We start from the raw sequence: 57,671 nt of genomic DNA, 5'->3' as shown, positions 1-57,671 counted from the left end.
GCCCCACGAGGAAGACCTGCGCGAGGCGATCAACCGCGTGGCGCGCTTCCTTGAGAACTATCGCAAACGTCACGGCACGCTGTAACGCCGGGGCGTCCCCCATTTTTCGTATCAAGCAACCCAGAGTCAGACGTCCATGAATCCCATCAAAGTCGGCCTTCTCGGCATCGGTACCGTCGGTAGCGGCACGTTCAACGTGCTCCAGCGCAATCAGGAGGAAATTCGTCGCCGCGCAGGCCGCGGCATCGAGATTGCGGTGGTGGCCGACCTCAACACCGAGCGCGCCCGTGAACTGACCGGTGGCTCGGTGGATGTAGTCAGCGACGCCAACGAAGTGGTGACGCGCCCCGACATCGACATCGTGGTGGAACTGATCGGCGGCTACGGCATCGCGCGCGAACTGGTGCTGAAGGCCATCGAGAACGGCAAGCACGTGGTGACCGCCAACAAGGCGCTGCTGGCCGTGCATGGCAACGAGATCTTCGAAGCCGCGCGCCGCAAGGGCGTGATCGTGGCCTTCGAGGCCGCCGTGGCTGGTGGCATCCCCATCATCAAGGCGCTGCGCGAGGGCCTGACCGCGAACCGCATCCAGTGGATCGCCGGCATCATCAACGGCACGACGAACTTCATCCTGTCCGAGATGCGCGACAAGGGCCTGGATTTCGACACCGTGCTCAAGGAAGCGCAGCAACTGGGTTATGCCGAAGCGGACCCTACCTTCGACATCGAAGGTATCGACGCCGCGCACAAGGTCACGCTGATGAGCGCCATTGCCTTCGGCATGCCGGTGCAGTTCGATCGCGCCCACGTGGAGGGCATCACCAAGCTCTCCGCTGTCGATATCAAGTACGCCGAGGAGCTGGGCTACCGCATCAAGCTGCTGGGCATCACGCGCCGCCGTGAGGAAGGCGTGGAACTGCGCGTGCATCCGACGCTGGTGCCGGCGTCGCGCCTGATCGCCAACGTGGAAGGTGCGATGAACGCGGTGCTGGTGCAGGGCGACGCCGTGGGCGCCACGCTGTACTACGGCAAGGGCGCGGGCGCCGAGCCGACCGCCTCGGCCGTGATTGCCGACCTGGTGGACGTGACGCGCCTGCACACGGCCGATCCGAACCATCGTGTGCCGCACCTGGCGTTCCAGCCGGACGAGCTGTCGAGCGTGCCGGTGCTGCCCATCGAGGAAGTCACCAGCTCGTACTACATGCGCATGCGCGTGGCGGATCAGACCGGCGTGCTGGCCGAGATCACCCGCATCCTGGCCGAAGGCGGCATCAGCATCGACGCGATGCTGCAGAAGGAATCGCGCGAAGGCGAGCCGCAGACCGACATCATCATCCTGACGCACCTGACGCGCGAAAAGCAGATCAATGCCGCCATCCGCAGCATCGAAAGCCTGCAGACGGTGCTGTCGCCGGTGACGCGTCTGCGCATGGAAGAACTGAATTAAAGAATCGCGATGAACTATCAGTCGACGCGCGGCCATGACATGCCGCAATCGTTCTCGGAAATCCTGCTCGGCGGCCTGGCCCCGGACGGCGGCCTCTACCTGCCGAAGCAGTATCCGCAAATCACCGCTGACGAACTGGAAGCGTGGCGCAAGCTGCCGTATGCCGATCTGGCTTACGAAGTGCTGTCGCGCTTCTGTGACGACATCCCGTCCGAGGATCTGCGTGCGCTGACGCGCAAGACCTATCGGGCCGAGGTGTACTGCAACGCGCGCCCGGGCGACAACACGGCGGATATCACGCCGCTGCGCACGCTGGGCGTGGAAGGCGAGAGCGGGACGAAGCTGCAACTGCTGGGTCTGTCCAACGGTCCGACACTCGCGTTCAAGGACATGGCGATGCAGTTGCTCGGCAACCTGTTCGAGTACGCACTGAAGCGTGCCGGACTGAAGCTGAACATCCTGGGTGCCACGTCGGGTGACACCGGCAGCGCCGCCGAGTACGCGATGCGCGGCAAGGAAGGTATCCGCGTGTTCATGCTGAGCCCGCATCGCAAGATGAGTGCGTTCCAGACTGCGCAGATGTTCAGCCTGCAGGACCCGAATATCTTCAATATCGCGATCGAAGGCGTGTTCGACGACGCGCAGGACATCGTCAAGGCGGTGTCGAACGATCACGCATACAAGGCCCGCCAGCGCATTGGCACCGTGAACTCGATCAACTGGGCCCGTGTGGTGGCGCAGGTGGTCTATTACTTCAAGGGCTGGCTGCTGGCGACCGATGGCCCCGGCCAGAAGGTGTCGTTCTGCGTGCCGTCGGGCAACTTCGGCAACGTCTGCGCAGGACACATCGCGCGCATGATGGGTCTGCCGATCGACAAGCTGGTGGTGGCCACGAACGAAAACGACGTGCTGGACGAGTTCTTCCGCACGGGCACCTATCGCGTGCGGACCTCGGCGCAGACGTACCACACGTCGAGCCCGAGCATGGATATCTCGAAGGCGTCGAACTTCGAGCGCTTCGTGTTCGACCTGCTGGGCCAGGATGGCGACAAGCTGGCCGCGATGTTCCGCGACGTGGATACCAAGGGCGGCTTCGATCTGGCCGGCACGCCGGAATTCGACCGCATCCGCCAGTTCGGCTTTGTCTCGGGCCGCAGCACGCACGAAGATCGCCTGGCGACCATCCGCGATGTGAAGGCGCGCTACGGCGTGACCATCGACACCCACACTGCCGATGGCGTGAAGGTGGCGCGCGAGCATCTGTCGCCGGGTGTGCCGATGGTGGTGCTGGAGACGGCGCTGCCGGCCAAGTTTGCGGACACGATTCGCGAGGCACTGGGACATGAGCCCGAGCGGCCCGCTGCATTCGACGGTATCGAGACGCTGCCGCAGCGCTTCGAGGTCATGCCCGCCGATGCCGAGAAGGTCAAGGCGTACATCGCCGCGCACACCGGCCTGTAATCTGCAGTATCAGCACGCGTAAAGCCGGCTCGGCGCCAACTCGCTACAATCGGGTTTGCCGGGCCCCGCTGCCACGGCCCCCGAGCGTTCCGCGCCGGGGGCTGTTTCGTTTGCGGGACCAACCAGACCCCCACGATTCCATGACACAACCCGCGGCACGTCCTCCGATGCTGACCATGGCCCAGGCGCTCGACGCCTTGATGGCCGGCGCCCGTCCCATCACCGATATCGAATCCATCCCTACGCTCGACGCCAATGGCCGCGTGCTGGCTGCGCCGGTCACGAGCGGGCTGCGCGTGCCGCCGGCCGATAACACGTCGATGGATGGTTACGCCATGCGCGCTGCCGACGTGCCAGCCGCAGGCACGCGCCTGCCGGTCTCGCAGCGCATTCCCGCCGGCCATGTCGGCAGCGAACTGGCAGCGGGGACCGCCGCGCGCATCTTCACGGGTGGGTTGATTCCGCCCGGCGCCGATGCCGTGGTCATGCAGGAGCAGTGTGAGGCCGATGGCGATGCCGTCATCGTCAATCACGTGCCGGCATCGGGCGAATGGATTCGCCGCGCCGGCGAGGATATTGAAGCGGGTAGCGTGATCCTGCCGGCCGGCGCGCGGTTGTCGCCGCAGGCGCTCGGGCTGGCCGCTTCGGTGGGACAGGCCCGGCTTGACGTGATTCGCCGCGTGCGTGTGGCCGTGTTCTTTACCGGCGACGAACTGGCGATGCCCGGCGAGCCGCTCCGTCCCGGTGCGATCTACAACTCTAACCGCTTCACGCTGCGTGGTCTGCTGGAAAACCTGGGGTGCGAAGTGTCCGATTTCGGCATCGTGCCCGACACGCTGGCCGCCACGCGCGACACGCTGCGCCGTGCCGCCGAGGGCCACGACCTGATCATCACCTCGGGCGGTGTCTCGGTGGGCGAGGAAGACCATATCCGCCCGGCGGTCACCGCCGAGGGGCGCCTGGATCTGTGGCAGATCGCCATCAAGCCGGGCAAGCCGCTGGCATTCGGACAGGTGGGCAACGGTAGCAATGGCGACGAAAGACCGACCTTCTTCATCGGCCTGCCGGGCAACCCCGTGTCGAGCTTTGTGACCTTCCTGCTGTTCGTGCGGCCGTTCCTGCTGCGCCTGCAAGGCGTGGCAGACGTGACGCCGCGCCGTCTGGCGTTGCGCGCCGACTTCGACCTGCCGAAGGGCGATCGTCGCAACGAGTTCCTGCGCGCGCGGCTCAACGATGCGGGCGGGCTGGACCTGTTCCCGAACCAGAGTTCGGGCGTGCTGACCTCGACGGTATGGGGCGACGGATTGATCGACAATCCGCCGAACCAGCCGATTGCGCGCGGCGATACCGTGCAGTTCATTCCATTTGCCAGCCTGCTGGCCTGAGTCTTTTCCGATCCGATGCAACTCGAACTTCGATACTTCGCCAGCGTGCGGGAACAGGTGGGGCAGGGCGCCGAACGTGCCGAGGTGCCTGCCGGTGTGGCAACCGTGGGAGAACTGCGGGCCTGGCTGCGCACCCGTGGCGGTGCATGGGCCGAGGCGCTGGCCGAAGGGCGGGCGCTGCGGATGGCTGTGGACCACACGGTGGCCCGCGCCGATACCCCGCTGGCCGAAGGCTGCGAGGTGGCGTTTTTCCCGCCCGTGACCGGAGGCTGACATGACGGTGCGCGTGCAGCATGAGGATTTCGATCTTGGCGTGGAAGTGGCTGCCCTGCGCGCAGGCAATCCCGGCGTAGGAGCAGTAGCGAGCTTTATCGGCACCGTGCGCGACGTGAGTGACGGCGCCCGGGTCAGCACGATGGAGCTTGAGCACTATCCGGGCATGACGGAAAAGGCGCTGGCGCAGATCGAGACCGCCGCGCGGGAGCGCTGGCCGCTTTTGGGCGTGACGATCATCCATCGGGTGGGGTTGCTGCAGCCGCTGGACCAGATCGTGCTGGTCGCCGTGGCCTCGGCCCATCGTGGAGCATCGTTCCAGGCGTGCGAATTCATCATGGATTACCTGAAATCGGAAGCGCCGTTCTGGAAGAAGGAAGAGACTCCCCATGGTGCGCGCTGGGTAGATGCCCGCGTGTCCGACGATGCGGCGCTGGCGCGGTGGGGCATTGCCTCGCTGAATGCCGATCCGGACGCCGCACAGTAATTTCCTTCCAAACCGTAACGCAAACGAAAAGAACAATATGGGTCCGCTTGGCTTTGCAGCAGTGGGCGTGGGCGCCGCCGTGGGTGCCTGGCTGCGCTGGGGGTTTTCTGTCATGTGGAATGCGGCGAACCCGGCGCTTCCGTACGGTACGCTGGCGTCGAACCTGATCGGCGGCTACCTGATCGGATTGGCGGTGGCGTTCTTCCAGAGCCATCCGGACCTGCCGCCGGAGTGGCGTCTGCTCGCTATCACCGGTTTTCTGGGTGGGCTGACCACGTTCTCCACATTTTCGAGCGAAGTGCTGAATAACCTGGTGTCCGGTGACTATCGCTGGGCGCTGGCGCATCTTGTCCTGCATCTCGGCGGTTCGGTGCTGCTGACTGCCGTCGGCATCTGGTCGTACCGGACGTTGTTCGCCTGACGCCTTCCTAGCGCGTGCTTGCGTTCGGAGACATAGGTAACACTCCCGATCCCGCCGCCTGCCTTCGGGTGCTGTTTAGCGCCTATGATGTCCTGACGAACCGGCCTTGCTGCACTGCAAGCGCCGGTTGTACTGCTTCCCTCAGCTGCGCGCGCTAGCCGGCCCGCCGCGGCATCCCCACAATCCGGCCCCTTGCTGTTGCTGTCTCGATTCAAGGTGCCCGGCCCTCGCGTGCCGGTGCACTGTGGCGTGCTTTCCCATAAGTCCGATCCAGAACGAGGAGACAATCCCATGCAGCCCAGCCATGCCCGCGCATCCTTCCGTCGCACCGCCCTGTCTGCTGCCGTTACCGCTGCCCTGGCCGCGCTGACGCTGGCGGCCTGCGGCAGCGACGACGGACCGCCCTCGAACACCAGCACTCCACCCAGTCCGACGCAGAACCCCAACAACCGGCCGAGCTTTGTGGTGGGGACGATCGGCATCCAGACCTATGACGGCGTCAGCGATGACCTGGCCACTGGCGGGTTGGGCAAGGATGGCATTGGCGGGACGGCGCCGGTCTTCGCGGACCCGAACAATCCGACGGCGGCGGAGTTGCGGCGCAATGCCATCTTCACGAACTACCGCGCCATCGTCGATGTCAATCCGGCGGGCGGATACGGCTCGCTCTACGGCCCGAACGTGGATGCGCAGGGCAATGTGACCAGCGGGCAAGGCAAGGTGCCGGGTGTCGAATACATCGCTTACTCCGATGACGGCACGGGTCGCCAGAACGTGACGCTGATGGCACAAATTCCGGATACGTTCGACCGCAACAACCCCTGCATCATCAGCGCTACGTCTTCAGGGTCGCGCGGCATCTATGGCGGCATCGCGGTAGGTGAATGGGGCCTGAAACGCGGCTGCGCCGTGGCCTACACGGACAAGGGCACGGGTGCGGCGCCGCACGACCTCGACAGCGACACGGTGCCGCTGATCAACGGTACGCGGCAGGGCCGCGCCGGCGCGGGCAAGCTGGCGCAGTTCGCCGCCCAGCCGGGCAGCCAGTCGCTGGCCGATTTCACCGCCGCCTACCCGCACCGGCAGGCGTTCAAGCACGCGCATTCGCAGCAGAATCCCGAGGCCAACTGGGGCAAGAACACGCTGCAGGCCATCGAGTTCACGCTGTTCGCCATCAATGACAAGTACGGCACGATGGGCTCGGACGGGGTGCGGCAGGCCACGTTCTCGGCCTCCAATGTGCTGGTGATCGCGTCGGCGGTTTCCAACGGCGGCGGCGCGGCGATTGCGGCGGCGGAACAGGATACGACGGGGCTGATCGACGGGGTGGCGGTGGGCGAGCCGAATGTGGAAATGCCACCCAGCCCGGCCATCGTGGTGCGACGCGGTGGCGTACAAGTACCGGCCTCGGGCAAGCATTTGTACGACTACACGACGACGGCGAACCTGTTCCAGCTTTGCGCGCGGCAGGATGTCAACCTTGTCAACGCCCCGTCGGCTGGCGCGCTGCTGCAAGCCACGAACCGTTGCCAGTCGCTGGCTGACAAGAACCTGGTCACCGGCGCGACGACCGACGACCAGTCGGCTGCCGCCCGGACGGCGCTACGTAACGCGGGTTGGGAGTCGGAATCGGATGACCTCTATGCGTCGCTGTCGGCACTCGAAGTCGCAAGTTCGATTTCGGTCACCTATGCGAACGCCTATGCACGCGCCAGCGTCACTGACCGGCTCTGCAACTACAGCTTTGCGGTGACGGGTTCCGATTTCAAGCCCCTCGCGATCCCTGCCGCAACGCTGGCGCAGTTCTTCTCCACCGGCAATGGCGTGCCGCCTAGCGGCATCGTCACGCTGATCAACGATGCCAACCCGTTGCCAACCGGCCCGATCAAGGATTTCGCGTCGACTTCGCCATCCACGTCCCGCGCGGACGCCAATCTCGACGGCGCCCTGTGCCTGCGCAATGCCCTGACGGGCAACGCTGCAGTGCAGGCCGGTATTGCCGAGACGTACCGTAACGGCAACCTGCGCGGCAAGCCGACCGTGATCGTGCATGGCCGCAACGATGCGCTGCTGCCGGTGAATCACACCTCGCGACCTTATCTCGGGTTGAACAAGTCGGTGGAGGGTAGCGCCAGCAAGCTCTCGTATATCGAGGTGACGAACGCGCAGCACTTTGACGGGTTCATCGATGTGCTGCCCGGCTATGCGGCGCGATACATCCCGCTTCACCTGTACCTGAACCGGGCGCTCGACTCGGTCTACGCCAACCTGCGCAACGGCACGGCGTTGCCGCCGTCGCAGGTGGTGCGGACCACGGCGCGGGGCGGCAGCAACTCTGCTGCAGTCGGCCCGCAGATTCTCCCCTCCAACGTCCCGCCGATGGCCGCCACCCCGGCAGCCGGTGACGTGATCACGGTCAGCGGCGCGACGGTGGATATTCCCAACTAAGCGCTAACCAAACCCCAACTGACTGGCTTTCTGTCGGCGCCACAGCACAACCTTCCGGTTTTCCGCCGGAAGGTTGTCAAAACTGCAACAGCGCCGCTTGAAATGTCAAGGCAAAGCCCTATCTTTCCGGAGTACCGTGTCCGGCAGGGCTTTCGCGCAAGAGCAGCCGTCGAGCTGTAACCTCGCATCCCCGCAACAGGACACACTTTCACTATTGAGAGAGGGCACCTGATGCGTATCGACAAACTTACTACCCGGTTCCAGGAAGCACTGGCCGAGGCGCAAAGCCTCGCGCTCGGCAACGACAACCAGTACATCGAACCCCAACACCTGCTGCGTGCACTGCTGGCGCAGGACGATGGCTCTGCGCGCACGTTGCTGTCGCGTGCCGGCGTCAATGTGGCCGGCCTGCAGACCGCGCTGGACGCGGCCATCAAGCGCCTGCCGCAGGTTCAGGGCACCAACGAGATCCAGGTTGGTCGCGACCTGAACAACCTGCTGAACGCTACCGAGAAGGAAGCGATCAAGCGTAACGACCAGTTCATCGCCAGCGAACTGTTCCTGCTGGCCGTGTCCGACGACAAGGGCGACACGGGGCGTATCGCACGCGAGAACGGCCTGTCGCGCAAGTCGCTGGAAGCGGCGATTACCGCCGTGCGCGGTGGTGACGGGGTAAATAGCGCCGATGCCGAATCGCAGCGCGAGGCACTGAAGAAATACACGATCGACCTGACCGAGCGGGCTCGTGCAGGCAAGCTCGACCCGGTGATCGGCCGCGATGATGAAATCCGTCGCGCGATCCAGATCCTGCAGCGTCGCACCAAGAACAATCCGGTGCTGATTGGCGAGCCGGGCGTGGGCAAGACCGCCATCGTCGAAGGGCTGGCGCAACGTATCGTCAACGGCGAGGTGCCGGAGACGCTCAAGAACAAGCGCGTGCTGGTGCTCGACATGGCCGGCCTGCTGGCGGGCGCCAAATATCGCGGCGAGTTCGAGGAACGGCTCAAGTCCGTGCTGAGCGACGTGGCCAAGGATGAAGGCCAGACCATCGTCTTCATCGATGAAATCCACACGATGGTGGGCGCGGGCAAGGCCGAGGGTGCGATCGATGCGGGCAACATGCTCAAGCCGGCGCTGGCGCGTGGCGAACTGCACTGCATCGGCGCCACCACGCTGAACGAGTACCGCAAGTACATCGAGAAGGATGCAGCGCTGGAGCGCCGCTTCCAGAAGGTGCTGGTCGAGGAGCCGAGCGTGGAGGCGACCATCGCCATCCTGCGCGGCCTGCAGGAAAAGTACGAGCTGCACCACAAGGTGGAGATCACCGATCCGGCCATCGTGGCGGCGGCGGAACTGTCGCACCGCTACATCACGGACCGGTTCCTGCCGGACAAGGCGATCGACCTGATCGACGAGGCGGCGGCGCGCATCAAGATGGAAATCGACTCGAAGCCCGAGGCGATGGACAAGCTCGAACGTCGCAACATCCAGCTCAAGATCGAGCGCGAGGCCGTCAAGAAGGAAACCGACGAGGCATCGCGCAAACGTCTGGAACTGATCGAGCAGGAAATCGTGCGGCTGGACAAGGAGTATGCGGACCTCGACGAGATCTGGCGTGCCGAGAAGGGCGCTGCCCAGGGTGCTGCCGCGCTGAAGGAAGAGATCGAGAAGATCAAGATGGAGATCACGCGCCTGCAGCGTGAAGGCAAGCTCGACAAGGTGGCTGAACTCCAGTACGGCAAGTTGCCCGAACTGGAAGGCAAGCTGCAGGCCGCGAACAAGGCCGAGGCCAATGCCGAGAAGCAGCCCAACAAGCTGCTGCGCACGCAGGTGGGCGCCGAGGAAATTGCCGAGGTGGTCAGCCGCGCCACGGGTATCCCTGTGGCCAAGATGATGCAGGGCGAGCGCGAGAAGCTGCTCAAGATGGAAGACCGGCTGCACAACCGTGTGGTGGGGCAGGACGAGGCCGTGCGGCTGGTGTCCGACGCCATCCGCCGCTCGCGTGCCGGACTGTCGGACGAGAACAAGCCGTATGGCTCGTTCCTGTTCCTGGGGCCGACCGGCGTGGGCAAGACCGAACTGTGCAAGGCATTGGCCGAGTTCATGTTCGATTCCGAAGAGCACCTGATCCGCATCGACATGAGCGAGTTCATGGAGAAGCACAGCGTGAGCCGCCTGATTGGTGCGCCGCCGGGATACGTGGGCTATGACGAGGGCGGCTACCTGACCGAAGCCGTGCGTCGCAAGCCGTACGCGGTGATTCTGCTCGACGAAGTCGAGAAGGCGCACCCGGACGTGTTCAACGTGCTGCTGCAGGTGCTGGACGATGGCCGACTGACCGATGGCCAAGGGCGCACCGTGGACTTCAAGAACACCGTGATCGTGATGACGTCGAATCTCGGCTCGCAGATCATCCAGTCGATGTCCGGCGAGCCGCAGGAAGCGGTGAAGGGCGCCGTCTGGCAGGAGGTGCGCACGCATTTCCGGCCCGAGTTCCTGAACCGGATCGACGAGGTGGTGGTGTTCCACGCGCTGGACCAGAAGAATATCGAGTCCATCGCCCGCATCCAGCTGCAACGCCTGCAGGCCCGCCTGGCCCGCATGGACATGACGCTGGATATCACCGAGATGGCGCTGGAGAAAATCGCCAGCGCGGGCTACGACCCGGTGTTCGGCGCACGTCCGCTGAAGCGCGCGATCCAGCAGCAGATCGAGAACCCTGTGGCCCGCGCCATCCTCGAAGGCAAGTTCGCCGCCAAGGACGTGATTCCGGTGGACTACAAGGATGGCGAGTTCACGTTCGGACGGCTGGTTCACTGAGGCCGCTGAACCGCTGATCGGCCGATCGGCCAGTAGCAAGGCAAAGCCCCCGCCCGCCATCACGGCAGGCGGGGGCTTTTTCGTGGCGGCCCGCAGATGGAGTGATCGCCATTTGCCTGTTACGAGAACGTAGCTATTTGTCGACTTTCCAGCTTTCCGTCCCGGCTTGCCGAGCAATTGATTTGCATCAATTCAGGAATCGGGGCAAATGGCTACTATTCACTCCGTCATGGAGATGCGGGGGCGCTCTTCATGACTTGTCTACCCGTTTCCGGAATGGAAACTTGGCCCGCAGCGCTTCTCCGGCGCTGCGGGTTTTTTCTTTTGGGCGTGTCGCTGACGGCTCTTCCGCCATCCTCTCGCATACCCATATTCCCGCCCGGTCTTATGCACTTTTCGTGCTTGGATCGATGAAACCATTCGTTCCGTTCAGATAGCCCGGCCGGTAGCCTGTCTTCCTGACAGAAGCCCGACCGTGCCGATTACCGACGCCGCGCCGGGCCGATATTTTTCACGACATTCGATATCTGACGGGAGCAACTGCAATGATTCGCAAACTGGCTATTGGCCTGGCCGTACTGTCCGCCCTCGGCGCTGCCCAGACCGCCTTCGCCGCCACCAATCTGCTGAACGTGTCCTATGATCCCACGCGCGAGCTGTACGTGGACGTGAACGCCGCGTTTGCCAAGGCGTACAAGGCGCAGGGCGGCGACGCGGTGCAGATTCGCCAGTCGCACGGTGGCTCGGGCAAGCAGGCGCGCTCGGTGATCGATGGGCTGGACGCCGACGTGGTCACGCTGGCGCTGGGCTACGACATCGATGCCATTGCCGAGAAGGGCCTGATCAAGCCGGACTGGCAGAAGCGCTTGCCACACAACGCCTCGCCGTACACCTCGACCATCGTGTTCCTGGTACGCAAGGGCAATCCCAAGGGCATCAAGGACTGGAACGATCTGGTGAAGCCGGGCGTGCAGGTCATCACGCCGAACCCGAAGACCTCGGGCGGCGCGCGCTGGAACTACCTGGCTGCGTGGGGCTATGCACTGCGCCAGCCGGGTGGCAATGAAACCAAGGCGAAGGAATTCGTCGGCCAGTTGCTCAAGAACGTGCCGGTGCTGGATTCGGGCGCACGTGGCGCCACCACGACGTTCGTGGAGCGTGGCCTGGGCGACGTGCTGATCGCCTGGGAAAACGAAGCCATCCTGGCCATCAAGGAACTGGGTCCGGAGAAGTTCGACATCGTGGCGCCGTCGGTCTCGATCCTGGCCGAGCCGCCGGTGGCTGTGGTCGACAAGGTCGTCGACAAGAAAGGCACGCGCAAGGCTGCGGAAGCCTACCTGCAGTTCCTGTACACCGACGAAGGCCAGGAAATCGCGGCCAAGAACTACTACCGTCCGATTTCCGAGAAGGTGGCGGCCAAGTACGCGGCCAACTTCCCGAAGGTGAAGCTGTTCACGATCGACGAAGTGTTCGGTGGCTGGGCCAAGGCCCAGAAGACCCACTTTGCCGATGGCGGTTCGTTTGACCAGGTCTACCTGCCTGGCAAGCGGTAATGCCTGATGCCGGGGCGGCTCGTTGCAGCCCGCCCCGGCGCGCCTGAAAAGGGAGCCTGCGATGTCCGCTGTCCATACTGCCTTAGCCGTCTCAGCTTGCCGCGCTGTAGCCGCTGTACACGCCTTGCCCAGCCGCATCGCCATGGGGCGATGTCCCGCCTGAACTGAATTCCAAAGCCTGACGTCTGGCATGCCGCCTGTCGACTCCGACACGCCGGCAGGGCGTCGTGCCGCCATCGCTTTCGTATTTCCAATTTCAGGAGTCCACCATGTCTGCTTCCGTTTTCCGCCCGATTTCACTACGACGACGCCTGCTGCTCGGCGCCCTCGTCATCGCCACTGGCCTGGCTTACGGCCTGACCGCCACCACGGCCAGCGCCCAGTCGCAGACCGTGAACCCAAAGCAGTTGCGGATCGGCTATCAAAAGTACGGCACGCTGACGCTGCTCAAGGCGCGTGGCACGCTGGAGAAGCGGCTGGCCGGACAGGGCATCACGGTCAAGTGGACCGAATTCCCGGCGGGGCCGCAGTTGCTGGAAGGGCTCAATGTCGGCGCCATCGATTTCGGCACCGTGGGCGAAGCCCCGCCGATCTTTGCGCAGGCCGCTGGCGCGCAACTGGCCTATATCGGCAATGAGCCGCCTGCGCCGACGGCCGAGGCCATCGTCGTGCCCAAGGGTTCGACGCTGAAATCGGTGACGGACCTGAAGGGCAAGCGCGTGGCGCTGAACAAGGGTTCGAACGTGCATTACCTGCTGGTGCGCCAGCTGGAGAAGGCCGGCATTGCCTGGAGCGAGATCCAGCCCGTCTATCTGCCGCCTGCCGATGCACGTGCAGCATTCGAGCGCGGTGCCGTCGATGCCTGGGTGATCTGGGACCCGTTCCTGGCCGCCGCCGAAAAGCAGTTGGGTGCCCGCGTGCTGGCCGATGGCCGCACTGCCGATGGCAAGAACGCGGTCAGCAATCACCAGTTCTATCTGGCCTCGCGCCCCTATGCGAATGCCCGGCCTGACGTGGTGTCGGTGATCCTCGACGAACTGTTCCAGCTTGGCCAATGGGCCGAGAAAAATCCGAAGGACGCCGCGCAGGTGCTGGTCAAGGAAACCGGTCTCGACGCTGGTGTGCTCGATCTGGCCGTCTCGCGCTTCTCGTATGGCGCCAAGCCGGTCACGCCCGAGGTGCTGGCCGAGCAGCAGCGCATTGCCGACGCCTTCGTGGCGCTCAAGCTGATTCCCAAGCCGATCAAGGTGGCTGATGCTGCCTGGACTGCCCCCGCAACGGCCCAGGCCCAGCGCTGATTCCATACCGATAAAGAGGCCCGACATGCAAGTTTTCTGGTTCATCCCCACCCATGGCGACAGCCGCTACCTTGGCACATCCGAAGGCGCGCGCGAGGTAGGTTTCGACTATCTGAAGCAGATCGCCGTGGCCGCCGACACGCTGGGCTACGAAGGTGTGCTGATTCCTACTGGCCGCTCATGCGAAGACCCGTGGGTGGCCGCCTCGGCGCTGGCTGCCGTGACGCGCAACCTCAAATTCCTCGTTGCCGTGCGGCCGGGTTTGATGACGCCGACGCTGGCCGCCCGCATGGCTGCCACGTTTGACCGCATTTCCGGTGGCCGGCTGCTGGTGAATCTGGTGACCGGTGGCGATGTGGCCGAACTGGAAGGCGATGGCCTGTTCCTCGAACATGCCGAGCGCTACGAGGCATCGTCCGAGTTCATCCGCGTCTGGCGCGACGTGCTGGCCGCGAGCCATGACAACGGCGAGGTGAGTTTCGAAGGCAAGCACATCACGGTGAAGGGTGCGCGCGTGCTGTACCCGCCGTTGCAGCGTCCGCATCCGCCGGTGTATTTCGGCGGATCGTCGGCAGCCGCACACGATCTGGCGGCCGAACAGGTGGAGAAGTACCTGACCTGGGGCGAGCCGCCCGCCGAGGTGGCGAAGAAGGTGGCCGATGTGCGCGCCCGTGCGGAAAAGCATGGCCGCAAGGTGAGCTTCGGTATCCGCCTGCACGTGATCGTGCGCGAGACCGAGGACGAAGCCTGGGCCGCTGCCGACAACCTGATCAGCCGCCTGGACGATGCCACCGTCGCCCGCGCGCAGGCCGTGTTCGCCAAGATGGATTCCGAAGGGCAGCGCCGCATGGCCGCGCTGCATGCTGGCGGCGCCAACCGCTCGCGCGAGGCGCTGGAGATCAGCCCCAACCTGTGGGCTGGCGTGGGGCTGGTGCGCGGCGGGGCGGGTACGGCGTTGGTCGGCGACCCCAAGACTGTTGCGGCGCGGATCGAGGAATACGCAGAACTCGGTATCGATACCTTCATCTTCTCGGGCTATCCGCATCTGGAGGAAGCGTACCGGTTCGCCGAACTCGTGTTCCCGCTGCTGCCGCGCCGCGTGCGCGACAAGCTGCCGGGGCAGGTGCTGTCCGGGCCGTTTGGCGAAGTGATGGCGACGGGCATCGTGCCGCGCGCGTCGCAGAGCTAGGGGAGGCATCACCATGTCTATTCCCAACACAAGAACGAACGCAAGATCGAACGCCACTTCGCGGCGCAGCGTGCGCGCTATCGGGCAGGCCATCGCGCCGTGGATCGTGCCGGTGATGCTGATTGTTGGGTGGCAGGCGGCCTCGCAACTGGGCTGGCTGTCGAACCGCGTGCTGCCCGCGCCGTTGGCCGTGGTGGAAGCCGCCTGGGGCCTGGCCGTCTCGGGCGAACTGTGGCGCCATGTCTGGGTCAGCACGTGGCGGGCGCTGGTTGGGCTGGCGGTGGGCGGCGGGCTTGGCCTGCTGCTGGGGCTGCTGACCGGCACATTCCGCCCGGTGGCCACGCTGCTCGACAGCACGCTGCAGATGGTACGCAACATTCCCACGCTGGCGCTGATTCCGCTGGTCATCCTGTGGTTCGGTATCGATGAAACGGCCAAGCTGTTTCTGGTGGCGCTGGGCGTGTTCTTCCCGGTGTACCTGAACACGTATCACGGCATTCGTGCGGTGGACCCGGCGCTGGTCGAGATGGCGCGCAGCTACGGGTTGTCTGGCTGGCGCCTGTATCGCGAGGTGATCCTGCCCGGCGCGCTGCCCAACATCCTGGTGGGCGTGCGGTTTTCGCTGGGGTTGATGTGGGTGATCCTGATCGTGGCCGAGACGATTTCGGCGCAGTCAGGTATCGGCTACATGACGATGAATGCGCGCGAGTTCCTGCAGACCGATGTGGTGCTGGTAGGCATCCTGCTCTACGCGCTGCTGGGCAAGCTGGCCGATGTGCTGTCGCGCTCGCTGGAACGGTTCTGGCTGCGGTGGCATCCGGGCTACCAGGCTCACTAATTACTAGGAGAACCCCATGCAAACGCTCTATCCGATGGAAGCCGCTGCGGTGGCCTGGATTGACGCAGGGCTGGCGGCCCGTGAGGCGGCTCGCGACGAACAGCGCACGGCGCGCGAGGCGCAGCGCCATGAAGGGAACGCAGGCGCTGAAGGTGGCATTGCGCTGCACGTGCGGCAGGTGGTCAAGCGTTATGACGGCCGCGAGGTGCTGCACGGCATCGACCTCGATGTCACGCCGGGCGAGTTCGTGGCCATCGTCGGCCGGAGCGGCTGCGGCAAGAGCACGCTGCTGCGGCTGGTGGGCGGACTGGAAGCGGCCGATGACGGCACCATCGCGCTCGATTGGGTCGACGGTAAGGCCGGACGCGCTGACAAGTCGGTGCGTGACGGCATCCGCGTGATGTTCCAGGACGCGCGGCTCCTGCCGTGGAAACGCGTGCTGGACAACGTGGCGCTGGGCCTGCCGCGCGAACGGCGCGACGATGCCGCCGCCGTGCTCGAACAGGTGGGTCTGGCGGATCGCGCGGGAGAATGGCCGGCGCGGCTCTCCGGCGGTCAGCGTCAGCGCGTGGCGCTCGCTCGCGCGCTGGTCCACCATCCGCGCCTGCTGCTACTCGATGAACCACTCGGTGCACTCGACGCGCTGACGCGCATCGACATGCAGGCATTGATCGAATCGCTGTGGCGCCGGCTCGGCTTTACGGCGCTGCTGGTCACACACGATGTGTCCGAGGCCGTGGCGCTGGCGGACCGCGTGGTCCTGATCGAGGATGGCCGCATTGCACTGGACCAGCGCGTGCCGCTGGACCGACCCCGCCAGCGGGGATCGGCGGCGTTCGCGCAACTTGAGGATGCCGTGCTGCGCCGCGTGATGCGTCAGCCGTCGCCCCCCAATCAAACGCCCCTGAATCTTCACACGTCGGTGGCTGCGGAACTCCTATGATGGTCAATCAGGCGATCCGCGCATCGACATGGACTTGACCCATGACCCTTGCTTCCGCTGCTTCTGTTCTAGCGCCACTCGAACGATATCTCGAAACCCTGCCACGCGAGCCGGTGCCTGGCCGCGAGCTTTGGCGCGACGCGCGCGGCCAGGTGCAGGGCCAGTACTTCAACTGCTCGCTGACGAGCGCCTTCGAGCCGCTGGCCACGCTGGCCGACCGTCAGGTGGTGGCGCACGAAGGCACCATCCGCACCTATGCCGGCGACGGCGTGGGGCTGGCCGCGTGGAAGCTGTTCGCGATGGCTGCGGACGATGCCTCGCTGGTGTCGCTCGACCGCCTCTCGCGGCTGGTGCATGCGATGAACTACTTTGCGGCGCACGGTGAACACCGGCTCGTGCTCAACGTTCACAACCGGCTGCTGGCGGCCGTGGCCGATGACCACGGCGCCGCGTTCCGGCGCGCGCTGGAGTCTCTTGGCCTGCCCGTCGATCGCTTTGTGATCCAAGTGCCGGCGAGCGCCAACGACGACCTGCCGCTGCTGCTGCACGTGGTGGGCAACTATCGCCGCAACGGGTTTGCCGTGAGCCTGCAGGCATCGGACCCGGCAGAAGCCGGCGCGCTGATGGCGCATGCGTTGCCTGACTGGCTCAAGCTCGACATGCGCCGCACGTGGACCGATCGCCAGCTCGCGGGCCTGCGTGCCAGTGCCGATGGGGCAGGCGTGACGCTGATCGGTCGGCGGCTCAATGACGACGAGATCGTGGAGCGGCTCCAGAACGCGGGCATCGCGCTGGGGCAGGGCGAGGCCGTAGCCGGCGGCCCGGTGCAGGCACGACATCTGCATGTGCACGAAGCAGGCAGTTCCAGGACGTAAGACGCCAGGAGGAGGAAAGCATGGGAGCTTCAGCAGGAGCAGGGGAAAGAGCGGAAGAAGGCGGACGGCCACGCGCCAAGCGTGGCGCGCGAGGAGAGACGAAAGCGGGCAGTGCGGCCACGCGGATCGAAGTGCCACGCGGGTTGCAGATTCTGACCGTGCCGGGGCTGCATGGCAGCGGGCCAGCGCATTGGCAGAGCCGATGGGAAGCGGCGTATCCCGATTGGCAACGCATCGAACAGCATGACTGGGGCCGGCCAAGCCTGCCGCTCTGGTCCGAGCGAGTCTCCGAAGGTGTGTCGCGTGCGCTGCGCGTGGCCTCGCGCGGCGCAGTTCTCGTGGCGCACAGTTTTGGATGTCTCGCCACCTTGCGTCAGGCGTCGCTCGATCCAGTCGGCATCGCCGGGGCTTTGCTGGTCGCGCCTGCCGATCCGGACAAATTCGGCGTCGGCGCCTTGCTCCCGACCTGGAAGCTGCCGTTTCCGACCATTCTCGTCGCCAGCACCAACGATCCGTGGATGTCCCAGCGCACCGCGTTTAGCTGGGGCACGCTCTGGGGCAGCGAGCTTATCGACGCCGGGGCGCTGGGTCATATCAATGCCGATTCAGGACTGGCGGACTGGACAAACGGCCAGGGCTTGCTCGCCACTTTGTTGCAGCGAATCGACTCCGATGGACGAATTTTGGCGTTAGGTGACGGCTCGGATACCTGGGAAGCCTCCGTGGAAGTCACCCCGACATCGCCTTATATTTAAAACATCTAAGAAAATTCGGAAAGATTCGTTCTGTTTATAAGGACGCATCTGCAAAATTTGTCTCGTACACCGGCGCCTTATGCGCCGGTTTCATATAGACGAGACACATGCCTCCATCGATATCCCTGTCGGATGCGCCGCCGCCCTCGGTGCAAGACGCGCCCAGGCGGTTGGCTCCGGCCTCCCAGCGGTTCACGGTGCTGCCCGGCTTCGGGTTGTCGCTGGGTTTCACGATTTTCTACCTGACGCTGATCGTCCTGATCCCGCTGTCGGCCACGTTCCTCAAGACGTTCACGATGACGTGGGACCAGTTCTGGACCACGGTGTCGAATCCGCGCGTCGTGGCGTCGCTGGAACTGAGCTTCGGCGCCTCGCTGGTGGCGGCCATCATCAATACGGCCTTCGGCCTGATCGTGGCCTGGGTGCTGGTGCGCTACCGCTTCTTCGGCAAGCGCTTTATCGATGCGCTGGTCGATCTGCCGTTTGCCTTGCCGACTGCCGTGGCCGGTATCGCACTGACCGCGCTGTTCGCGGGCAATGGCTGGCTGGGCCGATACCTGGAACCGCTCGGCATCAAGGTGGCCTTCACCCCGCTGGGGATTGTGGTGGCGCTGACCTTCATCGGCCTGCCGTTCGTAGTGCGCACCGTGCAGCCCGTGCTGGAAGACGTGGAACGAGAACTCGAGGAAGCAGCGGCCAGTCTGGGCGCCACGCGCCTGCAGACGTTCTACCGCGTGATCCTGCCGGCCATCCTGCCCGCGCTGCTAACCGGCTTCGCGCTGTCGTTCGCACGGGCCACGGGCGAGTACGGCTCGGTGGTCTTCATCTCGGGGAACATGCCGATGGTGTCCGAGATCGCGCCGCTGATGATTTATTCCAAGCTCGAACAGTACGACTATGCCGGCGCTACTGCCGTGGCCGTGGTGATGCTCGTGATTTCGTTCGTGCTGCTGCTGTTGATCAACCTGCTTCAGGCGTGGACGCGCCGCCACCAGTCTGGTGCGCGAGCGTCGGCACTGCCCGATGGCAACCCGGAGGTGAACTGACATGGCCGGCGCAATTTCCCGTCTTGGCGCAAGCAGCCCGGCTGACCTGCGCGAAGCCACTGCCGAGTCGCCATGGGTGAAGTACACCCTGATCACGATTGCGGTGCTGTTCCTCGGCCTGTTCCTGTTCATCCCGCTGGCCTCGGTGTTCTACGAAGCGCTGCGCAAGGGCGTGGATACCTATCTGGCCGCACTGGTGGAGCCGGACGCGGTCTCGGCCATTCAGCTTACGTTGCTCGTGGCGGCCATCTCGGTGCCGCTCAATATCGTGTTCGGCGTGGCGGCGGCCTGGGCCATCGCGAAGTTCGAATTCCGTGGCAAGAACCTGCTGATCACACTGATCGACCTGCCGTTCTCGGTGTCACCGGTGATCTCGGGCCTGATCTACGTGCTGATGTTTGGCGCACAGGGCTGGTTCGGCCCGTGGCTGGAAGCCCACGACATCAAGATCCTGTACGCGGTGCCCGGCATCGTGCTGGCCACGATCTTCGTCACGTTCCCGTTCGTGGCGCGCGAACTGATTCCGCTGATGCAGTCGCAGGGCAGCGAAGAAGAAGAAGCCGCCATCGTGCTGGGCGCGTCGGGCTGGCAGACCTTCTGGCACGTGACGCTGCCCAATATCCGCTGGGGCCTGCTGTACGGCGTGATCCTGTGTAACGCGCGGGCGATGGGCGAGTTTGGCGCGGTGTCGGTGGTCTCGGGCCATATCCGCGGCCTGACCAACACGATGCCGCTGCACGTGGAAATTCTCTACAACGAATACAACTTCGCGGCCGCGTTCGCCGTGGCGTCCCTGCTGACGCTGCTGGCATTGGTCACACTGGGTATCAAGACGCTGGTCGAAATCCGCGCCGGCAAGGAACAGGAGGCACCATGAGCATTCAGGTCCGCAACGTACAGAAGCAGTTTGGCGACTTCGTGGCGCTCAACGATGTCTCGCTCGATTTCGCCGAAGGTGAACTGACCGCGCTGCTGGGGCCGTCCGGCTGCGGCAAGACCACGCTGCTGCGCATCATCGCCGGCCTGGAACGTGCCGACTCCGGACAGGTGGTGCTGTCCGGGCAGGATGCCTCCACCCAGCACGTGCGTCAGCGCAACGTGGGCTTTGTGTTCCAGCACTACGCGCTGTTCAAGCACATGACCGTGTTCGAGAACGTGGCGTTCGGCCTGCGCGTGAAACCGCGTAACGAGCGTCCGTCGGAAGCGAAGATTCAGGAGAAGGTGAAGTCGCTGCTGCAACTGGTGCAACTGGACTGGCTCGGCGACCGCTACCCGGCGCAGTTGTCTGGTGGCCAGCGTCAGCGGATTGCACTGGCCCGCGCGCTGGCCGTGGAGCCGCGCGTGCTGCTGCTCGACGAACCGTTCGGCGCGCTCGACGCCAAGGTGCGCAAGGAACTGCGCCGCTGGCTGCGCCGCCTGCATGACGAACTGCACGTGACCAGCGTGTTCGTCACGCACGACCAGGAAGAGGCGCTGGAAGTGGCGGATCAGGTCGTGTTGATGAACAAGGGCAGCGTCGAACAGTTCGGCACGCCCGAAGCGGTGTACAACCATCCGGCCACGCCGTTCGTGTTCGGCTTCCTCGGCAACGTGAACCTGTTCCATGGCCGGCTGGAAGTGGGCGATAGCGGCGGCCTGCTGCACACCGGTGACTCCGTGCTGCCCGTGATCGGCAGCGGCCACGAGACGGCTGGCGATGCGGTGGCCTATGTGCGGCCGCATGACCTGGATCTCGAACGCTATGCGCCGGGTACTGACGGCATCGCCGTCACGCTGCGCCGCGCGCTGACGCTGGGCCCGGTGGCCCAGCTCGAACTGGAGCGCGAGGACAATCAGGATGTGATCGAGGTGGCGCTGCCGCTCGAACGCTTCCGCCATCAGGGCTTCCGCGAAGGGGAACTACTGGCGGTGCGTCCGCGCCAGTTGCGGGTCTTCAACCGTGGGCAGGCAGTACAGGAACAAGGAACGGCGAAATGAACTTCCAGCAACTGCGATCGATCCGCGAGGCGGTGCGCCGCCAGTTCAACCTGACCGAAGTCGCCAACGCGCTGTACACGTCGCAGCCGGGTGTGTCGCGCCAGATCCGCGAGCTTGAGGAAGAACTCGGTGTGGAAATCTTCGAGCGCTATGGCAAGCGTCTGACCGGCCTGACCGAACCCGGCCGCGAGATCGTGCGCATCGTCGAGCGGCTGCTGCTGGAGGCGGAGAACCTGCGGCAGGCCGGCGACGAGTTCGCTGGCCGACATACCGGCCGGCTGACCGTGGCCACCACCCACACGCAGGCACGCTACGCCTTGCCCAAGGTAGTGCAGAGCTTCCGCCGCGAGTATCCCCATGTGACGCTGGCGTTGCAGGAGGCGTCGCCCGCGCATATCGTCGAATTGTTGCTGACGGGGCAGGCCGATATCGGCATCGCGACCGAGGCCGTGGCGAACGAGGCCGGGCTGACTTCCTTCGAGGCATATAGCTGGCAGCACGTGATCGTGGTGTCGCCGGAGCATCCGCTGACGCGCCTGCCCGAACCCACGCTCGAAGACCTCAGCAATTTCCCGATCATCACGTACGATGCCGGCTTCACGGGCCGCCGCAAGATCGATGGCGCCTTTGCCGAAGCCGGACTGCAGCCCGAGATCGTACTGACCGCCATGGATGCCGATGTGATCAAGACTTACGCCGAGCTGGACCTGGGCGTGGGCATCATCGCGTCGATGGCCTATGACCAACGCAAGGACGCCGGTCTGGTCAAGATCGAAGCCGGCCATCTGTTCTCGCCCAACACCACCAGTGTTGCGGTGCGGCGTGGCGCCTATCTGCGCGGCTACGCGCATGCGTTCATCAACATGTTTGCGCCGCATCTGTCGCGCGACACGGTGTCCACGGCGCTGGCCGAGGCATCGAACCGGGCGGTCGTGGAGGCGTGATCTGTCCGGCAGTCAGGCAAGCGGCGTTGAAACGACCGTTTGTCTGACGAGTCTGCCGGGGGTCATAAGCAGACCCTTCGGTCGCGGGCCGGGCCCTCTGGCGCCCGTTGCCGCCCCTTCGTCGCACGACTCTTTCCTCGCGTCACGCTCCGGCGTACAGTCCACTCGACGCGGCCCTCTGGTTTAGCCCGATGCACGGGGCCGCCTGTGCTGCAGTGCATCACAGAATGACACGCGGCTGGCTGGAACCAAGGGAGGGAGAGACCCCATGCGCATGTCGTGCGCGGTGCCGTCACGGCTCAATATCCTGGCGCGAGACCTGCTGTTCGTGCTCTGCATGAACACGGTGATCGCGGTCAGCCTGAATTACGGGTTCCAGACCGGCGGCTCGCTGGTGCAGAACTTTGTCTATAGCCAGTTGATCGGGCTGGCCATCTGGGTACTCATCGATATTCCGCGCGTGCTGATCTGGTGGAACGACCGGCCGCGCCGCTGGCCGTTCATGTGCCTGGCCGTGGTGGCCGTGCCGCTGGGCGTGGTGGCCGGAAGCTGGGCCACGCGCGTGGTGCTGAACCTGCCGGTGAAAGACGCCGCCGCCACGGGCGACATGCTGCGCATGTGCCTGATCGTCGGCATGCTGGCATCGGCGAGCATGATCTATTTCTACTGGTCGCGCGAGAAACTGGCCTACCTCGAACGGCAGGCCGCGCTCGACGCCCTGCAGCGCGAGGAAGCCGAGAAACAGCTCGTGCGCGCCCAGTTGATGGCGCTGCAGGCGCAGATCGAACCCCACTTCCTGTTCAACTCGCTGGCCAACCTCGACGGTTTGATCGCCACCGACCCGCGCGCGGCTCGCCAGTTGCTGCAACGGCTGATCGGGTTCCTGCGCATGTCGCTGTCACACACCCGTGCCGAGCATTGCACGCTGGCGCAGGAGTTCGAACTGCTGCGCAGCTATCTCGATATCCAGGGCATGCGCTTCGGTGCGCGGCTCGACTATCGTATCGACCTGCCGCCGGCATTGGCCGATGCCGAGATTCCGCCGATGCTGATCCAGCCGCTGGTGGAGAACGCGGTGACGCATGGGATCGAGCCCTGCATGCGTGGCGGCAACATCGTGCTGTCCGCCCGTGAAGCCGGGGAGGGCAACCTGGAGGTGGTGATTTCGGACACTGGTGTGGGCTTTACGCATAGCCAGGGCAGCAAGGGTGGTTCTGGCCTTGGCCTGACTCATGTGCGCGAACGCTTGGCGCGGATCTTTGGTGCCGCGGCGACCATGCAGATGGAAGAGAACACGCCGCGCGGCGTGGTGGTGCGGCTGACGCTGCCGCTCACACGCAGCGCAGAGCCGACCATTGCCCCGATGCGCGCCACGCATGCGGGTCGTGCTGCCGCACCCACCGGTGCGACGCCGGCCACGCCCTGATCGTCCCCTTCGATTTCGCCCCCTTTTTGTCCATGTCCCCGACCCTGCTGATCGCCGACGACGAATTGCTGCTCGCCCGTGTCCTCGAGGCCGAACTGAAAGCCCTGTGGCCTGACGCCACGATCTCCGCCGTGGTGCACGACGGCGTGTCCGCCCTCGACGCCGCGCGCGAGCACCAACCCGATGTAGCCTTCCTCGATATCCGCATGCCGGGCATGAGCGGCATGGACGTGGCCCGCGAATTGATCGAGTTCGACCGCCCGCCGCTGGTGGTCTTTGTCACCGCGTACGACCAGTTTGCGCTCGAAGCATTTGAACGTGCTGCGGTGGACTACGTACTCAAGCCGGTGCAGCACGAGCGGCTGGAAGCCACGGTGGATCGGCTCAAGGCAAGGCTGGCCGCCAAGGCGGTTGAAGAAGACGAGGAGGCTTCGACCACCGACATCGGCACGATGGTCGATGCCGACCGGCTCGCGCAACTGCTGCATCGGCTGGAATCGCTGGAGCGTCCCGCTGCGGCACGTGGCCAGTACCTGCGGTTCATCAAGGCGCTGGTGGGGCAGGAGGTACGCATCATTCCGGTGGACGAAGTGGTCTACCTCGCCGCCACCGACAAGTACGTCAATGTGGTATCCACCAGCGGCGAAGCACTGATCCGCACGAGCCTGCGTGAACTCACGCAGCAGCTTGATCCGGACCGCTTCTGGCAGATCCATCGTGGGACCGTGGTGAACATCGATTGCGTGGCCAGCGCGGTGAACCAGTCGCTGGGACGGCTGTCGTTGAAACTGCGAGACCGGCCGGAATCGCTGCCGGTGGCCAGGCAGTACGCGCATTTGTTCAAGCAGATGTAGGGCACGTTTGCTTTGCTCTCGGTGTTCTCCCCTCTCCCGCTGTGCGGGAGAGGGGAGCAAAACCAGCGAGGGAGAGAGCCGCACAGGCATTCTTCTTGCACTACCATCCCACCATCCATCTACCCAGGAAGCCCTCATGCCCCGCGTATTCGTCTACGGCACCCTGCGTGCCGGCGAGGTCAACGATCTGAACCGTGCCGCCGATCGTCACGGCATCCAACCGCCGATATTGCTCGGCACAGGCAGCGTGTCAGGGCGTCTCCATGACTTCGGCACCTATCCCGGTCTCGTGCTTGATCCTGTCGCTGGCCCGGTCTTCGGTGACATCTACGACATCCCCGAAACGCTGCTGCCCGTACTCGACGAAATCGAAGAGGTGTATCCCGGTCAGGCCACGCTGTTCATCCGCGAATCTCGCGTGGTGAAGCTGAACGGCGTCGCCACCGACTGCCTGCTGTATCCCGTAGCCGAGTCCGCCGTAACCGGTCTCGCCCGTATCGACAGCGGCGACTGGGTGGCTTACCGACAGGCACGCGACACGTCCGCAGCCGCAGCCTGAAACTTCCGTGTTTCAAACGCCGGTGCACACGTTGCAGCGGCGTTAGCATGGCTCCCGACATTCCTTTCCGTCGAGACCATGGCCTTCATCCCCATCCGTTTCCGCATCGATACCGGCACCCTCCGTCTGGAGGCTTCGGCCTGGGGCGATCCCGCGCAGCCGGTGGTCGTGCTGGTCCACGGCTATCCGGACAACCGCCATGTCTGGCAGGCTGTGGCGCAGGAGCTGGCCGCGCGCTTTCATGTGATTGCCTATGACGTGCGCGGCGCCGGTGCATCGGATGCACCGCCGAACGTCGCCGACTATCGGCTGGAGCGGCTGGCCGACGATTTCATCGCGGTGATCGATGCCGTCTCGCCCAATCGCCCGGTGCATCTGGTCGGGCACGACTGGGGATCGATCCAGGGCTGGGAGTTCGTGACCGATCCGCGACTGTATGGGCGCATCGCGTCGTTCACCTCGTGTTCGGGGCCGAGTCTCGATTACGCGGCGCAGTCGCTGCGGCAGGGCGGGCGCCGCCAAAAGGGCCAATGGACGGCCACCCTGCGGCAGGCGCTGGCGTCCTGGTACATCGTCTTCTTCCATATTCCGAAGCTGCCCGAATGGCACTGGCGGCTCTGGCTCGGCCGCCACTGGCCCACGTGGCTACGCATGACCGAAGGGCTCCACACTGCCGCCAACCCCACGCAGACCGCCGATGGGGTGCAGGGCCTGCGCCTGTATCGCGCCAATTTCCGCGCGCGGCTGCGCGCGCCGAGGGATCGCCGGCCGCATGCGCCGATCCAGGTCATCGTGCCCACGCGGGACCGTTACGTCAGACCCGCATTGACCGAGGATCTTGGGCGATGGGTCGCGCAACTGTGGCGCCGACAGATCGACGCCCACCACTGGCTCCCCCTGGCTCAACCGCAGCGCATGGCGGCCATGGTGGGGGAGTTTGTTGACCATATCGGCGGCGCGCCGGCATCCCCCGCACTGGAGCGCGCCCGCGTGACCTCTGAGGCTGCCAAAATTTCATGATGTGGAATGATGTTTTGTTCCGCAAAAATACATAGGTGCGTAGCACAAGCGCCATTTCTCATCATGAAAGAACACTTGCCGCATCGTGAAATTGCATCGGCAAGTCATTGAATTGACGTAATTAATTTCCCTGTGCGAAAACACACGGGAGGCTTGTTGCGACGCGGAAGCTCTCCCTACACTCTTATATAAGACACATGACCTGAGACGCCGCAAACGATGGCGCCAGGGTCGTCCCCCAGGAGAGTGAACATGACGTCGTCGCGCCAACAACAGATCGAAGCCCTGCAGAAGGATTGGGACACGAACCCGCGCTGGAAGGGTGTGCAACGTCATTTCACTGCCGAGGACGTGGTGCGACTGCGCGGCTCCGTCCAGATCGAGCACACGCTGGCCCGCCGTGGTGCCGAAAAACTCTGGCACTTGCTGAATACCGAACCGTTCGTCAATACGCTCGGCGCGCTCACCGGTAATCAGGCCATGCAGCAGGTGAAGGCGGGTCTCAAGGCCATCTACCTGTCGGGCTGGCAAGTGGCTGGCGACGCCAATCTCGCTGGCGAGATGTATCCCGACCAGTCGCTGTATCCGGCCAACTCGGTGCCGATGGTCGTCAAGCGCATCAACAACACGTTCCAGCGCGCCGATCAAATTCAGTGGAGCGAAGGCAAGGGCGACACCGATTTCTTTGCGCCGATCGTGGCCGATGCCGAAGCCGGTTTCGGCGGGGTGCTCAACGCGTTCGAACTGATGAAGTCGATGATCGAAGCCGGCGCGGCAGGCGTCCACTTCGAAGATCAACTGGCGTCCGTGAAGAAGTGCGGCCACATGGGCGGCAAGGTGCTGGTGCCCACCCGCGAAGCCGTGGCCAAGCTGACCGCCGCGCGACTGGCTGCCGATGTCTCGGGCGTGCCGACCCTCGTCATTGCCCGTACCGATGCCGAGGCGGCCGATCTGCTGACCTCGGACGTGGACGAGCGCGACCAGCCGTTCCTGACCGGCGAGCGCACCGTGGAAGGGTTCTACCGCACCAGGCCGGGTATCGATCAGTCGATCGCCCGCGCGCTGGCCTACGCCGAAGTGGCGGACCTCGTCTGGTGCGAAACCGGCAAGCCAGACCTGGAGTTCGCCAAGAAATTTGCCGATGCGGTGCATGCGAAATTCCCGGGCAAGATGCTGGCCTACAACTGCTCGCCGTCGTTCAACTGGAAGAAGAACCTCGACGATGCCACCATCGCCAAGTTCCAGCGCGAACTGGGTGCGATGGGCTACAAGTTCCAGTTCATCACGCTGGCTGGCTTCCACTCGCTGAACTACTCGATGTTCAATCTGGCGTACGGCTACGCCCGCCACCAGATGTCGGCGTTCGTGGAGTTGCAGGAGTCGGAATTCGCCGCCGCCGAGAAGGGCTTCACCGCCGTCAAGCACCAGCGCGAAGTGGGCACCGGTTACTTCGACGCCGTGACGCAGACCATCGAAGGCGGCCAGTCATCGACCACCGCATTGAAGGGATCGACCGAGGACGAGCAGTTCTTCGAAGACAAGAAGGTGGCCTGACGAATTTGGCAGGAAGGCAGGGAGAGGAAGGGGAAAGCAGGAGAGAGAAGGGTAATTCGGGAAGCGGCGCGCGACCATCGTGCCGCTTGGTTTGGCCCCGCGTCGGCAACCCCGACGCGGGTTTTTTACGAGACATCATAAAAACGATGCTGGCGTCGTTGCCGCTGCCGCGCCGTACCGTTTGTACTGTCTGCGGCAGCGGCGCCTAGCCAGCACCGCTGCGCTTCGTTTTTCTGATGTCTCGTGAAGCTTGCAGTTACCGATAAACAATCACCGGAATATCCGTATGCGTCAGGACTTTCTGGGTCTCGCTGCCGAGCAGCAGGCCCGATAGCCCGCGCCGGCCGTGCGACGCCATGAAGATCACGTCGCAGCCATGACGCTCCGCCGCGTCGATGATGCCGAGGTAGGGCACTGCGAAGGTGCTCATGTCGGCGTCGAAGGGCAGGCCATCGGCCACGGCGGCGCTTTCGATTTCCTTCAGGTAGAGCCGTGCCTGGTTCTCGATGCGTTCCTTGAACGCTTGCGGGGCCTCCACCACGATCTCGCTGAAGGGCGTATACGGATACTCCTCCAGGCAGACGTAGGCGGTAACGCGTGCGCCAATGGCCTTGGCCAGTTCCAGGCCACCGTCGATGGCTTTTTTCGACAGTTCCGAACCGTCGGTGGGTAACAGGATGTGCTTGAACATACCGGACCTCCTTGCGCGAGTGGACGGGGAAGCAGGCGATCAGTGCGTGCCTGTGTGATTCGATTGTAGTCAGTGTGCAGTCTGCGTCATTGCCATTTATCAAGAAAATGCGATTGCGCACGCATTTAAAACGTGGTTCAGGCAACCACCGCGTGCACTTCGGCGGCGGCACTGGTCGGCGCCTGTTCCGCGCGGCGCCAGTAGGCGGGGTTGCCGTAGGTGTTCTTGAGATGGTCGATGAACAGACGCACGCGCAGCGGCAGGTGCTTGCGCTGCGGGAAGACGGCGTGGATGCCGATGGGTGGCGCCTGGAATTCGTCGAGCACGGTCACGAGGTGGCCGCTGACGATTTCCTGGCCAACTTCCCACCAGGAGCGCCACGCCAGACCGTGGCCCTGCAGGCACCAGGCGTGAAGCACGGCGCCGTCAGTGCATTCCATGGTTCCGCCCACCTTGACGGTGACGGCGCGGCCATCCTGCTGGAAGACCCAGCCGCGCTGCACGTTGGCGCTGGCGCCGAAGGCCAGGCAGTTGTGGCGCGACAGGTCTTCGGGCAGTTGCGGCGTGCCAGCGCGGGCCAGATATTCGGGCGAGGCCACCACGACGCGGCGGTTCTCGGCCAGCCGGATGGAGACGAGGCTGGAATCGGGCAGGTCGCCGAGGCGGATGGCGCAGTCGAACCCTTCGTTGACGAGGTCGACCACGCGGTCGGAAAGATCGAGCGTCAGGGTGACGTCCGGGTGGGATTCGATGAACAGCGGCACCAGCGGCGCCACGTGCTTGCGGCCGAAGCCCGCCGGAGCCGTCACGCGCAGGTGGCCGCTGGCCTTGACGCCACCGGCCGAGACGCTGGCCTCGGCATTGTGCAGGTCGTTCAGGATACGTTGGCAGTCTTCGAGGAAGGCCGAGCCTTCGAAGGTGAGCGTGATCTTGCGGGTGGTGCGGACCAGAAGCTTGACGCCGAGACGCTCTTCGAGCGCGTCGATGCGGCGGCCGATGATCGCTGGTGCCACGCCTTCGGCGGCAGCGGCGGCAGAGAGGCTGCCACGTGACGCTACCGATACAAAAGTCTCGAGCTGCTTGAAATGATCCACGATTGTTAGCTCGCTGATATACGAGTCTTGATGAGGATGGCCAAGATTAGTAGCGGAAAAGTAAAAGATCAAGTGACCCGGTCCGACTTTGCCGCACTGCAGCGTCTCTCTACAATGCACTGCATTCAAACGTGTACAGGCTGACTCAGTCCTTCGATGAACAAGATTCGCGCAGTCGTTTTCGATGCCTACGGCACGCTGTTCGACGTGTATTCCGTCACGGCGCGCGCGGAGCAACTGTTCCCGGGCAAGGGCGAGGCCCTGGCGCTGCTCTGGCGCGAGCGGCAGATCGACTACACGCGCCTGCGTTCGCTGGCCGCGCCGGACGGGGCGCGCTACAAGCCGTTCTGGGATATCACGATCGATGCGTTGCGCTATGCGGCGGATCGGCTGGGTTTGAAGCTGGACGAAGCCACCGAAGCGCAGATGCTCAAGGAGTACGCATGCCTCTCGGCATTCCCCGAGAATCTGAGCGTGCTCAAGCGCCTGCGCCGTGCGGAGCTGCCGCTGGGCATCCTGTCCAACGGCAATCCGCAGATGCTCGACATCGCGGTCAAGAGCGCAGGTATGCACGGCTTGTTCGACCACGTGCTGTCGGTGGATGCGGTGCGCCAGTACAAGACCGCGCCGGCAGCGTATGCGCTCGGTCCGCAGGCATTCAACCTGCCGGCCAGCGAGATTTTGTTTGTGTCGTCGAACTGCTGGGACGCATGCGGCGCCACCTGGTTTGGCTACACCACTTTCTGGATTAACCGTGCCGGACACCCGGCGGAGCGCCTCGACGTGGCGCCCACCGGCACCGGGCACGACATGAACGACCTGCTCGACTTTGTCACTGCCGCTGGCGTGACGGTCTGAGCCAGGCCAACCCTCGATCACCATCGCATACAGGAGAAGACTGATGGCTATCACGCTGCCCGCGGGCATGAAGATTACCGGCGAGATCCTGCCGGCCTACGAAGACATCCTCACGCCGGAAGCCCTGGCCCTGGTGGACAAGCTGCACCGCGCCTTCGAACCGCGCCGCCAGGAACTGCTGGCTGCGCGCGTCGAGCGCGCCAAGCGCCTCGATGCCGGCGAAATCCCCGACTTCCTGCCGGAAACGAAGAACATCCGTGAAGGCGACTGGCAAGTGGCCCCGGTGCCGCCGGCACTGGAATGCCGCCGCGTGGAAATCACGGGTCCGGTCGAAGCCAAGATGGTGATCAACGCCTTCAACTCGGGCGCTGACAGCTACATGACCGACTTTGAGGATTCGAACACCCCGAACTGGCACAACCAGATGCAGGGTCAGGTCAACCTGAAGGCTGCCGTGCGCCGCACGCTGACGCTGGACAGCAACGGCAAGCACTACAAGCTGAACGACAAGATCGCCACGCTGCAAGTGCGTCCGCGCGGCTGGCACCTGGAAGAGAAGCACGTCACCATCGACGGCAAGCGCATCTCGGGCGGCATCTTCGACTTCGCGCTGTTCCTGTTCCACAACGCGAAGGAGCAGCTCGCACGCGGCGATGGCCCGTTCTTCTACCTGCCGAAGATGGAAAGCCATCTGGAAGCCCGCCTCTGGAACGACATCTTCGTGATGGCGCAGAAGGAAGTGGGTCTGCCGCAAGGTACGGTCAAGGCCACGGTGCTGATCGAAACGATCCTGGCCGCGTTCGAAATGGAAGAAATCCTGTACGAACTGCGCGACCACAGCGCTGGCCTGAACGCTGGCCGTTGGGACTACATCTTCTCGTGCATCAAGAAGTTCAAGGTGGACAAGAACTTCTGCCTGGCCGACCGCGCCAAGGTGACGATGACCGCGCCGTTCATGCGCTCGTACGCACTGCTGCTGCTGAAGACCTGCCACAAGCGCGGCGCACCGGCCATCGGCGGCATGAGCGCGCTGATCCCGATCAAGAACGATCCGGAGAAGAACGCCATCGCCATGGAAGGCATCATCAGCGACAAGCGTCGCGATGCCACGGACGGCTACGACGGCGGCTGGGTGGCTCACCCGGGCCTGGTGGCACCGGCCATGAAGGAGTTCGTGGACGTGCTGGGTGACAAGCCCAACCAGTTCGGCAAGCAACGCATGGACGTGGAAGTGAAGGCGGCAGACCTGCTGAACTTCCAGCCCGAAACGCCGATCACCGAGCACGGCCTGCGCATGAACATCAACGTGGGCATCCATTACCTGGGCGCCTGGCTGGCCGGTAACGGCTGCGTGCCGATCCACAACCTGATGGAAGACGCCGCTACCGCAGAGATCTCGCGCTCGCAGGTGTGGCAGTGGATCCGCTCGCCGAAGGGCAAGCTCGAAGATGGCCGCAAGGTCACCGCCGAACTGGTGCGCGCGCTGATTCCGGAAGAACTGGCAAAGGTCAAGGAAGTGGCCGGCACCGGCCCCACCTACGACCGCGCCGCCCAGATCTTCGAACAGATGTCGACGTCGGAAGATTTTGCAGAGTTCCTGACGCTGCCGCTGTACGAAGAGGTCTGATCGACAATCTTTGTCGGTTTGCTCCCCTCTCCCGCTTGCGGGAGAGGGGCAGGGGGTGAGGGCAAGCGGTACAACTTGCGATGTGGTCGGCAAGCAGACCCTCCAGCCCTCTCCCCCAACCCCTCTCCCATTTCATGGGAGAGGGGAGCCAGACAGCCCAACCGCCACCACATCCCCCGCTCGAAACCCGCATAATACGGAGAACTACGATTTGGGAGAGTGAAGTTGCGTTTCGAGCATCTGGTTGAGATCAATGACCCCAACAACCCTGGCCTGGAGCCGCTCTCGGCGGATCAACTCTGGCAGGGGCTTGTGCTGCGGGCCGAATCGCCCGAGCTGTTCGTGCTGGGCCTGGACCGCGCGGAAGTCACGGAGCGGGGCGAAGGCTGGATCGAGCGCGTGCTGCATTTCGGCCAGGCCAATATTCGCGACCGCGTGGTATTCGAGCCGCGCCGCATGGTGCGTTACGAAACCAAGCCCACCGCCGAACACGCAGGCGGTTCGCTCTCGATGATCATCGAAACCCCGACGCCCGTCGCGTTGCTGGTGCGCTTCATCTACGAAACGACCATGCCCAATGTGGATGCCATGGGCGACGACCGCTACGCCGAGATCGTGAAGTCTGCCTATCACGAGGCCGACCTCGACACCGTTCGCAAGATTCGCGAGATTGCCGCCACGGGGCAACTCGGGTGAGCGGCCCATCCACTGCGCCGGCACGTACCGGCAGCGGGGATGCAAACGGAGGAGGGAGCGGCGGCATGGGTGGTGAACCCGAGCCGCCACGCGGCGGACCCACGCGCGCCGAGCTGCGCGCCCGCTATGGTCCGCGCCTGCGTTGGCTGATCCTGATGACGTTGATGCTCGGCACGATGTCTTCCATCGTGTCGTCGACCATCGTCAACGTCGCCATTCCCGACCTCAGCCGACATTTCACGCTGGGGCAGGAGCGCGCCCAGTGGGTGGCCGCCAGCTTCATGATTGCCATGACGCTGTCGATGCTGCTGACGCCGTGGCTGCTGAATCGCTACGGCCTGCGCCGCACGTTCATCGGCACGCTGATCCTGCTCGGCGCCGGGGGCCTGATCGGCGGATTCTCTCCGACCTTCGGTGTCATGCTGGCGATGCGCGTGGCCGAGGGCATCGCAGCCGGCATTCTTCAGCCGCTGCCCAATATTTTCATCCTGCGCTTCTTCGAGGAACGCGAGCAAGGCAAGGCGCTGTCGCTATTCGGCTTCGGCGTGGTGCTGGCGCCGGCCATCGGGCCTAGCCTGGGCGGCTTCCTCGTAGAACTGTTCGGCTGGCGCTCGATCTTCTTCGTGGTGGTGCCGCTGACACTGGCCGGCCTCTGGATGGCGCGGCGTTACATGGCCGTGGACTCGTCGATGATGGGCGAGCGCAAGCCGCTGGACTGGCGAGGGCTGGCGCTGGTCGGCGTGGCGACGGTCAGCCTGCTCAACGGCGTGGTGGAACTGCGCAATGACCTGACGGCGGGCCTGATGCTGGCCGGCTTCGGCGTGGTGATGTTGATCGGCTTCGTGGCGTGGCAACTGCGCGCACCGGATCCGCTGATGAACATGCGGCTCTACAGCTATCGCCAGTTCTCGGCCGGCGCCGTGGTGGCGTTTATCTACGGGGCGGGGCTGTTCGGCTCGACGTACCTGCTGCCGGTCTACATGCAGACCGCGCTGGCCTATACGCCTTCTGCGGCTGGTCTGGTGCTGATGCCCGCGGGCATTGCGCTGGCCGTGACCATTGCCATTGCGGGCCGGCTGACCAACCGCATCCTGCCGCATCGGCAGGTCTCGTTCGGACTGGCGCTGCTCGCGGGTTCGTTCCTGCTGATGGCGACCGGATCGCTGGCCACGCCTTACGTGCTGCTGGTGCTGTATGCGGTGATTGGGCGAATCGGGCTGGGGTGCATCCTGCCTTCGCTGACACTCGGGTCGATGCGCGGCGTGGATTTCTCGCTGATTGCGCAGGGATCGAGCTGCATCAACTTCGTGCGGCAACTGGGCGGTGCCATCGGCGTGAGCCTGGCCGGGGTAGGGCTGCAATGGCGCCTGGGCCACCACGGCGCAGATCTGACGGCCGGCGGCGGTGCGGCCGCCGAAGCGGCCCGTATTCATGCCTTCGACGAGACCTTCCTGGCGGTGGGACTCGTCATTGCCACGGCGATTCTCGCGGCGTGGCGGATCAGGCCAAAACCCGCGCTGGGTGAGGGCGGGTCGACGGCTTAACTTTCCTTGCCAGCCAGCAGGTCTCCAACTAGTTCGACGTACTTCTGCCTGGCGTCATCCTGGCTGGTGCCCTTCAGGGCTTCCCACGCCTCGAATTTGTAGCGGCCAACGAAATCGGTCATGCCCGGCTTGTCGCCGTGCGCATCGCCCTCGGCACCTTGCTTGTACAGCGCGTACAGGCGCAGCAGCGTCATGTTGTTGGGACGCTCGGACAGCGTCTTGACGTCGAGTTGGGCCTGGTCGAAACGGGCTTGCAGGTCGCTCATGGGGGTCTCCAGTTAGGGGTGTCGATAGCAGTGGCCGATGATATCGCCAAGCCGCGCCCGTTTCAGACAAGAAAATAAGAGGGAGGCTTCGGTTCTGGAGGCGGCGATGTGCGGATCGGCGCGGTGGCAAGGATCTCGCGGAACACGCGCCTGCCTCCCATGCAGCTTCCCCCCGACAGCGATTACAATCGCTGCCATGTCCTGGATCCTTGCTGTAGAGACCTCCACAGAGTGGTGTTCCGTCGCTCTCGGGCGCGCCGCCGCTGACGGCGCCCTCGAGTGTTTTTCCCGTCATGAGCACACCGGCGCGCGCTCGTCGTCGCGGGTGTTGCCGGCTGCCGCCGAGGTGCTGGCCGAGGCGGGTATCAAGCTGGCCGACTGTGCCGCGATTGCCTTTGGCGCCGGCCCCGGCTCATTCACTGGCCTGCGTACCGCTTGTGGCGTGGCGCAAGGGCTGGCCTTCGGTGCCGAACTGCCCGTGATTCCCGTCAACGTCCTGATGGCGTGTGCCGAAAGTGCGCGTGGCGCCATGCCGATGCCGGCTGATGTCTCGGTCCTCGTGGCGCTCGATGCGCGCATGGACGAAGCGTATTCAGCGTGTTTCCAGTGGAAGGCGGGCGAATGGTCGATGACGGGTGCCATGGGTGTGGGCGCGCCGGAAGCTATCGTGAGGCCCGACGGCGAGTTCTGGCTGGCCGGTAACGGTGCGGCCGTGTTCGGCGAGCGGCTTGACGTGGCCGCGCAGGCCAGCCGCGTGTTGCCCGAGGCCATGCCCGACGCGCGGGCCATGGTAGCCATCGGCCTGCGGGCGCTCGCCCGGGGCGAGACCATCGACGCGGCCGAGGCCATGCCGATCTACGTGCGCGACAAGGTGGCCCAGACGATCGCCGAGCGCGCGGTCGTGGCTGCCGAGAAAGCCGAAAAGCTCAAGGCCGCCCAAGCGGCCGGAGGAGGCGCACCATGAGCGCCGCGATGCTGCCCGATCCGGCGGATCGTCCGCTGCAGCCGTCATGGCCGACGATTCCCGCCATGCCGACGCTTTCTCCCGGCTGGGCGCTGGACCACATGACCGCGCGCGACCTGCAAGCCGTAGCCGAGATCGAACTGCGCGCTTACTCCCATCCGTGGACACGCGGGAATTTTGAGAATTCTCTCAAGGCGGGCCACCGCGGGCTGACGCTACGCGACCCTTCGAATACGCTGGTCGGCTACGCGATGCTGATGCCGGTGGTCGACGAGATGCATCTGCTGAACATCACCGTCGATCCCGCCCGCCAACGCCAGGGCCTGGGCCGGCTGCTGCTGGCCATCGCGCTGGCCACCACGCACGACAGCAATCTCCATACGATGCTGCTCGAAGTGCGGCCGTCGAATCTCGGCGCGCTGGCGCTCTACGTGGAAGCCGGTTTCGTCGAGATCGGGCGCCGCAAGGGGTACTACCCGGCCACGGCGCTGGGCCGCGAGGATGCACTGGTGCTGCGCCGCATGTGGTCGGAAGGCGCGGAAGGAGAGTCGGCATGACGCGCCGCGCGCTGTTCCTCGAAGCGCTGGGCATCCCTGTGGAATGGGTGCCACGCAATGCCGTGTCCGCAACGGAAGCCGACAGCGAGACCGTTGTCGAAGCCGATGTGGTGCTGCCTGAGCTGCCACCCCAAGTGATTGTCCGCGAGACCGTGGCGGTAATGGCAGCCGCCGATCTCGCGCGCGATGCCGTCCTCGATGCCCCAATCGATACCGCCCCGGAACCCGCCGACCTCGCCGAAACCATCGAGGCGTTCGATGCCCCCGGCGAAGCAGCGCCGCGTCCGGTACGACAACCTTCCGCCGACCCGCAAGCCCAGACCGATCGCGAAGCCGCCATCGCCATGATGGACTGGCCCGCGCTGGCCGACAGTGTAGCCAAATGCACGGCCTGCGGGCTGTGCAACACCCGGACCAACACCGTGTTCGGCGTGGGCGACCAGCAGGCCGAATGGATGTTCGTTGGCGAGGCGCCCGGAGAGAACGAGGATCTGCAAGGCGAGCCTTTCGTCGGCCAGGCGGGCAAGTTGCTCGACAATATGCTCGGCGCACTGGGACTGGCGCGAGGCCGCAACGTCTACATCGCCAACGTGCTCAAGTGCCGGCCGCCCGGCAACCGCAATCCCGAGCCGGACGAGGTGGCCCTCTGCGAGCCGCACCTGAAGCGCCAGATCGCGTTGCTCAAGCCGAAGGTGATCGTCGTGCTGGGACGCTTTGCCGCGCAGACTTTGCTGCGGTCGGATACGCCGATCGGCAAGCTGCGAAACACCGTCTACGCCTATGAAGGCATCCCGGTCGTGGTGACCTATCACCCGGCCTATCTGCTACGCACATTGACCGACAAGGCTCGCGCCTGGGAGGACCTGTGCCTGGCCCGCGAGGTACACCATCGTGCGGGAGCTCAAGCCTGATCTCGTGCAACCGGGCACGCCGGGCGGCACCGTGCCGACCGGTGCCGATGCACGCGTGCCGCTCTGGCGCACCGCCCCGTCGCAGCGTACGCGAGACCTGGCGTGGTGTACGCTATCGCCGCCGCTGTTGTCGGCGCTACCTGATGAATACCATCGCGAAGTTGCCCGGCTGGCGCAGTGGCCGGCTGGCGCTCGCGCAGCCTGGCAGGCATGGCTCGGTTATGCCGATCCCGGTACGCTCCCCGAGACCATCGCAGAACTGAGCGGGCACCCTGACCCCACGGGCAGCCGCAGCCTCCGGCTGGGCCGGCATGCCGAGCGGTTGCTGCATTTCGCGCTTCAGCACGCACCGGGCATGACGCTGATGTCGGCCAATGTGCCGATCCGCCGTGCCAACGGGCATGGCATCCAGACCCTTGGCGAACTCGACCTGATCTGGCGGGACCCTGCACAGGACCAGGTCGTGCATTGGGAGATGGCAGCCAAGTTCTACCTGATGGTCGATGGCGTGGCGGACCGTCGCGCGTTCGTGGGGCCGAACCTGGTAGACCGTCTGGGCGACAAACTCGATCACATCGTGCGGCGTCAGTTGCCGCTGGGCCGGACAGCCGAGGCCGAGGCGCTGGTCGGTGCTCCCGTGAACCGTAGCGAAATCTATCTGCTGGGCTGGCTGTTCTATCGCGACGGGGTGCTGCCGCCGGGACTCGCATCGCTCGGAATTGCGCCCGATCATCTGCATGGCTGGTGGTCCACGCTCGATGCCTGGTATGCGCGCGCCGCCGCGCAGGATCATGGCACCACCCGCTGGTGCCGCCTGCCGCGCGTGGACTGGCTGTGTGGGGCACGTGTGAGCGAGGCTGGCACCGAGGACGCCGCCACGTTGCGCGACACGCTGGCGCGGCGCTTTGCCGATCCGGAGCAGGTGTGGCGCCGCGAGGCGCCAGTGATGATCTGCGAACTGGAACCGGCGGTGAACGAGCCTGGCGTCTGGGTGGAGCGGTCGCGCGGATTTGTCGTGCCGCCAGATTGGGAGGCGAGGGCGGCGCTGCGAGCCACCCGTCCATAGAAAAAGCCGCCTGGGCAGATGCTGCAGGCGGCTTTTTTGTTGCTGACCAACGCAAGCGGCGTGGTCAGTGATGCTTGTCTTCGCCGATCATCGCCAGCGAGTTGTAGACCTTCACGTTGTGCTTGTGCAGGCGCATCACCAGCGCCATGGTCGCGCAGATGAACAACCCCAGCGCCACGATGACGAAGCCGATCGGCACATTGAGCTTGATCAACAGTGCGTACAGGCACAGCATCAGCAGCACCGACACGTTCTCATTGAAATTCTGTACGGCAATCGAATGGCCGGCGGACAGCAGCACGTGTCCGCGGTGTTGCAGCAGCGCGTTCATCGGCACCACGAAGTAGCCCGACATGGCACCCACGATGGCCAGGAATACGTAGGCGATGGCCATGTGCAGCGGCATCGCCATGCCCAGCACGTCAAGCGTGACGGCCGGCATGGTGTCCTTGGTATAGAACGCCATCAGCATGACGGTGGCGCCCATGGCCACCCCGAACGGCAGTACTGACAGCGAGCGGCGCAGCGGAATGCGTGCGGCAGCCGCGATGGCACCCACGGCCACACCCACGGCCACCACGGCCTGCAGCAGTGCGCCCTGCGAGAGATTCAGGCCCAGCGACTTCTCGGCCCACTTGAGCACGATGAACTGCAGCGTGGCGCCCACGCCCCAGAACAGCGTGGTCACGGCCAGCGAGATCTGGCCCAGCTTGTCGCGCCACAAGGCGATAAAGCAGTCGCCGAACTCGGCAATCAGCTTGATGGGGTTCTTTTCCTGCTGGGGATAGCGGGCGCCGGTGTCCGGAATGAAGAAGTTGAAGACCGCCGCGATCAGGTAGAAGAACATGATCACCACCATCGCCGCTTCGGCGGGGGTGGTGATGCCGGTGTCGATGAAGGGGAGGTCCCAGCTCAGCAGGATAGACGACAGGTGGACCGAGATCAGCGCGCCGCCCACGACGGTGCCGAGAATGATCGAGCCGACCGTGAGGCCCTCGATCCAGCCGTTGGCCATCACGAGTTTTTCGGGGGGGAGCAGTTCGGTGAGGATGCCGTACTTGGCGGGTGAGTATGCCGCCGCGCCGAATCCGACGATGCCATAGGCCAGCAGCGGATGCAGTCCGAACATCATGATGGCGCAGCCGACGATCTTGATCGAGTTGGTGATCAGCATCACCTTGCCCTTGGGCATCGAATCGGCAAAGGCGCCCACGAATGCAGCCAGCACCACATAGGACAACACGAAGAACAGCTTGAGCAGCGGGGTCATCCACTGCGGGGAATGCAACTCGGTGAGAAGGGCAATGGCTGCGATGAGCAAGGCATTGTCGGCCAGCGACGAGAAAAACTGCGCGGCCATGATTGTGTAGAAACCCTTCTTCATACCTTGAACTTTGTCTCCATCGCGGATATCCGTGTGGACGGGCAAAAGCGCGCCGGCCGGCAGCGCCACAGCTTGCAGGGAACCTGTCGCGCCGGCCTTGTCAAACTGGGTCGGCGGCTTGGTCCGCACGCGTCGTGCAGCTTGCCTCACAGTCATTGACATATTGCATCTCTTTCAAAACATGGCCGGAGCGTCCGGCTTTATATCACGAAACAACGACATTTCAGCACATTGCGGGACGCGTATTGGACAGTACATCCACGGATGGTTTCCCCGACGCGAGGTTCCCGATGTGTTCAAATATCGCCTGCGCTACGTGGCCCCGGCTGCGCGGTCCTGCACCTCCGGAGCGTCCGGAATGCCTGCCGCTGCACAGTGCCAGCCTCAGTAACGCCCCATTCCGCCAGGATGCCGACCGGGTTTCCCCGATCGGCGGCCGGCAAAGTGCCACATCCATGCCAAGACCCATTCACGCCGTCATCCACCAGCCAGCGCTGGCCAACAACCTCGAAGTGGTGCGCCGCCATGCGCCCAACTCCCGCGTATGGGCCGTGGTCAAGGCCAATGCCTACGGGCACGGCATCCGCCGCGCCTTCGCGGGCCTGAAAGGCACCGACGGCTTCGGCCTGCTCGACCTCAACGAAGCCGTTTTGCTGCGCGAACTCGGCTGGCAGGGACCCATCCTGCTTCTGGAGGGATTCTTCCAGCCGCAAGATGTTCCCCTGATCGAGCAATACCGCCTGACCACTGCCGTGCATTGCGAGGAACAATTGCGGATGCTGGAGCAGGCCCGGCCCAAGGGGCCGCTGGCCATCCAACTCAAGCTGAACACCGGGATGAACCGCCTTGGCTTCCGGCCGGCGCAGTACCGTGCCGCCTGGGAGCGGGCGCGGACAATGTCTTTTTTGGGAAGTATCGATCACATGACGCATTTCTCGGACGCGGACAGCCCGCGCGGGATTGCGCACCAGATCGAAGCATTCGAGGCCGCCACGGCCAACCTGCCGGGCGAGGCGTCGCTGTCCAACTCTGCAGCGGTGCTGTGGCACCCATCGGCGCACCGCAACTGGGTGCGCCCTGGCGTGATCCTGTATGGCGCGTCGCCAACCGGTCTGTCGGCCGATATCGCCGAGACGGGTTTGCAGCCGGCCATGTCGCTGCATAGCGAACTGATCGGCATCCAGGATTTGCAGCCCGGCGATACGGTTGGCTACGGTTCGATGTTCACGGCGGACCGCGCGATGCGGATTGGCGTGGTGGCCTGTGGCTATGCCGATGGCTATCCGCGCCACGCGTCCGGCTGGGGCGAGCGGCGCGCGCCAGTGCTGGTAGATGGTGTGCGCACGGAACTTGTGGGCCGGGTGTCGATGGACATGATCTGCGTGGACCTCACGCCTTGCCCCAAGGCAAAGGTCGGCGCGCCGGTCACGCTCTGGGGCCACGGCCTGCCGATCGACGATGTGGCCGCCGCTGCAGGCACCGTCGGGTACGAACTCATGTGCGCACTCGCGCTGCGGGTGCCAACCACGGTGGCCATGCTGACCACCGCCGATCCTGTCAGCCACGGCTGATCCCGCACCGTCCCGCCTCCTTTCGTATCGATTTGCAGATGGCAAAAGCGAAGACCGTTTATAGCTGTACCGAGTGCGGCGGCACCACGCCGCGCTGGGCGGGCCAGTGCCCGCAGTGCAATGCGTGGAATACGCTCGTGGAAAGCGTGGCCGAGACGGGCTCGGCTACCGCGCGGCGTTTCCAGCCGCTGGCGGCATCGGCCGTGGTGCGCAAGCTCAGTGAAATCGAGGCAGCAGATGTGCCGCGTTTTTCATCGAGAATCGACGAGTTCGACCGCGTGCTCGGCGGCGGATTGGTCTCCGGCGGGGTGGTGCTGATCGGCGGTGATCCCGGCATCGGGAAGTCCACGCTGTTGCTGCAGGCGCTGGCCAACCTGTCGGCCAGCAAGCGCGTGCTGTATGTGAGCGGCGAGGAATCGGGCGCCCAGATCGCCTTGCGCGCGCAGCGGCTGGGCGTGGAAGCGGCGTCGCTGGGCCTGCTGGCCGAGATCCAGCTGGAGAAGATCCAGGCGGCGCTCGATGCCGACAAGCCTGACGTGGCAGTCATCGACTCCATCCAGACGCTGTACTCGGAGGCGCTGACCTCGGCGCCGGGCTCGGTGGCCCAGGTGCGCGAATGCGCGGCGCAACTGACGCGCATCGCCAAGAGCACGGGCATCACGATCATCCTCGTGGGGCACGTGACCAAGGAGGGCAGCCTGGCCGGCCCCCGCGTGCTGGAGCACATCGTCGATACGGTGTTGTACTTCGAGGGCGATACCCATTCGTCGCACCGGCTGATCCGTGCCTTCAAGAACCGGTTCGGCGCAGTCAACGAACTTGGCGTGTTTGCGATGACCGAGCGCGGACTGCGCGGCATCAGCAACCCGTCGGCGCTATTTTTGTCGCAGCATGAAGAGCAGGTGGCCGGCTCCTGCGTGCTGGTGACGCAGGAGGGTACGCGACCCTTGCTGGTGGAGGTGCAGGCGTTAGTGGATACGGCCAACGTGCCCAATCCGCGCCGGCTGGCCGTGGGCCTGGAGCAGAACCGGCTGGCGATGCTGCTGGCCGTGCTGCACCGTCATGCGGGCGTGGCGTGCTTCGACCAGGACGTATTCCTGAACGCGGTGGGCGGGGTCAAGATCACCGAGCCGGCAGCCGACCTGGCCGTGCTGCTGTCGATCCATTCGTCGATGCGCAACAAGCCACTGCCGCGCGGGCTGGTGGTGTTTGGCGAAGTGGGTCTGGCGGGTGAGATCCGGCCCAGCCCACGCGGTCAGGAGCGTCTCAAGGAAGCGGCGAAGCTGGGCTTTACGATGGCCGTGATTCCGAAAGCCAATGCCCCGAAGCAGCCGATCGAGGGGATCGAGGTGATCGCGGTGGACCGGCTGGAGCAGGCCATCGACCGGGTGCGGCATTTTGACTGAGTCTGTTTGCGCAGGGGTCAGGATCACCCGTTGAAAAATGGGTAATAATGCGCCTCGACGCCATTCCTGCTGCTAACTCATGCAAGCCAACTCCAGAGCTTATTTCCTGCTGATTGCCATCCTTTCCTTCGCGATGGTCGGCGCCGCACTCTATCTGCAGCATGTCGAGGGCTACCAGCCGTGCCCGCTCTGCGTCATGCAGCGTTTTGCTTTCGTAGGCATCGGCATCTTCTCGCTGCTGGCTGCTATCGCACAGAACATCCGCACGCTGTGGCAGGGGCTGGGCATGCTGTCCGGCGTGGCTGGCATCGCCGTGGCGGGATATCACGTGTCGCTGCTGCTGAATCCCAAGGCTTCGTGTGGCATCGACCCGCTGGAGAACTGGGTCAACCAACTGCCAACTGCCCGTCTGTTGCCGCAATTGTTCTACTCGGACGGCCTGTGCACCGCGCCGCTGCCCCCGCTGCTGGGTCTGTCGATCCCGGCGTGGTCATTGATCTGGCTGGTGATTCTGACGCTGACGCTGGCAGTGGGACTGATCCGTCGGGAGAAGCATTATCGGTATTGATGGGGCTCTCTCCCACTGATTGCTTACTCCCCTCTCCCTATGGGAGAGGGGCGGGGGAGAGGGCAAGCGGTGCAACTTGCGATGTGGTCGGCAAGCAGAACCTCATGCCCTCTCCCCCAGCCCCTCTCCCGCAAGGCGGGAGAGGGGAGCTAAAACAGAGAGATATGCAAATGCATCAAGCAATCTGCTCAATCTGTTCCTGCAGTTCCAGCCACCTTTCCTCAAGCTGATCCAGTTCGCCGGTCACCTCGCCCTGGCGTTTCAGCATCTCCATCAGCTTCGACTTGTTGGCCTCTTCATAGCTTGAAGAATCGGCCATGAACGCATCGATCACGGCCTTGTCGGCCTGCAGCGTCGACATGCGTTTCTCCACCTTTTCCAGTTCCTTGGTCAGCGGCTTGCGCAGGATCGACAGGCGTTGGCGTTCGTCGGCTTCGGCGCGACGCTGGTCCTTGCGATTGACGCTCGGCGTGCCATCGGTCGATTCCGACGCATGGCTGGCCACGGCGGCGTTGCGCTTGGCGGCGGCCTGTTGCAGCAGCCAGTCGCGGTAGTCGTCGAGGTCGCCGTCGAACGGACGGATCGTGCCGTCCGCCACCAGCATGAACTGGTCGGACGTGGCGCGCAGCAGGTGGCGATCGTGCGAGACCAGGATCAGCGTGCCTTCGAACTGGGCCAGTGCCATGGTCAGCGCTTCGCGGGTGTCGAGGTCCAGGTGGTTGGTCGGCTCGTCGAGCAACAGCAGATTGGGCTTTTGCCAGACGATCAGCGACAGGGCCAGTCGCGCCTTCTCGCCGCCCGAGAACGGTTCGATGGGCGACGTTGCCATGTCGCCCCGGAAGTTGAAGCTGCCGAGGAAGTCGCGCAGTTCCTGCTCGCGGACGTCGGGCGCCAGGCGGGCCAGATGCTGCAGCGGGGAATCATGGTCACGGAGGGTTTCGAGCTGATGCTGGGCGAAGTAGCCGATGACCAGGCCCTTGCCCAGCCGTACGGTGCCATTCATCGGCGGCTGGGTGCCGGCCAGCGTCTTGACCAGTGTGGACTTGCCCTGGCCGTTGGCGCCGAGCAGGCCAATGCGCTGCCCGTTCTGGATCGACATCGCCAGCTTGTGCAAGATGGTGACGGGCGGCTCGGCCTCGGCGTAGCCGCAGTCCACACCTTCGAGCACCATCATCGGGTTCGGCGCCGAATCGGGCTCGCGGAACTCGAAGGCGAAGCCAGCGGCCACATGCACCGGCGCCAGGCGCTCCATCTTCTCCAAAGCCTTGACGCGGCTCTGCGCCTGCCGGGCCTTGGTGGCCTTGGCCTTGAAGCGCGTGATGAAAGACTCCAGATGCGCGATTTCCTTCTGCTGGCGCGAGTAGGCGGATTGCTGCTGGGCCATCTGCTGCAGCCGCATCGTCTCGAATTGCGTGTAATTGCCGCCGTAGCGCTTCAACTGCTGGTTCTCGATGTGCACCGTCACGGTGCAGATGGCATCGAGAAACTCGCGATCGTGCGAAATCATGACGAGCGTGCCCTGATAGCGTGCAAGCCAGTCTTCCAGCCAGACGATGGCGTCGAGGTCCAGGTGGTTCGTCGGTTCGTCGAGCAGGAGCAGGTCCGAGGGGCACATCAGCGCCTGGGCCAGGTTCAGGCGCATGCGCCAGCCGCCCGAGAACGAGGCCACCGGTTGCGACACCTGCGGCAGCGTGAAGCCCAGCCCCAGCAACAGCGCCTCGGCCCGCGCAGCGGCGGTGTAGCCATCGGCATCGGCATAGGCCGCATGGGCTTCGCCTTCCGCCGATCCGTCGCCGCTGGCCTGCGCGGCGGCAATCTTCGCCTCGATGTCGCGCAGGCGCGTGTCGCCGTCGATCACGTATTCCACCGCTGTGCGTCCCACAGCAGGCGTTTCCTGCGCGACGTGGGCGATCCGCCATTGTGCGGGCACGAACAGGTCGCCGCCATCGGGGTGCAACTCTCCACGCAGCATGGCGAACAGCGTGGATTTGCCGCTGCCGTTAGCGCCAACAAGGCCCACGCGCTCGCCGGGATTGAGCGTGACGGTGGTGTGGTCGAACAGCACCTTGGTGCCGCGCTGGAGGACAAGCTGGTCGATTCGTATCACGGGAGGAGCGGGAAGCGGTTCTTTGGCAGGCCGGCATTGTAGCGCGCCGGGGGTCCCGGCTCTCCGAGCCTTACCGGCAGCTTTCATGTTTGCTGCCATGTATTGAGGGATTTCCCCTAATCCTGCACTTTCGTTCTGCCGGGCACAGCATTTGCGTGTAAATTTATTTACATAGATCGACGCACCGGGAAAGTGCCTTTTCATTGTGGCCCCCGGTTCATACAGAAAACCCTCGCTCAAGACATGTCCGACGGCCAGACGATTTCCGAACGCATTGCCCGCGCCATGCCCACACTGACGCCTGCACATCAGCGCATGGCGAACTACGTGCTGGACAACCTGTTCCGCGCCGCGACGATGCGTATCGACGAATTCGCCACGGCCGTGGATGTCTCGGTGGCCACCGCCAACCGTTTCGCCAAGGCATTGGGCTTCGACGGCTATCCGCAGTTCCGCGCCGAGTTGGTGCGCGGCTTCGAAGCCACGCTGGCCCCGGTGGAGCGGCTGCGCGACGAACTGGCGCGTCCGACCACGGTGGGCGAGGTTTTTGCCGCTGCGCTGGAAGACGGCGCGCGCAACCTGGAGCAGACACGCCGCAACCTCGACGCCGATGCCGTGGAGCGTGCCTGCGATGCGATCCTCGGCGCCCAGCGTGTCTACGTGATGGGCTTCGGCGCCAGTGGCTTCCTGTCCGGGCTGATGCAGCACGGGCTGGAAATGCACTGCCGCATGGTCACGTCGGTCTCCACCGTCGGCGGCGCCTCGCACGCGGCGCGGCAGTTGTTCAAGCTGACGCCCGAAGACCTGGTCATCGTGGTGGCGTTTCCGCGCTACGTGACCGACACGATGCTGCTGGCGCAGCGCGTCAAGGCACACGGCGGCCGGCTGCTGGCGCTGACCGATGGCCCGACATCGCCGCTGGCGCCGCTGGCCGATATCGCGCTCTACGCCAATGCCGGCAATCGCCTTTCCGCCAACTCCGACGCCACCGTGCTGGCGCTGATCGAGGCGCTGTGTGGCGCCGTGGCCTACCGTTCCGCGCGCTCCGTGAAGGCGGCGGCCGAGATGACCGAATTCCTGCTGCCGTGGCTGTACGGCGCGCCCGGTGCGCGCGATGGCCGCACTGCATCGAAAACCCAAGACTGAAGTAGAAGGACCTATGTCTCAAGCTGTTATTGCCATCCACGGCGGCGCCGGCACGATTACCCGTGCGGCCATGGACCCCCAGCGCGAACGCGAGTACACCGCGGCGCTGGAGCAGGTATTGCTGGCCGGCCAGCGCGTGCTGGCCGAGGGCGGCAGTGCGCTCGACGCCGTGACCGAAGCCGTGCGGCTGCTCGAAGAGTGCCCGCTGTTCAATGCCGGCCGTGGCGCTGTGCTGACGCACGCCGGCACCTACGAACTCGATGCCTCGGTCATGGATGGCGCCACGCTGAACGCGGGTGCCGTGGCCTGCGTCAAGCGCCTGCGCAACCCGGTGCTGGCGGCGCGCGCGGTGCTGGAGCACAGCGAACACGTGTTGTTCGCGGCCGAAGGTGCCGAGGCGTTTGCCGAAGCGCAAGGCCTGGAACTCGTCTCGCCGGAATACTTCTTTACGCAGGCACGGCATGACCAGTGGCTGCGCGCCCGCGAAACCGCCGGCATGGCGCTGCTCGATCATGACGCGGCAACGCTGGCTGCGAAGGCGGCCCAGGCAGCTGATCCGCTCGACGCGGACAAGAAATTCGGTACGGTCGGTGCAGTGGCGTGCGATGCCAACGGCAACGTGGCGGCGGCTACCTCGACGGGCGGCGTGACCAACAAGCAGGTGGGCCGAGTGGGCGACACGCCGCTGCTGGGCGCTGGCTGCTATGCCGACGATTTCGCGGCGGTCTCCTGCACGGGCACCGGCGAGATGTTCATTCGTACTTCGGCGGCGTTCGATGTGTCGGCGCAGATGCGCTACGCGGGGCTGTCGCTGGAGGAATCGGCGCGGCGCGTGGTCATGGAAAAGCTGCCGGCCATTCAGGGCCGTGGCGGCCTGATCGCGGTGGATCGCGCGGGCAACGTTACGCTGCCTTTCAACACCGAAGGCATGTACCGCGGCGTGGCCCGCGTGGGTGAACCGGTCAACGTCTGGATTTACGGCTGATATGGCGAATACAGTTTCAAAGCAGGGCATTGTGCTGCCGCCCAATCGTGCGGTGGCGGTGGACAACCTGACCGTGCGATTTTCCACGTCGGAGCGGACGGTGGAGGCGGTGCGCAACTTGTCCTTCCACGTCGACCGTGGCGAGACGCTGGCCGTGGTCGGTGAATCGGGATCGGGCAAATCGGTCACGTCGCTGGCGCTGATGCGTCTGGTGGAGCACGGCGGCGGCAAGATCGCGGGCGGCAGCATGCTCCTGCGTCGCCGTAGCGGCGAGGTGCTGGATCTGGTCAACTCGTCCGAAGCGACGCTGCGCGGTGCGCGTGGTTCGGACATGGCGATGATTTTCCAGGAGCCGATGACGTCGCTGAACCCGGTGTTCCCGGTGGGCGAGCAGATCGCCGAATCGATCCGGCTGCACCAGGGCAAGTCCAAGTCCGCCGCGCGGGCCGAGGCATTGCGCATGCTCGAACTGGTGCGTATTCCCGAGGCGCGCCGCGTGCTGGACCGCTTCCCGCATCAACTTTCGGGCGGCATGCGTCAGCGCGTGATGATCGCCATGGCGCTGTCGTGCAAGCCGGCGCTGCTGATTGCCGATGAGCCGACCACCGCGCTGGACGTGACGATCCAGGCCGAAATCCTGCAACTGATCCGCAACCTGCAGTCCGAGATGGACATGGGCGTGGTCTTCATCACCCACGACATGGGCGTGGTGGCCGAAGTGGCGGACCGCGTGCTGGTGATGTTCCGTGGCGAGAAAGTGGAAGAGGGCACGTCCGACGATGTGTTCCACGCTCCGGCCCATCCATATACGCGCGCGCTGCTGTCGGCCGTGCCGAAGCTCGGCGCGATGTCGGGCACCGACCTGCCCGCGCGTTTCCCGCTGGTGCAGGTCAATGACGCGGCTGCGCCGGTCAAGGAACTGCCGCAGGACACGATTCCCGCCGGTGCCCAGCCGATCCTTCGCGTGAAGGATCTGGTCACGCGCTTCGACGTGCCGGGCGGCCTGTTCGGCAAGGTCACGCGCCGCGTGCATGCGGTGGAGCAGGTCAGCTTCGATCTCTATCCGGGCGAAACGCTCGCGCTGGTGGGCGAGTCGGGCTGCGGCAAGTCCACGACAGGCCGTTCGCTGCTGCGTCTGGTGGATGCGCAGAGCGGCACCATCGAATTCGCCGGCCAGAACATCAGCCAGATGCAGGGCCCGGCGTTGCAGGCACTGCGCCGCAATATCCAGTTCATCTTCCAGGACCCGTACGCATCGCTCGATCCGCGCGTGCCGGTGGGTTACTCGATCATGGAACCGCTGCTGGTGCACAAGGTAGCCAGCGGCAAGGAAGCCGAAGCCCGTGTGGCGTGGCTGCTGGAGAAGGTGGGTTTGACGGCGGCACATGCCTCGCGCTATCCGCACGAGTTCTCGGGCGGCCAGCGCCAGCGGATCTGTATCGCGCGCGCACTCGCACTGAATCCGAAAGTGGTGGTGGCCGATGAATCGGTTTCCGCGCTGGACGTATCGATCCAGGCGCAGATCGTCAACCTGATGCTCGACCTGCAGCGCGAGCTGGGCGTGGCCTTTCTGTTCATCTCGCATGACATGGCCGTGGTGGAGCGCGTCAGCCATCGCGTGGCGGTCATGTATCTGGGCCAGATCGTCGAGATCGGCCCGCGCCGCGCGATCTTCGAGAATCCGCAGCACCCGTACACGAAGAAGCTGATGTCTGCAGTACCCATCGCCGATCCGGCGCGCCGCCATCTGAAGCGCGAGCCGTTGTCCGATGAAATTCCCAGCCCGATCCGCGCGGTTGGCGACGAACCGGTGGTGCAGCCACTGGTAGCCGTTGCTGGCAGCGGGGCGCAAGGGCACTTTGTAGCCCGGCACGCCGTTGGCGGCGCCTATTGATTTTCAGTCCCTGAATTTCCCTAGAGGAGAAGAGATGTCGAAGGTTTCTTTCCGGCTGATGGCCGGTGCTGCCGCAGTGGGCGCCATGGGCATGATGGCCGCCGCGCCGGCCTTTGCCGCCAAGGATGCGGTGATGGCCGTGTATTCCACGTTCACCACGCTGGACCCGTACGATGCCAACGACACGCTGTCGCAGGCCGCTACCAAATCGTTCTACCAGGGCCTGTTCGGTTTCGACAAGGACCTGAAGCTCATCAACGTGCTGGCCGAAAGCTATGACGTGAGCAAGGACGGCCTGGTTTACACGTTCAAGCTCAAGAAGAACGTGAAGTTCCATGACGGCACCACGTTCGATGCCACCGCGGTCAAGGCCAACTTCGATCGCGTGACCGATCCGGCCAACAAGCTCAAGCGCTACACGCTGTTCAACCGCGTGGCCAAGACCGAAGTGGTGGATCAGTACACCGCTCGCGTGACGCTCAAGGAGCCGTTCTCGCCGTTCATCAACGTGCTGGCTCACCCGTCGGCGGTGATGATCAGCCCGACCGCGCTGAAGAAGTACGGCAAGGACATCGCCTTCAACCCGGTGGGTACCGGCCCGTTCGAGTTCGTCGAATGGAAGCAGACCGATTACCTGAAGGGCAAGAAGTTCGCGGGCTACTGGAAGACCGGCTATCCCAAGATCGACACGATCACGTGGAAGCCCGTGGTGGACAACAACACGCGTTCGGCCGTGATGCAGACCGGCGAGGCTGACTTCGCGTTCAGCATCCCGTTCGAACAGGCTGCCGTGCTCAAGGCCAGCCCGAAGGTGGACCTGATCGACTCGCCGTCGATCATCCAGCGCTACCTGTCGTTTAACACCCAGGTCAAGCCGTTCAACGACCCGAAGGTGCGCCAGGCCATCAACTACGCGATCAACAAGGACGCGCTGGTCAAGGTGGCGTTCGCCGGCCATGCGATCCCGGCCGAGGGCGTGGTGCCCAAGGGCGTGGACTACGCCGAGAAGCTGGGCCCGTGGCCGTACAACCCGGCCAAGGCCCGCGAGCTGCTGAAGGAAGCTGGCTACCCGAACGGCTTCGAGACCACGCTGTGGTCCGCCTATAACCACACCACCGCGCAGAAGGTGATCCAGTTCGTGCAGCAGCAGCTGCAGCAGGTTGGCATCAAGGCCCAGGTGCAGGCACTGGAAGCCGGCCAGCGCGTGGAGCGCGTGGAATCGGTGCAGAAGCCGGAAGACGCTGGCGTGCGCATGTACTACGTGGGCTGGTCGTCGTCGACCGGTGAATCGGACTGGGCGCTGCGTCCGCTGCTGGCCTCGGAATCGATGCCGCCCAAGCTGCTGAACACCGCGTACTACAAGAACGACCAGGTCGACGCCGACATCGCCGGCGCCCTGCGCACGACTGACCGCGCCGAGAAGTCGAAGCTGTACAAGGACGCGCAGGAACGCATCTGGAAGGACGCACCGTGGGCCTTCCTGGTGACCGAGAAGATCGTCTACGCACGCTCGAAGCGCCTGACCGGTGCCTTCGTGATGCCTGACGGCTCGTTCAACTTCGACGAGATCGATATCAAGCAGTAAGGAGTGGGTGGTTTTCTCCCGCTGTTGATTTTCTCCCCTCTCCCTCTGGGAGAGGGGCGGGGGTGAGCCCAGGCGGTGGTTGCGCGATATGCGTGATCGGTAGCGAAAGGCTTGCCCTCACCCCCAACCCCTCTCCCGCTCGCGGGAGAGGGGAGTAGTAAAGCGGTAGCAGTTTGCCGTTGCAGTAATAAGAGAAGTGGTAGCAGTACCCATAACAAGCTGTTGCTGTAAAGCGGTAAGCCGCGAGGCCGCCTGCCTGTGTATTGCGGGGTGAAAGGGCGGGCGGCCGCCGGCCTCAAATTTCTGTTTTCTGGTGTCAGATGCTGAATTATTTCCTCAAACGTTTCCTGGGCGTGATACCCACCATGCTGATCGTGGCGGTGTTGGTATTCCTGTTCGTCCACCTCTTGCCTGGCGATCCCGCACGGCTGGCTGCCGGCCCCGAGGCCGACCAGGCCACTGTGGAACTCGTCCGCAAGGATCTTGGACTCGACAAGCCCATGCACGAGCAGTTCGTGCGTTTCTTCACGAATGCGTTGCGGGGGGAGTTCGGCACGTCGCTGCGCAGCAAGCGCCCCGTCTCCGAGGAGATCGGCGAACGCTTCCTGCCCACGCTTTACCTGACGCTGGCCTCGATGGTGTGGGCTGTCATCTTCGGCATGATCATCGGCATCACGTCGGCGGTGTGGCGTAACAAATGGCCGGACCGGTTGGGCATGACGCTGGCCGTCTCCGGTATCTCGTTCCCTGCCTTCGCGCTCGGCATGCTGCTGATGGAAGTGTTTTCGGTGCAACTGGGCTGGCTGCCGTCGATTGGCGCCGATACCTGGAAGCACTACATCCTGCCGTCACTGACGCTGGGCGCTGCGGTGGCCGCCGTGATGGCGCGTTTCACGCGGGCATCGTTCATCGAAGTGCTGCAGGAAGATTTCGTGCGCACCGCCCGTGCCAAGGGCGTGCGTGAAACCGTGGTGGTGGCCAAGCACACGCTGCGCAACGCCATGATTCCCGTGGTGACGATGATGGGCCTGCAGTTCGGCTTCTTGCTGGGCGGCTCGATCCTCGTGGAGAAGGTGTTCAACTGGCCGGGCCTGGGCCGCCTGCTCGTGGACGCCGTGGAGATGCGCGACTATCCGGTCATCCAGGCCGAGGTCCTGCTGTTCTCGCTCGAATTCATCCTGATCAACCTGGTGGTGGACATGCTCTACACCGTGATCAACCCCACCATCCGCTACAAGTAAGGAGGCTGACATGACCGAGCTTTCCACGTCCGCCGCCGCACCGGTTTCCGCACCGGAAGCCGTACGTACCCCCTGGACCGAGTTCTGGCGCAAGTTCCGCCGCCAGCATCTGGCGCTGGGCGCGGGCGCCTTTGTACTGTTGCTGGTAGTGATTGCCGTGCTGGCACCGTACATTGCGCCGTTCGATCCCGAGAACTACTTCGACTACGATGCGCTGAACGCGGGCCCATCGATGGCGCACTGGATGGGTGTCGATTCGCTGGGTCGCGACATTTTCAGCCGCATCCTGGCAGGCACGCGCATCTCCCTGGCGGCCGGCTTCTTTTCCGTCATCATCGGCGCGATCATCGGCACGGTGCTCGGCCTGATGGCCGGCTACTACGAAGGCTGGTGGGACCGCATCGTCACGCGAATCTGCGACGTGCTGTTCGCTTTCCCCGGCATCCTGCTGGCGATTGCCATCGTGGCCATCCTGGGCAACGGCATGGTCAACGTGATCTTTGCCGTGGCGGTGTTCAGCGTGCCGGCGTTTGCGCGGCTCGTGCGCGGCAACACGCTGGTGCTCAAGCGCCTGACCTACGTGGAAGCTGCGCGCAGTATCGGCGCCTCGGACTTCACGATCCTGACGCGACATATCCTGCCCGGTACGGTCTCGTCGATCGTCGTGTACTTCTCGATGCGGATCGGTACGTCGATCATCACTGCCGCTGGCTTGTCGTTCCTCGGTCTCGGCGCGCAACCGCCTACGCCCGAATGGGGCGCGATGCTCAACGAAGCCCGTGCCGACATGGTCACCGCACCGCACGTTGCGATCTTCCCGAGCTTGGCCATCTTCCTGACCGTGCTCGCGTTCAACCTGCTTGGCGACGGTCTGCGCGATGCGCTGGACCCGAAGATCGATCGTCGCTGATTCCATGGCGGACGTTCCCAATGCGCCGGCTCCGGTAGTCGGCACGCTGCCCGCCGGGCCGCGCAACGCGATCACCGATGTAGCCGGCATCACGGTCGGGCACTGCACGCTGGCCGATGGCGCATGCCAGACCGGCGTGACCGTGATCCGTCCGCATGCGGGCGATGTGTACCGCGACAAGGTGCCGGCAGCCGCCACCGTGCTCAACGGTTTCGGCAAAAGCATCGGACTGGTGCAGGTGGACGAACTGGGTGTGCTGGAAACACCGCTGGCGCTGACCAACACGTTCTCGGTAGGCGCGCTGGCGCAGGCGCAGATCCGCGCCGCCATCGCGGCCAATCCCGAGATCGGCCGCGCATGGCCCACGGTGAATCCGCTGGTCTTCGAATGCAATGATGGTTACCTGAACGATATCCAGGCCATGGCCGTGCAGGCGTCGCACTACGATGCGGCGCTATCGGCCGCGGCACAGGATGTCGCACAGGGAGCGGTCGGGGCAGGGCGAGGCATGTCATCGTTCGGCGCGAAGGGTGGCATTGGCACTGCATCGCGTGTAGCCGGCGGCTATACCGTTGGCGCACTGGTGCTGTCGAACTTCGGCACGCCGGATTCGCTGATCCTCGCGGGCCGTCCGCTTGGCGCGGTGCTCGAGAAGACATTGAAGCAACTGGCCGAACCCGAGAAAGGTTCGATCATCATGATCGTGGCCACCGATGCACCGCTCGACGCACGCCAGTTGCGCCGCCTGTCGATGCGCGCCGGCACGGGGCTGGCGCGTACCGGTTCCGTCTATGGACACGGCTCGGGCGATATCGCGCTGGCGTTCACCACGGCCTATACCGTTCCGCACGCTGCCGATGCACCGATGCCTGCCGTGTCGATGGTGCATGAATCGAAACTCGATCCGCTGTTCCGCGCGGCTGCCGATAGCGTGGAGCAGGCCATCGTCCATGCACTGTGGCATGCCGAGGCCGTACAGGGCCGCGATGGCCATATCCGCCGCGCACTGCGCGACATCCTGCAAGACCTGAACGCATGAAGATCCTGATTTCCGCCGATATCGAGGGCGTGGCTGGCGTGTTCCATCCGGAGCAGACGCGCGCTGGCAACGGCGAATACGAACGCGCCCGCGCATGGATGACCGGCGAGGCCAATGCCGCCGTGCAGGGCGCATTCGCCGGCGGTGCCACCGAAGTCCTCGTCAATGATTCGCATGGCGGCTTCCGTAACCTGCTGCCGGACCAGATCGATCCGCGCGCCCAACTCGTGCTCGGCAAGCCGCGTTACCTGAGCATGGTGGCTGGCGTGGAGCAGGATTGCGATGGCGTGTTCATGATCGGCTACCACGGCCGCGCGCAAAGCCGGGGCGTACTGGCCCACACGATCAACAGCGGCGCGTTTGCACGCGTCTGGTTCAACGGACTGGAACTGGGAGAGGCCGGCATTTATGCCGCTTTGGCCGGCGAGTTCGATGTGCCCGTACTGATGGCCAGCGGCGACGACGTGTTCATCGCCGAAACCCGCCCGCTGATGCCGTGGGTGCACTACGTACAGACCAAGACCGCCGGCGGGCAGGGCAGCGGCACATCGCTCTCACCCGCCGCCGCCCGCGAAGCGATCGCCGCCGCAGCCGAGACCGCCACACGCGCCGCCATCGCGCAACCCCAGGCGCGCTGCTTCGAACTGGCAGGCCCGATTACCTGCCGCCTGCAGACCCAGACCCCGGCCCACGCCGACCTGTTCTGCCAATGGCCCACCTTCGAACGCGTGGATGGCGTCACGCTAACCTTCACCGCCCCCAACGTGCAGGCCGCCGTGCGCATGCTGAACTGCTGCTCGGCGATGTCTTTCATGTTGAAGTGAGGGGGGAGCTTTCGGGGCATGCGCGGAAGATGGGACAATAGCGTCCGCTATCCCCATCGTTCCTCCCCACATGACCTCACCCCTGCCCGGGAGCTGGATTCCCGTTCGCAAGGATTTTGCCGATCCGACCACCACGCGTTGCCACGCACGCAGCGCGAAGGGCGGGCGGCATCACGGCTTTCCCGAGGGGCACGCGTGGATTCTGCGCGGGCCGGACGGCCACGAGTATCCCTTCGGTCTCGAATGCGCGCGGGCCGCGCTGGCGGTGCCGGCCACGCTCGACCAGATTCCCGACTTTACCGAGCGCGATGGCATCCAGCGCGTGGATGCGGCGTTCGCGACGCTGCCGCGCCGCAAGCCCACGGCGGCGGAGTTGGCGCTGGAACGGCGCAACGCCGCCACGCGCTATGTGGTGCTGCGGATGGACAAGGTAGCCGGCGTGCCGCGCGTACAGCCCACTGTACGTTTTGCGGCGCTCGAAGACCTGTATCAGCAGATCGTTGCCGGGCGTCCGCTGGAGCATGCGCAGGTGCAGCGCGTACTGGCTATCGAGCGCAGCGCGGCCACGCCGCCCAAGCTCAAGAGTGTGAACCTGCTCGACGTCTATACCGCGCACGTCAAGCTTGAATGGCTGATTGCCGCATCGAACCGTGTGGATCGCATACGTTTTCTGCGCAGCCTGCATGACTGGCTGGCCAGACATCTGGTGTTGTCCGCCGCGCAGATCGAGGCGGCCGGCATCGTCATGCATCCGCATGCATTCCGCTCGGCATGGCCCGACGATGGCGCGAAGGCCGAGAACGGCAACAAGACGAATGACCGGGGCAGGGGCGGAGCAAAGGAACTGTTCTAGCGCACGGCGGTCACCACATCGCACGCCGAATGGCGGTACATTGGCGGCATCCCCACTTGGCCCAGGCCCCGTCCCGCCATGCCAGCCAGTCCCGACGCATCCGTTGTTTCCCCTGTTTCTCAATATTTCGCGCGCTCGTACGCCGAGGCGAGAAAGAAGTTTCTGAATGCCGCCCACGCCTGCGGCGCCGCGCTGACCGAGTTTCCCCATCCCACCGAAATCGGCCATGAGGGCGAGGTACTGGCCATGGACGTGGCCTGGGTGGGCGATGCCGACGCGCCGCGCGTGCTGATGGTGACCTCTGGTACACATGGCGCGGAAGGGTTCTGCGGTGCCGGCGCGCAGGTGGCGCTGCTGGCCGATAGGGGGCTGCACGCTGCGTGCCGCGCGGCAAATACCGCGCTGTTGCTGGTGCATGCGGTGAATCCGTACGGTTTCTCGCACTTGCGCCGCGTGAACGAGGACAACGTCGACCTCAATCGCAACTTCATGGATTTCGAGCAGCCATTGCCCGGCAATCCGGCCTATGCCGAGGTGGCGCCGCTGCTGCTGCCCACGCAATGGCCGCCATCATGCGAAGACCACACGGCGCTGATGGCCACCGTGTCGCGCAAGGGCATGGCGTGGTATCAGGCGGCAGTCAGTGCGGGTCAATACCAGGACCCGGCGGGCATGTTCTTCGGCGGGCAGAAGGCAACGTGGAGCAACTACACCTTGCGGCGCATCCTGGCGCGCTTCGGCGCGGGGCGTCGGTCATTGCGCTGGATCGATGTACATACGGGACTCGGCCCGTGGGGCTATGGCGAGCCGATCTACATGGGCCCGGACGATGCGGGGCAGTTGCAGCGCACGCAGGCGATCTGGGGTAACGGCGTGACGTCGATCTACGATGGATCGTCAACATCCGCGAACCTGACCGGGCTGGCGTGGCTGGCGGTGCCGCAGACGCTGCCGGCGGTGGACTACGCTGGCGTGGCGCTGGAGTTCGGTACGCTGCCGCTGGCCGAGGTGCTTGACGCGCTGCGGGGCGATCACTGGCTTCATGTGCATCCGGAAGCCGACGAGAACCAGCGGGCGCTGATCCGGCGGGCAATGTGGCAGGCGTTCTACGGGGATGCCGATGACTGGCGCGAAGGTGTGGTGACGCAGGTTACCGACGCCGTGCACAAGGCGCTGCACGCGTAAGGTTGCGAGCGGGTTCACGCATCGGCGCCGCTTTCCTCAATCAGCCACTGGCGGAAGGCCCGCGCCGCGGCTGGCTCGGCGCGATCGCGCGGCCACACCGCGTAGTAGCCGCCGCCCAGTGACGCACTGGCGTCGCAGGCGCGTACCAGCAGGCCCGTATCGAGGCACCGGTCGATCATATGGCGCCACGCCAGCACGATGCCCTGGCCTTCGATGGCCATTTGCACCAGCACCGGATAGGTGTTGGCCACGAGTTCGCGCTCGAAGCGCGTCTCGCGCAGGCCATTGTGCGCGAACCAGGTCGGCCACGACATCCAGATGCGCTGCGCATCTTCCAGCACGAGCAGCGACTCCCTCGGCAGATCGGCCGCGCGTAATTGGCGGCCTTCGAGATAGTGCGGCGCGCAGACCGGGAAGACCTCCTCGTCATACAGCCGTCGCGACGCCATGCCGCCTGGTGCTCCTTCGCGCAGGTAGTACAAGCCGATATCGAAATCGGTGCCCGATAGCGAAGCCAGGCTATCGTTGACCAACAGCCGCACGTGGAAGTCCGGATGCCGCGCCCGGAACGTTGCCAGCCGCGGTGTCAGCCACAGCACCGCTACGCCCGAGGAACACGCGACGGTCAGCTCGACCTGGCCCTTGCGCTTCATCACGTCCTCGGTGGCCTCCGCGCAGCCTACCAGCAGCCGCTGCACCTGCTCGGCGTATTGCTGCCCGCTGACGGTCAGTCGCAACGCGCGTGGTTCGCGGATGAACAGCTTCTTGCCGAGGAATCGTTCGAGCTGCGCCACCTGGCGGCTGATCGCACTTTGCGTCAGATGGAGTTCGGAAGCAGCGCGGGTGAAACTGCCATGCCGCATCGCCGATTCGAAGGCAACGAGGCAGGCAAGCGGGGGAAGGGGGGTGATGCGCATGGGGCGGGATCATTGGCGGGGGTTGATGCCAATGATAGATGCAAGGGGTGTGCCTATGAAGCTTGTTTCCCTGCATTGTGTTGTCTCCCCTCTCCCGCAAGGCGGGAGAGGGGCGGGGGAGAGGGCCAGCGGTGCAAATTATGAATGCTTCGGCAAGCAGAACCTGGGCCTGTCAGGAATTTTGTGTGTAGGGCATAACATGTCGTTAA

General features: G+C 64.6%; 52 protein-coding genes (1 of these 52 running past the window's edge). 46 read left to right on the top strand and 6 right to left on the bottom strand.

The genetic code is table 11. The annotated features are described in order from the left end of the window. The 25 genes from ABDB81_RS16405 to aceA all read left to right on the top strand — a co-directional run. Positions 1-85: the end of a pyridoxal phosphate-dependent aminotransferase gene (locus ABDB81_RS16405; protein ID WP_137923984.1), read on the top strand. Its footprint begins 1,145 nt before the window's first position; 85 of the gene's 1,230 nt are visible here — the last part of the coding sequence; the start codon falls outside the window, past its left edge; its stop codon occupies positions 83-85. A 51-nt stretch (positions 86-136) separates the two neighbouring features. Next, the gene (locus ABDB81_RS16400; protein ID WP_137923985.1) at positions 137-1,447 is read left to right on the top strand and encodes a homoserine dehydrogenase; all 1,311 of its coding nucleotides are present in this window, start codon (positions 137-139) and stop codon (positions 1,445-1,447) included. A gap of 9 nt (positions 1,448-1,456) precedes the next feature. Then, a complete protein-coding gene (gene thrC, locus ABDB81_RS16395) occupies positions 1,457-2,908 on the top strand; it encodes a threonine synthase (protein ID WP_346812129.1) in 1,452 nt (483 codons plus the stop codon). Between the two features lie 140 nt (positions 2,909-3,048). Continuing rightward, positions 3,049-4,293: a gephyrin-like molybdotransferase Glp gene (glp, locus tag ABDB81_RS16390; RefSeq protein WP_346812127.1), complete on the top strand. Its 1,245-nt coding sequence runs from the start codon at positions 3,049-3,051 to the stop codon at positions 4,291-4,293. A gap of 15 nt (positions 4,294-4,308) precedes the next feature. After that, positions 4,309-4,566 (top strand): molybdopterin converting factor subunit 1, encoded by a 258-nt coding sequence (moaD, locus tag ABDB81_RS16385; RefSeq protein ID WP_137923988.1) that lies wholly within the window; start codon positions 4,309-4,311, stop codon positions 4,564-4,566. Between the two features lies 1 nt (position 4,567). Further along, positions 4,568-5,053: a molybdopterin synthase catalytic subunit MoaE gene (gene moaE / locus ABDB81_RS16380; RefSeq protein ID WP_137923989.1), complete on the top strand. Its 486-nt coding sequence runs from the start codon at positions 4,568-4,570 to the stop codon at positions 5,051-5,053. A 37-nt stretch (positions 5,054-5,090) separates the two neighbouring features. Then, the gene (crcB, locus tag ABDB81_RS16375) at positions 5,091-5,474 is read left to right on the top strand and encodes a fluoride efflux transporter CrcB (RefSeq protein WP_137923990.1); all 384 of its coding nucleotides are present in this window, start codon (positions 5,091-5,093) and stop codon (positions 5,472-5,474) included. A 291-nt stretch (positions 5,475-5,765) separates the two neighbouring features. Beyond that, positions 5,766-7,922, top strand: a complete 2,157-nt coding sequence (locus tag ABDB81_RS16370) for a 3-hydroxybutyrate oligomer hydrolase family protein (protein WP_346812124.1) — start codon at positions 5,766-5,768, stop codon at positions 7,920-7,922. A gap of 231 nt (positions 7,923-8,153) precedes the next feature. Continuing rightward, entirely contained in the window at positions 8,154-10,742 is a 2,589-nt protein-coding gene (clpB, locus tag ABDB81_RS16365; protein ID WP_137923992.1) for an ATP-dependent chaperone ClpB, read from the top strand. A 545-nt stretch (positions 10,743-11,287) separates the two neighbouring features. After that, positions 11,288-12,295 carry a sulfate ABC transporter substrate-binding protein gene (locus ABDB81_RS16360; protein WP_137923993.1) on the top strand — a complete coding sequence of 336 codons (1,008 nt, stop codon included), beginning with the start codon at positions 11,288-11,290 and terminating at the stop codon, positions 12,293-12,295. Between the two features lie 269 nt (positions 12,296-12,564). After that, complete coding sequence (locus tag ABDB81_RS16355; RefSeq protein WP_346812123.1) at positions 12,565-13,593, top strand: sulfonate ABC transporter substrate-binding protein; 1,029 nt, start codon at positions 12,565-12,567, stop codon at positions 13,591-13,593. Between the two features lie 25 nt (positions 13,594-13,618). Next, positions 13,619-14,782 carry an FMNH2-dependent alkanesulfonate monooxygenase gene (gene ssuD / locus ABDB81_RS16350; protein ID WP_346812121.1) on the top strand — a complete coding sequence of 388 codons (1,164 nt, stop codon included), beginning with the start codon at positions 13,619-13,621 and terminating at the stop codon, positions 14,780-14,782. A 13-nt stretch (positions 14,783-14,795) separates the two neighbouring features. Next, positions 14,796-15,620 (top strand): aliphatic sulfonate ABC transporter permease SsuC, encoded by an 825-nt coding sequence (gene ssuC / locus ABDB81_RS16345; RefSeq protein ID WP_346812119.1) that lies wholly within the window; start codon positions 14,796-14,798, stop codon positions 15,618-15,620. A 16-nt stretch (positions 15,621-15,636) separates the two neighbouring features. Continuing rightward, complete coding sequence (locus ABDB81_RS16340; protein WP_346812117.1) at positions 15,637-16,563, top strand: ATP-binding cassette domain-containing protein; 927 nt, start codon at positions 15,637-15,639, stop codon at positions 16,561-16,563. Positions 16,564-16,604: 41 nt separating this feature from the next. Continuing rightward, positions 16,605-17,438 (top strand): EAL domain-containing protein, encoded by an 834-nt coding sequence (locus ABDB81_RS16335; protein WP_160472527.1) that lies wholly within the window; start codon positions 16,605-16,607, stop codon positions 17,436-17,438. A gap of 143 nt (positions 17,439-17,581) precedes the next feature. Continuing rightward, positions 17,582-18,193, top strand: a complete 612-nt coding sequence (locus ABDB81_RS16330; RefSeq protein ID WP_249359178.1) for an alpha/beta hydrolase — start codon at positions 17,582-17,584, stop codon at positions 18,191-18,193. Between the two features lie 107 nt (positions 18,194-18,300). Further along, entirely contained in the window at positions 18,301-19,239 is a 939-nt protein-coding gene (gene cysT / locus ABDB81_RS16325) for a sulfate ABC transporter permease subunit CysT (RefSeq protein WP_137923999.1), read from the top strand. A gap of 1 nt (position 19,240) precedes the next feature. Further along, on the top strand, positions 19,241-20,116 hold the full coding sequence (gene cysW / locus ABDB81_RS16320; protein WP_137924000.1) for a sulfate ABC transporter permease subunit CysW: 876 nt from the start codon (positions 19,241-19,243) through the stop codon (positions 20,114-20,116). Continuing rightward, a complete protein-coding gene (locus ABDB81_RS16315) occupies positions 20,113-21,216 on the top strand; it encodes a sulfate ABC transporter ATP-binding protein (RefSeq protein WP_137924001.1) in 1,104 nt (367 codons plus the stop codon). Before cysW ends, ABDB81_RS16315 begins: the two co-directional genes overlap by 4 nt. Continuing rightward, positions 21,213-22,160: a CysB family HTH-type transcriptional regulator gene (locus ABDB81_RS16310; protein ID WP_137924002.1), complete on the top strand. Its 948-nt coding sequence runs from the start codon at positions 21,213-21,215 to the stop codon at positions 22,158-22,160. The genes ABDB81_RS16315 and ABDB81_RS16310 overlap by 4 nt, the downstream gene beginning before the upstream one ends. Positions 22,161-22,428: 268 nt before the next feature. Beyond that, positions 22,429-23,586: a sensor histidine kinase gene (locus ABDB81_RS16305; protein ID WP_137924003.1), complete on the top strand. Its 1,158-nt coding sequence runs from the start codon at positions 22,429-22,431 to the stop codon at positions 23,584-23,586. A 32-nt stretch (positions 23,587-23,618) separates the two neighbouring features. Further along, the gene (locus ABDB81_RS16300) at positions 23,619-24,440 is read left to right on the top strand and encodes a LytTR family DNA-binding domain-containing protein (protein ID WP_137924004.1); all 822 of its coding nucleotides are present in this window, start codon (positions 23,619-23,621) and stop codon (positions 24,438-24,440) included. A 136-nt stretch (positions 24,441-24,576) separates the two neighbouring features. Next, a complete protein-coding gene (locus ABDB81_RS16295) occupies positions 24,577-24,999 on the top strand; it encodes a gamma-glutamylcyclotransferase family protein (protein WP_346812113.1) in 423 nt (140 codons plus the stop codon). A gap of 78 nt (positions 25,000-25,077) precedes the next feature. Continuing rightward, on the top strand, positions 25,078-26,019 hold the full coding sequence (locus ABDB81_RS16290; protein WP_137924006.1) for an alpha/beta fold hydrolase: 942 nt from the start codon (positions 25,078-25,080) through the stop codon (positions 26,017-26,019). 252 nt (positions 26,020-26,271) lie between these two features. Further along, positions 26,272-27,573 (top strand): isocitrate lyase, encoded by a 1,302-nt coding sequence (aceA, locus tag ABDB81_RS16285; RefSeq protein WP_137924007.1) that lies wholly within the window; start codon positions 26,272-26,274, stop codon positions 27,571-27,573. Between the two features lie 256 nt (positions 27,574-27,829). Here the strand turns inward: aceA and ABDB81_RS16280 are convergent, their stop codons facing one another. Further along, positions 27,830-28,264 carry a universal stress protein gene (locus tag ABDB81_RS16280; RefSeq protein WP_137924008.1) on the bottom strand — a complete coding sequence of 145 codons (435 nt, stop codon included), beginning with the start codon at positions 28,262-28,264 and terminating at the stop codon, positions 27,830-27,832. Positions 28,265-28,401: 137 nt separating this feature from the next. Further along, complete coding sequence (locus ABDB81_RS16275) at positions 28,402-29,358, bottom strand: substrate binding domain-containing protein (RefSeq protein ID WP_137924009.1); 957 nt, start codon at positions 29,356-29,358, stop codon at positions 28,402-28,404. Positions 29,359-29,514: 156 nt separating this feature from the next. Here ABDB81_RS16275 and ABDB81_RS16270 point away from each other — a divergent pair, with 156 nt between their 5' ends. From ABDB81_RS16270 to ABDB81_RS16255, 4 genes are all read left to right on the top strand, one after another. Then, positions 29,515-30,216, top strand: a complete 702-nt coding sequence (locus tag ABDB81_RS16270) for a haloacid dehalogenase type II (protein WP_137924010.1) — start codon at positions 29,515-29,517, stop codon at positions 30,214-30,216. Between the two features lie 43 nt (positions 30,217-30,259). Then, positions 30,260-31,843, top strand: coding sequence for a malate synthase A (gene aceB, locus ABDB81_RS16265; RefSeq protein WP_137924011.1), 1,584 nt, complete (start codon positions 30,260-30,262; stop codon positions 31,841-31,843). A 225-nt stretch (positions 31,844-32,068) separates the two neighbouring features. Next, entirely contained in the window at positions 32,069-32,539 is a 471-nt protein-coding gene (locus tag ABDB81_RS16260; RefSeq protein WP_137924035.1) for an SRPBCC family protein, read from the top strand. 65 nt (positions 32,540-32,604) lie between these two features. Continuing rightward, the gene (locus ABDB81_RS16255; protein ID WP_346812110.1) at positions 32,605-34,083 is read left to right on the top strand and encodes a DHA2 family efflux MFS transporter permease subunit; all 1,479 of its coding nucleotides are present in this window, start codon (positions 32,605-32,607) and stop codon (positions 34,081-34,083) included. On the opposite strand, the gene ABDB81_RS16250 is transcribed toward ABDB81_RS16255, so the two are convergent. Then, a complete protein-coding gene (locus ABDB81_RS16250; protein WP_137924013.1) occupies positions 34,080-34,349 on the bottom strand; it encodes an acyl-CoA-binding protein in 270 nt (89 codons plus the stop codon). The genes ABDB81_RS16255 and ABDB81_RS16250 overlap by 4 nt on opposite strands. Positions 34,350-34,545: 196 nt before the next feature. Between ABDB81_RS16250 and tsaB the strand changes: the two genes are divergently transcribed. The 4 genes from tsaB to ABDB81_RS16230 are packed head-to-tail and all read left to right on the top strand — an operon-like array spanning position 34,546 to position 37,847. Next, positions 34,546-35,313 (top strand): tRNA (adenosine(37)-N6)-threonylcarbamoyltransferase complex dimerization subunit type 1 TsaB, encoded by a 768-nt coding sequence (tsaB, locus tag ABDB81_RS16245; protein WP_137924014.1) that lies wholly within the window; start codon positions 34,546-34,548, stop codon positions 35,311-35,313. Then, positions 35,310-35,870 (top strand): ribosomal protein S18-alanine N-acetyltransferase, encoded by a 561-nt coding sequence (gene rimI, locus ABDB81_RS16240; RefSeq protein WP_137924015.1) that lies wholly within the window; start codon positions 35,310-35,312, stop codon positions 35,868-35,870. Before tsaB ends, rimI begins: the two co-directional genes overlap by 4 nt. Continuing rightward, positions 35,867-36,781 carry a uracil-DNA glycosylase family protein gene (locus ABDB81_RS16235; protein WP_346812108.1) on the top strand — a complete coding sequence of 305 codons (915 nt, stop codon included), beginning with the start codon at positions 35,867-35,869 and terminating at the stop codon, positions 36,779-36,781. The genes rimI and ABDB81_RS16235 overlap by 4 nt, the downstream gene beginning before the upstream one ends. Then, a complete protein-coding gene (locus ABDB81_RS16230; RefSeq protein WP_346812106.1) occupies positions 36,762-37,847 on the top strand; it encodes a DUF1853 family protein in 1,086 nt (361 codons plus the stop codon). Before ABDB81_RS16235 ends, ABDB81_RS16230 begins: the two co-directional genes overlap by 20 nt. Before the next feature lie 64 nt (positions 37,848-37,911). Here ABDB81_RS16230 and lplT read toward each other — a convergent pair whose 3' ends face one another. Continuing rightward, positions 37,912-39,231, bottom strand: coding sequence for a lysophospholipid transporter LplT (gene lplT, locus ABDB81_RS16225; protein ID WP_137924036.1), 1,320 nt, complete (start codon positions 39,229-39,231; stop codon positions 37,912-37,914). Positions 39,232-39,686: 455 nt separating this feature from the next. On the opposite strand from lplT, the gene alr reads away from it, so the two are divergent. The 3 genes from alr to ABDB81_RS16210 all read left to right on the top strand — a co-directional run bounded on the left by alr (position 39,687) and on the right by ABDB81_RS16210 (position 42,776). Beyond that, the gene (gene alr / locus ABDB81_RS16220; protein ID WP_137924018.1) at positions 39,687-40,802 is read left to right on the top strand and encodes an alanine racemase; all 1,116 of its coding nucleotides are present in this window, start codon (positions 39,687-39,689) and stop codon (positions 40,800-40,802) included. A gap of 38 nt (positions 40,803-40,840) precedes the next feature. Further along, positions 40,841-42,208 (top strand): DNA repair protein RadA, encoded by a 1,368-nt coding sequence (radA, locus tag ABDB81_RS16215; protein ID WP_346812104.1) that lies wholly within the window; start codon positions 40,841-40,843, stop codon positions 42,206-42,208. 79 nt (positions 42,209-42,287) lie between these two features. Then, positions 42,288-42,776, top strand: coding sequence for a disulfide bond formation protein B (locus tag ABDB81_RS16210; protein WP_137924020.1), 489 nt, complete (start codon positions 42,288-42,290; stop codon positions 42,774-42,776). 175 nt (positions 42,777-42,951) lie between these two features. On the opposite strand, the gene ABDB81_RS16205 is transcribed toward ABDB81_RS16210, so the two are convergent. Beyond that, a complete protein-coding gene (locus ABDB81_RS16205) occupies positions 42,952-44,883 on the bottom strand; it encodes an ATP-binding cassette domain-containing protein (RefSeq protein WP_137924037.1) in 1,932 nt (643 codons plus the stop codon). Between the two features lie 243 nt (positions 44,884-45,126). On the opposite strand from ABDB81_RS16205, the gene ABDB81_RS16200 reads away from it, so the two are divergent. From ABDB81_RS16200 to ABDB81_RS16155, 10 genes are all read left to right on the top strand, one after another. Then, positions 45,127-46,029, top strand: coding sequence for a MurR/RpiR family transcriptional regulator (locus ABDB81_RS16200; protein ID WP_137924021.1), 903 nt, complete (start codon positions 45,127-45,129; stop codon positions 46,027-46,029). Positions 46,030-46,042: 13 nt separating this feature from the next. Beyond that, positions 46,043-47,014, top strand: a complete 972-nt coding sequence (locus ABDB81_RS16195; RefSeq protein WP_346812102.1) for an isoaspartyl peptidase/L-asparaginase — start codon at positions 46,043-46,045, stop codon at positions 47,012-47,014. A 1-nt stretch (position 47,015) separates the two neighbouring features. Further along, the gene (locus tag ABDB81_RS16190; protein WP_137924023.1) at positions 47,016-48,908 is read left to right on the top strand and encodes a dipeptide ABC transporter ATP-binding protein; all 1,893 of its coding nucleotides are present in this window, start codon (positions 47,016-47,018) and stop codon (positions 48,906-48,908) included. A gap of 34 nt (positions 48,909-48,942) precedes the next feature. Beyond that, the gene (gene gsiB, locus ABDB81_RS16185; RefSeq protein ID WP_137924024.1) at positions 48,943-50,493 is read left to right on the top strand and encodes a glutathione ABC transporter substrate-binding protein GsiB; all 1,551 of its coding nucleotides are present in this window, start codon (positions 48,943-48,945) and stop codon (positions 50,491-50,493) included. Positions 50,494-50,813: 320 nt separating this feature from the next. Then, entirely contained in the window at positions 50,814-51,734 is a 921-nt protein-coding gene (gene gsiC, locus ABDB81_RS16180) for a glutathione ABC transporter permease GsiC (RefSeq protein ID WP_160472515.1), read from the top strand. A 10-nt stretch (positions 51,735-51,744) separates the two neighbouring features. Beyond that, positions 51,745-52,644 carry a glutathione ABC transporter permease GsiD gene (gene gsiD / locus ABDB81_RS16175; protein WP_137924026.1) on the top strand — a complete coding sequence of 300 codons (900 nt, stop codon included), beginning with the start codon at positions 51,745-51,747 and terminating at the stop codon, positions 52,642-52,644. 4 nt (positions 52,645-52,648) lie between these two features. After that, positions 52,649-53,683, top strand: coding sequence for a P1 family peptidase (locus ABDB81_RS16170; RefSeq protein WP_346812100.1), 1,035 nt, complete (start codon positions 52,649-52,651; stop codon positions 53,681-53,683). Next, positions 53,680-54,507, top strand: coding sequence for a M55 family metallopeptidase (locus tag ABDB81_RS16165; protein WP_137924028.1), 828 nt, complete (start codon positions 53,680-53,682; stop codon positions 54,505-54,507). Before ABDB81_RS16170 ends, ABDB81_RS16165 begins: the two co-directional genes overlap by 4 nt. A gap of 70 nt (positions 54,508-54,577) precedes the next feature. Continuing rightward, positions 54,578-55,360 carry a hypothetical protein gene (locus tag ABDB81_RS16160; RefSeq protein WP_346812098.1) on the top strand — a complete coding sequence of 261 codons (783 nt, stop codon included), beginning with the start codon at positions 54,578-54,580 and terminating at the stop codon, positions 55,358-55,360. 78 nt (positions 55,361-55,438) lie between these two features. Further along, positions 55,439-56,545 carry a M14 family metallopeptidase gene (locus ABDB81_RS16155; RefSeq protein ID WP_346812096.1) on the top strand — a complete coding sequence of 369 codons (1,107 nt, stop codon included), beginning with the start codon at positions 55,439-55,441 and terminating at the stop codon, positions 56,543-56,545. 14 nt (positions 56,546-56,559) lie between these two features. Here ABDB81_RS16155 and ABDB81_RS16150 read toward each other — a convergent pair whose 3' ends face one another. Continuing rightward, positions 56,560-57,462: a LysR substrate-binding domain-containing protein gene (locus tag ABDB81_RS16150; RefSeq protein WP_346812094.1), complete on the bottom strand. Its 903-nt coding sequence runs from the start codon at positions 57,460-57,462 to the stop codon at positions 56,560-56,562. Positions 57,463-57,671: the final 209 nt, after the last annotated feature.

This window comes from Cupriavidus sp. DL-D2 (assembly GCF_039710735.1).
GTDB lineage: Bacteria > Pseudomonadota > Gammaproteobacteria > Burkholderiales > Burkholderiaceae > Cupriavidus.
This window is presented reverse-complemented; position numbering and strand designations above follow the sequence as displayed.

Coding starts and splice junctions, on each gene's coding strand:
- gsiB (WP_137924024.1), top strand. CDS start 48,943: ATGTCGAAGGTTTCTTTCCGGCTGATGGCCGGTGCTGCCGCAGTGGGC.
- ABDB81_RS16300 (WP_137924004.1), top strand. CDS start 23,619: ATGTCCCCGACCCTGCTGATCGCCGACGACGAATTGCTGCTCGCCCGT.
- alr (WP_137924018.1), top strand. CDS start 39,687: ATGCCAAGACCCATTCACGCCGTCATCCACCAGCCAGCGCTGGCCAAC.
- ABDB81_RS16160 (WP_346812098.1), top strand. CDS start 54,578: ATGACCTCACCCCTGCCCGGGAGCTGGATTCCCGTTCGCAAGGATTTT.
- ABDB81_RS16150 (WP_346812094.1), bottom strand. CDS start 57,462: ATGCGCATCACCCCCCTTCCCCCGCTTGCCTGCCTCGTTGCCTTCGAA.
- ABDB81_RS16370 (WP_346812124.1), top strand. CDS start 5,766: ATGCAGCCCAGCCATGCCCGCGCATCCTTCCGTCGCACCGCCCTGTCT.
- tsaB (WP_137924014.1), top strand. CDS start 34,546: ATGTCCTGGATCCTTGCTGTAGAGACCTCCACAGAGTGGTGTTCCGTC.
- aceB (WP_137924011.1), top strand. CDS start 30,260: ATGGCTATCACGCTGCCCGCGGGCATGAAGATTACCGGCGAGATCCTG.
- ABDB81_RS16290 (WP_137924006.1), top strand. CDS start 25,078: ATGGCCTTCATCCCCATCCGTTTCCGCATCGATACCGGCACCCTCCGT.
- ABDB81_RS16295 (WP_346812113.1), top strand. CDS start 24,577: ATGCCCCGCGTATTCGTCTACGGCACCCTGCGTGCCGGCGAGGTCAAC.
- ABDB81_RS16280 (WP_137924008.1), bottom strand. CDS start 28,264: ATGTTCAAGCACATCCTGTTACCCACCGACGGTTCGGAACTGTCGAAA.
- gsiC (WP_160472515.1), top strand. CDS start 50,814: ATGCTGAATTATTTCCTCAAACGTTTCCTGGGCGTGATACCCACCATG.
- glp (WP_346812127.1), top strand. CDS start 3,049: ATGACACAACCCGCGGCACGTCCTCCGATGCTGACCATGGCCCAGGCG.
- ABDB81_RS16270 (WP_137924010.1), top strand. CDS start 29,515: ATGAACAAGATTCGCGCAGTCGTTTTCGATGCCTACGGCACGCTGTTC.
- ABDB81_RS16315 (WP_137924001.1), top strand. CDS start 20,113: ATGAGCATTCAGGTCCGCAACGTACAGAAGCAGTTTGGCGACTTCGTG.
- ABDB81_RS16305 (WP_137924003.1), top strand. CDS start 22,429: ATGCGCATGTCGTGCGCGGTGCCGTCACGGCTCAATATCCTGGCGCGA.
- ABDB81_RS16170 (WP_346812100.1), top strand. CDS start 52,649: ATGGCGGACGTTCCCAATGCGCCGGCTCCGGTAGTCGGCACGCTGCCC.
- lplT (WP_137924036.1), bottom strand. CDS start 39,231: ATGAAGAAGGGTTTCTACACAATCATGGCCGCGCAGTTTTTCTCGTCG.
- ABDB81_RS16310 (WP_137924002.1), top strand. CDS start 21,213: ATGAACTTCCAGCAACTGCGATCGATCCGCGAGGCGGTGCGCCGCCAG.
- cysW (WP_137924000.1), top strand. CDS start 19,241: ATGGCCGGCGCAATTTCCCGTCTTGGCGCAAGCAGCCCGGCTGACCTG.
- ssuC (WP_346812119.1), top strand. CDS start 14,796: ATGTCTATTCCCAACACAAGAACGAACGCAAGATCGAACGCCACTTCG.
- ABDB81_RS16340 (WP_346812117.1), top strand. CDS start 15,637: ATGCAAACGCTCTATCCGATGGAAGCCGCTGCGGTGGCCTGGATTGAC.
- ABDB81_RS16355 (WP_346812123.1), top strand. CDS start 12,565: ATGTCTGCTTCCGTTTTCCGCCCGATTTCACTACGACGACGCCTGCTG.
- ABDB81_RS16360 (WP_137923993.1), top strand. CDS start 11,288: ATGATTCGCAAACTGGCTATTGGCCTGGCCGTACTGTCCGCCCTCGGC.
- ABDB81_RS16200 (WP_137924021.1), top strand. CDS start 45,127: ATGTCCGACGGCCAGACGATTTCCGAACGCATTGCCCGCGCCATGCCC.
- ABDB81_RS16255 (WP_346812110.1), top strand. CDS start 32,605: ATGGGTGGTGAACCCGAGCCGCCACGCGGCGGACCCACGCGCGCCGAG.
- ABDB81_RS16235 (WP_346812108.1), top strand. CDS start 35,867: ATGACGCGCCGCGCGCTGTTCCTCGAAGCGCTGGGCATCCCTGTGGAA.
- clpB (WP_137923992.1), top strand. CDS start 8,154: ATGCGTATCGACAAACTTACTACCCGGTTCCAGGAAGCACTGGCCGAG.
- ABDB81_RS16335 (WP_160472527.1), top strand. CDS start 16,605: ATGACCCTTGCTTCCGCTGCTTCTGTTCTAGCGCCACTCGAACGATAT.
- moaD (WP_137923988.1), top strand. CDS start 4,309: ATGCAACTCGAACTTCGATACTTCGCCAGCGTGCGGGAACAGGTGGGG.
- crcB (WP_137923990.1), top strand. CDS start 5,091: ATGGGTCCGCTTGGCTTTGCAGCAGTGGGCGTGGGCGCCGCCGTGGGT.
- ABDB81_RS16155 (WP_346812096.1), top strand. CDS start 55,439: ATGCCAGCCAGTCCCGACGCATCCGTTGTTTCCCCTGTTTCTCAATAT.
- ABDB81_RS16195 (WP_346812102.1), top strand. CDS start 46,043: ATGTCTCAAGCTGTTATTGCCATCCACGGCGGCGCCGGCACGATTACC.
- ssuD (WP_346812121.1), top strand. CDS start 13,619: ATGCAAGTTTTCTGGTTCATCCCCACCCATGGCGACAGCCGCTACCTT.
- moaE (WP_137923989.1), top strand. CDS start 4,568: ATGACGGTGCGCGTGCAGCATGAGGATTTCGATCTTGGCGTGGAAGTG.
- cysT (WP_137923999.1), top strand. CDS start 18,301: ATGCCTCCATCGATATCCCTGTCGGATGCGCCGCCGCCCTCGGTGCAA.
- thrC (WP_346812129.1), top strand. CDS start 1,457: ATGAACTATCAGTCGACGCGCGGCCATGACATGCCGCAATCGTTCTCG.
- ABDB81_RS16400 (WP_137923985.1), top strand. CDS start 137: ATGAATCCCATCAAAGTCGGCCTTCTCGGCATCGGTACCGTCGGTAGC.
- aceA (WP_137924007.1), top strand. CDS start 26,272: ATGACGTCGTCGCGCCAACAACAGATCGAAGCCCTGCAGAAGGATTGG.
- gsiD (WP_137924026.1), top strand. CDS start 51,745: ATGACCGAGCTTTCCACGTCCGCCGCCGCACCGGTTTCCGCACCGGAA.
- ABDB81_RS16190 (WP_137924023.1), top strand. CDS start 47,016: ATGGCGAATACAGTTTCAAAGCAGGGCATTGTGCTGCCGCCCAATCGT.
- ABDB81_RS16210 (WP_137924020.1), top strand. CDS start 42,288: ATGCAAGCCAACTCCAGAGCTTATTTCCTGCTGATTGCCATCCTTTCC.
- rimI (WP_137924015.1), top strand. CDS start 35,310: ATGAGCGCCGCGATGCTGCCCGATCCGGCGGATCGTCCGCTGCAGCCG.
- ABDB81_RS16250 (WP_137924013.1), bottom strand. CDS start 34,349: ATGAGCGACCTGCAAGCCCGTTTCGACCAGGCCCAACTCGACGTCAAG.
- ABDB81_RS16165 (WP_137924028.1), top strand. CDS start 53,680: ATGAAGATCCTGATTTCCGCCGATATCGAGGGCGTGGCTGGCGTGTTC.
- radA (WP_346812104.1), top strand. CDS start 40,841: ATGGCAAAAGCGAAGACCGTTTATAGCTGTACCGAGTGCGGCGGCACC.